The 57671-nt window shown below is 37.7% G+C and carries 63 protein-coding genes and 1 other annotated feature (2 of these 64 running past the window's edge); of the genes, 46 read left to right on the forward strand and 17 right to left on the reverse strand.

Annotated features, from left to right (window positions below; all coding sequences use genetic code 11):
- The 10 genes from murC to AB1280_RS22445 all read left to right on the forward strand — a co-directional run.
- Nucleotides 1-631, forward strand: the final stretch of a protein-coding gene (gene murC / locus AB1280_RS22400; RefSeq protein WP_272188447.1) for a UDP-N-acetylmuramate--L-alanine ligase. 683 nt of this gene lie to the left of the window's left edge; only the last 631 of its 1314 coding nucleotides appear in the window; the start codon falls outside the window, past its left edge; the stop codon is at nucleotides 629-631.
- A 102-nt stretch (nucleotides 632-733) separates the two neighbouring features.
- The gene (locus AB1280_RS22405) at nucleotides 734-1147 is read left to right on the forward strand and encodes a MerR family transcriptional regulator (protein WP_272188445.1); all 414 of its coding nucleotides are present in this window, start codon (nucleotides 734-736) and stop codon (nucleotides 1145-1147) included.
- Nucleotides 1137-2036: a DMT family transporter gene (locus AB1280_RS22410; RefSeq protein ID WP_429757397.1), complete on the forward strand. Its 900-nt coding sequence runs from the start codon at nucleotides 1137-1139 to the stop codon at nucleotides 2034-2036. The genes AB1280_RS22405 and AB1280_RS22410 overlap by 11 nt, the downstream gene beginning before the upstream one ends.
- A 72-nt stretch (nucleotides 2037-2108) precedes the next feature.
- Entirely contained in the window at nucleotides 2109-2660 is a 552-nt protein-coding gene (locus AB1280_RS22415; RefSeq protein WP_429757061.1) for a GNAT family N-acetyltransferase, read from the forward strand.
- Nucleotides 2661-2727: 67 nt separating this feature from the next.
- Nucleotides 2728-3138 (forward strand): PH domain-containing protein, encoded by a 411-nt coding sequence (locus AB1280_RS22420; RefSeq protein ID WP_429757062.1) that lies wholly within the window; start codon nucleotides 2728-2730, stop codon nucleotides 3136-3138.
- A 196-nt stretch (nucleotides 3139-3334) separates the two neighbouring features.
- Nucleotides 3335-3523 (forward strand): hypothetical protein, encoded by a 189-nt coding sequence (locus AB1280_RS22425; RefSeq protein WP_429757063.1) that lies wholly within the window; start codon nucleotides 3335-3337, stop codon nucleotides 3521-3523.
- Between the two features lie 15 nt (nucleotides 3524-3538).
- On the forward strand, nucleotides 3539-3700 hold the full coding sequence (locus tag AB1280_RS22430; RefSeq protein ID WP_429757064.1) for a hypothetical protein: 162 nt from the start codon (nucleotides 3539-3541) through the stop codon (nucleotides 3698-3700).
- Nucleotides 3701-3717: 17 nt separating this feature from the next.
- Nucleotides 3718-3897, forward strand: a complete 180-nt coding sequence (locus AB1280_RS22435) for a hypothetical protein (RefSeq protein ID WP_336470934.1) — start codon at nucleotides 3718-3720, stop codon at nucleotides 3895-3897.
- A 30-nt stretch (nucleotides 3898-3927) separates the two neighbouring features.
- Nucleotides 3928-4503, forward strand: coding sequence for a histidine phosphatase family protein (locus AB1280_RS22440; RefSeq protein ID WP_429757065.1), 576 nt, complete (start codon nucleotides 3928-3930; stop codon nucleotides 4501-4503).
- Nucleotides 4504-4815: 312 nt separating this feature from the next.
- A complete protein-coding gene (locus AB1280_RS22445) occupies nucleotides 4816-5937 on the forward strand; it encodes a PepSY-associated TM helix domain-containing protein (RefSeq protein WP_429757066.1) in 1122 nt (373 codons plus the stop codon).
- A 60-nt stretch (nucleotides 5938-5997) separates the two neighbouring features.
- On the opposite strand, the gene AB1280_RS22450 is transcribed toward AB1280_RS22445, so the two are convergent.
- The 4 genes from AB1280_RS22450 to AB1280_RS22465 all read right to left on the reverse strand — a co-directional run bounded on the left by AB1280_RS22450 (nucleotide 5998) and on the right by AB1280_RS22465 (nucleotide 9577).
- Nucleotides 5998-7233 (reverse strand): NAD(P)/FAD-dependent oxidoreductase, encoded by a 1236-nt coding sequence (locus tag AB1280_RS22450; RefSeq protein ID WP_429757067.1) that lies wholly within the window; start codon nucleotides 7231-7233, stop codon nucleotides 5998-6000.
- Nucleotides 7230-7562, reverse strand: coding sequence for a (2Fe-2S)-binding protein (locus tag AB1280_RS22455; RefSeq protein ID WP_429757068.1), 333 nt, complete (start codon nucleotides 7560-7562; stop codon nucleotides 7230-7232). The genes AB1280_RS22450 and AB1280_RS22455 overlap by 4 nt, the downstream gene beginning before the upstream one ends.
- Nucleotides 7559-7831 carry a (2Fe-2S)-binding protein gene (locus AB1280_RS22460; protein WP_272188433.1) on the reverse strand — a complete coding sequence of 91 codons (273 nt, stop codon included), beginning with the start codon at nucleotides 7829-7831 and terminating at the stop codon, nucleotides 7559-7561. The genes AB1280_RS22455 and AB1280_RS22460 overlap by 4 nt, the downstream gene beginning before the upstream one ends.
- Before the next feature lie 72 nt (nucleotides 7832-7903).
- Complete coding sequence (locus AB1280_RS22465; protein ID WP_429757398.1) at nucleotides 7904-9577, reverse strand: sigma-54 interaction domain-containing protein; 1674 nt, start codon at nucleotides 9575-9577, stop codon at nucleotides 7904-7906.
- Between the two features lie 325 nt (nucleotides 9578-9902).
- On the opposite strand from AB1280_RS22465, the gene AB1280_RS22470 reads away from it, so the two are divergent.
- The 11 genes from AB1280_RS22470 to AB1280_RS22520 all read left to right on the forward strand — a co-directional run bounded on the left by AB1280_RS22470 (nucleotide 9903) and on the right by AB1280_RS22520 (nucleotide 21977).
- The gene (locus tag AB1280_RS22470; RefSeq protein WP_429757069.1) at nucleotides 9903-11078 is read left to right on the forward strand and encodes an NAD(P)/FAD-dependent oxidoreductase; all 1176 of its coding nucleotides are present in this window, start codon (nucleotides 9903-9905) and stop codon (nucleotides 11076-11078) included.
- Nucleotides 11075-12112: a proline racemase family protein gene (locus AB1280_RS22475; protein WP_429757070.1), complete on the forward strand. Its 1038-nt coding sequence runs from the start codon at nucleotides 11075-11077 to the stop codon at nucleotides 12110-12112. The genes AB1280_RS22470 and AB1280_RS22475 overlap by 4 nt, the downstream gene beginning before the upstream one ends.
- A complete protein-coding gene (locus tag AB1280_RS22480; RefSeq protein ID WP_429757071.1) occupies nucleotides 12109-13062 on the forward strand; it encodes a proline racemase family protein in 954 nt (317 codons plus the stop codon). The genes AB1280_RS22475 and AB1280_RS22480 overlap by 4 nt, the downstream gene beginning before the upstream one ends.
- Before the next feature lie 190 nt (nucleotides 13063-13252).
- Nucleotides 13253-14146, forward strand: coding sequence for a 4-hydroxy-tetrahydrodipicolinate synthase (dapA, locus tag AB1280_RS22485; RefSeq protein WP_429757072.1), 894 nt, complete (start codon nucleotides 13253-13255; stop codon nucleotides 14144-14146).
- 121 nt (nucleotides 14147-14267) lie between these two features.
- Nucleotides 14268-15752, forward strand: a complete 1485-nt coding sequence (locus tag AB1280_RS22490) for an aldehyde dehydrogenase family protein (RefSeq protein ID WP_272188425.1) — start codon at nucleotides 14268-14270, stop codon at nucleotides 15750-15752.
- A gap of 254 nt (nucleotides 15753-16006) precedes the next feature.
- A complete protein-coding gene (locus tag AB1280_RS22495) occupies nucleotides 16007-17620 on the forward strand; it encodes an APC family permease (RefSeq protein WP_272188423.1) in 1614 nt (537 codons plus the stop codon).
- Nucleotides 17621-17810: 190 nt separating this feature from the next.
- Entirely contained in the window at nucleotides 17811-19637 is a 1827-nt protein-coding gene (locus tag AB1280_RS22500) for a M3 family oligoendopeptidase (RefSeq protein ID WP_429757073.1), read from the forward strand.
- Nucleotides 19631-20545 carry a phosphotransferase family protein gene (locus tag AB1280_RS22505; protein ID WP_429757074.1) on the forward strand — a complete coding sequence of 305 codons (915 nt, stop codon included), beginning with the start codon at nucleotides 19631-19633 and terminating at the stop codon, nucleotides 20543-20545. Before AB1280_RS22500 ends, AB1280_RS22505 begins: the two co-directional genes overlap by 7 nt.
- A 26-nt stretch (nucleotides 20546-20571) precedes the next feature.
- Nucleotides 20572-21069, forward strand: coding sequence for a GNAT family N-acetyltransferase (locus AB1280_RS22510; RefSeq protein WP_429757075.1), 498 nt, complete (start codon nucleotides 20572-20574; stop codon nucleotides 21067-21069).
- Nucleotides 21070-21098: 29 nt separating this feature from the next.
- On the forward strand, nucleotides 21099-21530 hold the full coding sequence (locus AB1280_RS22515) for a VOC family protein (protein WP_272188414.1): 432 nt from the start codon (nucleotides 21099-21101) through the stop codon (nucleotides 21528-21530).
- A 27-nt stretch (nucleotides 21531-21557) separates the two neighbouring features.
- Complete coding sequence (locus AB1280_RS22520) at nucleotides 21558-21977, forward strand: cytidine deaminase (protein ID WP_429757399.1); 420 nt, start codon at nucleotides 21558-21560, stop codon at nucleotides 21975-21977.
- Nucleotides 21978-22072: 95 nt separating this feature from the next.
- Here AB1280_RS22520 and AB1280_RS22525 read toward each other — a convergent pair whose 3' ends face one another.
- Together AB1280_RS22525 and AB1280_RS22530 are read right to left on the reverse strand one after the other, a co-directional pair.
- Complete coding sequence (locus tag AB1280_RS22525; RefSeq protein WP_429757076.1) at nucleotides 22073-23188, reverse strand: aminopeptidase; 1116 nt, start codon at nucleotides 23186-23188, stop codon at nucleotides 22073-22075.
- Between the two features lie 227 nt (nucleotides 23189-23415).
- Entirely contained in the window at nucleotides 23416-24432 is a 1017-nt protein-coding gene (locus tag AB1280_RS22530) for a trypsin-like serine peptidase (RefSeq protein WP_429757077.1), read from the reverse strand.
- 432 nt (nucleotides 24433-24864) lie between these two features.
- Here AB1280_RS22530 and AB1280_RS22535 point away from each other — a divergent pair, with 432 nt between their 5' ends.
- The 4 genes from AB1280_RS22535 (at nucleotide 24865) to ccpA (ending at nucleotide 28282) form a co-directional block, all read left to right on the forward strand.
- Nucleotides 24865-25368: a DUF948 domain-containing protein gene (locus AB1280_RS22535; RefSeq protein ID WP_429757078.1), complete on the forward strand. Its 504-nt coding sequence runs from the start codon at nucleotides 24865-24867 to the stop codon at nucleotides 25366-25368.
- A 1-nt stretch (nucleotide 25369) separates the two neighbouring features.
- Nucleotides 25370-25696 (forward strand): bacillithiol system redox-active protein YtxJ, encoded by a 327-nt coding sequence (ytxJ, locus tag AB1280_RS22540; protein WP_429757079.1) that lies wholly within the window; start codon nucleotides 25370-25372, stop codon nucleotides 25694-25696.
- A 222-nt stretch (nucleotides 25697-25918) separates the two neighbouring features.
- Entirely contained in the window at nucleotides 25919-26989 is a 1071-nt protein-coding gene (locus tag AB1280_RS22545) for a bifunctional 3-deoxy-7-phosphoheptulonate synthase/chorismate mutase (RefSeq protein WP_429757080.1), read from the forward strand.
- 294 nt (nucleotides 26990-27283) lie between these two features.
- Entirely contained in the window at nucleotides 27284-28282 is a 999-nt protein-coding gene (gene ccpA, locus AB1280_RS22550) for a catabolite control protein A (RefSeq protein ID WP_429757081.1), read from the forward strand.
- An 85-nt stretch (nucleotides 28283-28367) separates the two neighbouring features.
- Here ccpA and AB1280_RS22555 read toward each other — a convergent pair whose 3' ends face one another.
- Complete coding sequence (locus AB1280_RS22555) at nucleotides 28368-28949, reverse strand: GNAT family N-acetyltransferase (RefSeq protein WP_272188397.1); 582 nt, start codon at nucleotides 28947-28949, stop codon at nucleotides 28368-28370.
- A gap of 151 nt (nucleotides 28950-29100) precedes the next feature.
- On the opposite strand from AB1280_RS22555, the gene AB1280_RS22560 reads away from it, so the two are divergent.
- Nucleotides 29101-29373, forward strand: coding sequence for a DUF3917 domain-containing protein (locus tag AB1280_RS22560; protein WP_272188396.1), 273 nt, complete (start codon nucleotides 29101-29103; stop codon nucleotides 29371-29373).
- A 44-nt stretch (nucleotides 29374-29417) separates the two neighbouring features.
- On the opposite strand, the gene mscL is transcribed toward AB1280_RS22560, so the two are convergent.
- The 7 genes from mscL to AB1280_RS22595 all read right to left on the reverse strand — a co-directional run bounded on the left by mscL (nucleotide 29418) and on the right by AB1280_RS22595 (nucleotide 35408).
- On the reverse strand, nucleotides 29418-29816 hold the full coding sequence (gene mscL, locus AB1280_RS22565; protein WP_429757082.1) for a large conductance mechanosensitive channel protein MscL: 399 nt from the start codon (nucleotides 29814-29816) through the stop codon (nucleotides 29418-29420).
- A gap of 233 nt (nucleotides 29817-30049) precedes the next feature.
- The gene (locus AB1280_RS22570) at nucleotides 30050-30826 is read right to left on the reverse strand and encodes a C39 family peptidase (RefSeq protein ID WP_272188393.1); all 777 of its coding nucleotides are present in this window, start codon (nucleotides 30824-30826) and stop codon (nucleotides 30050-30052) included.
- Nucleotides 30827-31106: 280 nt separating this feature from the next.
- Nucleotides 31107-31985, reverse strand: coding sequence for an alpha/beta fold hydrolase (locus AB1280_RS22575; protein WP_429757083.1), 879 nt, complete (start codon nucleotides 31983-31985; stop codon nucleotides 31107-31109).
- Nucleotides 31985-32842 carry an alpha/beta fold hydrolase gene (locus AB1280_RS22580; RefSeq protein ID WP_429757084.1) on the reverse strand — a complete coding sequence of 286 codons (858 nt, stop codon included), beginning with the start codon at nucleotides 32840-32842 and terminating at the stop codon, nucleotides 31985-31987. The genes AB1280_RS22575 and AB1280_RS22580 overlap by 1 nt, the downstream gene beginning before the upstream one ends.
- Before the next feature lie 107 nt (nucleotides 32843-32949).
- Entirely contained in the window at nucleotides 32950-34116 is a 1167-nt protein-coding gene (locus tag AB1280_RS22585; protein WP_272188390.1) for an acetoin utilization protein AcuC, read from the reverse strand.
- On the reverse strand, nucleotides 34113-34760 hold the full coding sequence (locus tag AB1280_RS22590) for an acetoin utilization AcuB family protein (protein WP_272188389.1): 648 nt from the start codon (nucleotides 34758-34760) through the stop codon (nucleotides 34113-34115). Before AB1280_RS22590 ends, AB1280_RS22585 begins: the two co-directional genes overlap by 4 nt.
- 15 nt (nucleotides 34761-34775) lie before the next feature.
- On the reverse strand, nucleotides 34776-35408 hold the full coding sequence (locus AB1280_RS22595; RefSeq protein ID WP_272188388.1) for a GNAT family N-acetyltransferase: 633 nt from the start codon (nucleotides 35406-35408) through the stop codon (nucleotides 34776-34778).
- 185 nt (nucleotides 35409-35593) lie between these two features.
- On the opposite strand from AB1280_RS22595, the gene acsA reads away from it, so the two are divergent.
- The 8 genes from acsA (at nucleotide 35594) to AB1280_RS22635 (ending at nucleotide 42300) form a co-directional block, all read left to right on the forward strand.
- Nucleotides 35594-37312 (forward strand): acetate--CoA ligase, encoded by a 1719-nt coding sequence (gene acsA / locus AB1280_RS22600; protein ID WP_272188386.1) that lies wholly within the window; start codon nucleotides 35594-35596, stop codon nucleotides 37310-37312.
- A gap of 155 nt (nucleotides 37313-37467) precedes the next feature.
- On the forward strand, nucleotides 37468-38094 hold the full coding sequence (locus AB1280_RS22605) for a LysE family translocator (RefSeq protein ID WP_272188384.1): 627 nt from the start codon (nucleotides 37468-37470) through the stop codon (nucleotides 38092-38094).
- A gap of 298 nt (nucleotides 38095-38392) precedes the next feature.
- A complete protein-coding gene (locus AB1280_RS22610; protein ID WP_429757085.1) occupies nucleotides 38393-38848 on the forward strand; it encodes a hypothetical protein in 456 nt (151 codons plus the stop codon).
- On the forward strand, nucleotides 38829-39374 hold the full coding sequence (locus AB1280_RS22615) for an RNA polymerase sigma factor (protein WP_272188382.1): 546 nt from the start codon (nucleotides 38829-38831) through the stop codon (nucleotides 39372-39374). Before AB1280_RS22610 ends, AB1280_RS22615 begins: the two co-directional genes overlap by 20 nt.
- Complete coding sequence (locus AB1280_RS22620) at nucleotides 39355-39600, forward strand: hypothetical protein (protein ID WP_272188380.1); 246 nt, start codon at nucleotides 39355-39357, stop codon at nucleotides 39598-39600. The genes AB1280_RS22615 and AB1280_RS22620 overlap by 20 nt, the downstream gene beginning before the upstream one ends.
- A gap of 98 nt (nucleotides 39601-39698) precedes the next feature.
- Nucleotides 39699-39926: a binding site (T-box leader), on the forward strand.
- Between the two features lie 64 nt (nucleotides 39927-39990).
- On the forward strand, nucleotides 39991-41247 hold the full coding sequence (gene tyrS, locus AB1280_RS22625) for a tyrosine--tRNA ligase (RefSeq protein WP_272188379.1): 1257 nt from the start codon (nucleotides 39991-39993) through the stop codon (nucleotides 41245-41247).
- 61 nt (nucleotides 41248-41308) lie between these two features.
- On the forward strand, nucleotides 41309-41875 hold the full coding sequence (locus AB1280_RS22630; protein WP_429757086.1) for a mechanosensitive ion channel family protein: 567 nt from the start codon (nucleotides 41309-41311) through the stop codon (nucleotides 41873-41875).
- 272 nt (nucleotides 41876-42147) lie between these two features.
- Nucleotides 42148-42300, forward strand: coding sequence for a transporter (locus AB1280_RS22635; RefSeq protein WP_429757087.1), 153 nt, complete (start codon nucleotides 42148-42150; stop codon nucleotides 42298-42300).
- 69 nt (nucleotides 42301-42369) lie between these two features.
- Here the strand turns inward: AB1280_RS22635 and rpsD are convergent, their stop codons facing one another.
- Complete coding sequence (gene rpsD, locus AB1280_RS22640) at nucleotides 42370-42972, reverse strand: 30S ribosomal protein S4 (RefSeq protein ID WP_272188372.1); 603 nt, start codon at nucleotides 42970-42972, stop codon at nucleotides 42370-42372.
- Between the two features lie 350 nt (nucleotides 42973-43322).
- Between rpsD and megL the strand changes: the two genes are divergently transcribed.
- Nucleotides 43323-44498 (forward strand): methionine gamma-lyase, encoded by a 1176-nt coding sequence (megL, locus tag AB1280_RS22645; RefSeq protein WP_429757088.1) that lies wholly within the window; start codon nucleotides 43323-43325, stop codon nucleotides 44496-44498.
- Nucleotides 44499-44612: 114 nt separating this feature from the next.
- Here megL and AB1280_RS22650 read toward each other — a convergent pair whose 3' ends face one another.
- Nucleotides 44613-45092: a GAF domain-containing protein gene (locus AB1280_RS22650; protein ID WP_429757089.1), complete on the reverse strand. Its 480-nt coding sequence runs from the start codon at nucleotides 45090-45092 to the stop codon at nucleotides 44613-44615.
- A 171-nt stretch (nucleotides 45093-45263) separates the two neighbouring features.
- On the opposite strand from AB1280_RS22650, the gene refZ reads away from it, so the two are divergent.
- The 7 genes from refZ to AB1280_RS22685 all read left to right on the forward strand — a co-directional run bounded on the left by refZ (nucleotide 45264) and on the right by AB1280_RS22685 (nucleotide 54505).
- Complete coding sequence (gene refZ, locus AB1280_RS22655) at nucleotides 45264-45902, forward strand: forespore capture DNA-binding protein RefZ (protein WP_272188369.1); 639 nt, start codon at nucleotides 45264-45266, stop codon at nucleotides 45900-45902.
- Nucleotides 45903-46285: 383 nt separating this feature from the next.
- Complete coding sequence (ezrA, locus tag AB1280_RS22660; RefSeq protein ID WP_429757090.1) at nucleotides 46286-47995, forward strand: septation ring formation regulator EzrA; 1710 nt, start codon at nucleotides 46286-46288, stop codon at nucleotides 47993-47995.
- Between the two features lie 253 nt (nucleotides 47996-48248).
- Nucleotides 48249-49391, forward strand: a complete 1143-nt coding sequence (locus tag AB1280_RS22665) for a cysteine desulfurase family protein (RefSeq protein WP_429757091.1) — start codon at nucleotides 48249-48251, stop codon at nucleotides 49389-49391.
- Nucleotides 49392-49397: 6 nt separating this feature from the next.
- Entirely contained in the window at nucleotides 49398-50609 is a 1212-nt protein-coding gene (gene thiI, locus AB1280_RS22670; RefSeq protein ID WP_429757092.1) for a tRNA uracil 4-sulfurtransferase ThiI, read from the forward strand.
- A gap of 79 nt (nucleotides 50610-50688) precedes the next feature.
- The gene (locus tag AB1280_RS22675) at nucleotides 50689-50889 is read left to right on the forward strand and encodes a small, acid-soluble spore protein, alpha/beta type (protein ID WP_429757093.1); all 201 of its coding nucleotides are present in this window, start codon (nucleotides 50689-50691) and stop codon (nucleotides 50887-50889) included.
- 200 nt (nucleotides 50890-51089) lie between these two features.
- Nucleotides 51090-52676, forward strand: a complete 1587-nt coding sequence (mbcS, locus tag AB1280_RS22680) for an acyl-CoA synthetase MbcS (protein ID WP_429757094.1) — start codon at nucleotides 51090-51092, stop codon at nucleotides 52674-52676.
- A gap of 266 nt (nucleotides 52677-52942) precedes the next feature.
- Entirely contained in the window at nucleotides 52943-54505 is a 1563-nt protein-coding gene (locus AB1280_RS22685) for an amidohydrolase (RefSeq protein ID WP_429757095.1), read from the forward strand.
- Nucleotides 54506-54605: 100 nt separating this feature from the next.
- Here the strand turns inward: AB1280_RS22685 and AB1280_RS22690 are convergent, their stop codons facing one another.
- Complete coding sequence (locus AB1280_RS22690; protein ID WP_429757096.1) at nucleotides 54606-55409, reverse strand: NAD kinase; 804 nt, start codon at nucleotides 55407-55409, stop codon at nucleotides 54606-54608.
- A 155-nt stretch (nucleotides 55410-55564) separates the two neighbouring features.
- Between AB1280_RS22690 and AB1280_RS22695 the strand changes: the two genes are divergently transcribed.
- The 4 genes from AB1280_RS22695 to AB1280_RS22710 all read left to right on the forward strand — a co-directional run.
- Nucleotides 55565-56194 carry a DUF2953 domain-containing protein gene (locus tag AB1280_RS22695; RefSeq protein WP_429757097.1) on the forward strand — a complete coding sequence of 210 codons (630 nt, stop codon included), beginning with the start codon at nucleotides 55565-55567 and terminating at the stop codon, nucleotides 56192-56194.
- A gap of 290 nt (nucleotides 56195-56484) precedes the next feature.
- Nucleotides 56485-56880: a GerW family sporulation protein gene (gene ytfJ, locus AB1280_RS22700; RefSeq protein WP_429757098.1), complete on the forward strand. Its 396-nt coding sequence runs from the start codon at nucleotides 56485-56487 to the stop codon at nucleotides 56878-56880.
- Nucleotides 56881-57010: 130 nt separating this feature from the next.
- Entirely contained in the window at nucleotides 57011-57511 is a 501-nt protein-coding gene (tpx, locus tag AB1280_RS22705; RefSeq protein ID WP_272186484.1) for a thiol peroxidase, read from the forward strand.
- 112 nt (nucleotides 57512-57623) lie between these two features.
- On the forward strand, nucleotides 57624-57671 hold the 5' portion of the coding sequence (locus tag AB1280_RS22710) for a class I SAM-dependent methyltransferase (protein ID WP_272186485.1). The gene runs 939 nt beyond the window's last position; 48 of the gene's 987 nt are visible here — the first part of the coding sequence; the start codon lies at nucleotides 57624-57626; its stop codon lies off the right edge, out of view.

Here is a 57671-nt window from a genome sequence, read left to right on the forward strand (position 1 = left end):
TTTCCAGGCACGTAACATTCAAAAACGAACAGATGGCACTGGATTTGATGTCTTTGTTCGTAATACGTATTATGGAACGTTCGAAATCACAGGTTACGGCAATCATAGCGTGCTAAATGCATTGGCGGTTATTGCCCTTTGTCATTATGAAAACATTGATGTCGAAGTTGTAAAACAGCAGTTAACAACATTTGGCGGCGTAAAGCGTCGTTTCAACGAAAAGGTAGTAGGTGAGCAAGTAATTATTGATGATTACGCACATCACCCAACGGAAATTACTGTGACAATTGAAGCAGCTCGTCAAAAACACCCAGAACGTGAAATCGTAGCAGTATTTCAGCCGCATACATTCTCGAGAACACAAAAATTCTTAGATGAATTTGCAGAAAGTTTACGTAAGGCAGATCAAGTATATTTATGTGATATTTTCGGTTCTGCGCGTGAAAATAGAGGAGAATTAACAATTCAAGACTTACAGCAACGCATTGATGGTGCAGAGCTAGTTACAGTTATGACGACAGAAGTATTAAAGAAACATAAAAACGGCGTACTTATTTTTATGGGCGCTGGTGATATTCAAAAGTTTGAAGCTGCTTATCTAAAGGAAGTTCAAGTAGCGGAGAAAAAGTAAGGAAATGAAAAGACGTGTAGAGATACGCGTCTTTTTTTGTTGTTGACCTAGAGTTAACTCTAGGTAGTAAGATAAAGTTGTGGAAGGTAAGGGGGAGATATGATGTATACAATTGGAAAAGTTGCAGAGTTAACAGGAATGAGCATTCATACACTTCGGTATTATGAGAAATTAGGATTAGTGCCGCCGCCAAAACGAAATAGCGGTATTCGTCAATATACAGATGGAGATGTGCAGTTTTTACAATTTCTATATTCCTTAAAACAAACGGGAATGTCATTAGAAGAAATTGCAGAGTTTGCAAGTGACGGTTGTATTTTAGAAGAAATTAAGCAAAGAAAAGAAGAAGTGCCTTCGAAAATAAAAAAGCGTATTTCCATTTTAAATGATCATTTAAAAAAGATAGAAGTCCAAAAGAAACAATTAGAACGAGTAATTCAACTTACAGAACAAAAACTAGAGATTTATCATGATTTTTTAGGAGAAAAGTACTGTGAGGGCGATGATGAAAAATAAAGTGTATTTAAAGTTGCTTGGATTTGCATTATTTACTGGTGGAACATTTAATGTTTCAAAATATGCAGTACAATATTTTTCAGTTGCTCACATTGCTGCGTGGCGTTTCGGCATAGCGGCGTTTTTTATGTTAAGTATTTTAGTTATCAGGAAAAATTTGAAGTTGGAAGAGTGTAAACAGAATATTGGTTACTACATGTTACTTGGGATAGTTGGTGTATTTGGGTTTAATTTCTGTTTCTTTTTAGGAATGAAAAGTACAGAGGCTATAAATGGCTCACTCATTATGGCTACGAACCCACTTGTTACGACAATATTAGCGAGGCTGATTTTACAAGAAAAAATAGTGAGAAGGCAAGTAATCGGAATGGCATTTGGATTTATTGGTGTAATACTTGTTATTACACAAGGGTCATTCTCTGTTATACAGAATTTATCTTTTTCCATAGGAGATTTGCTTATTTTATTGGGTAATGTTTGCTGGGGATTATATAGTGTATTAAGTAGAAAGCTTATTAAAAGTGGAAGTCCTATGCACACAACAACATATACAATGATTGTCGGAGCAATTGCTTTTCTTTGTGTTTCTCCTTTACAGAAAAATATAGTGCCTATTATGGATATTCCTCTATTCGCCTGGCTTTCCATCTTATTTATGGCTATTGGAACGAGTGTATTAGGCTATTTATGGTGGAATAACGGGGTGTCTCAAATTGGGGCTGCTAAAACATCTTTATTTTTTAACTTAGTTCCAGTTGTAACAATGATTGTTTCTTTCTTAAATGGTGTAAATATAACTTCGGCACAAGTATTAGGAATGACTTTAGTAATTAGTGGTGTTCTTCTTTCATCAGGACTCTTTACATTACGTGTTAAAAAAGTAGTATAAATTTGTAATTTTTATTAACAATTTACAAATCGAAGTGTTAGAATAATAAGAAAATAAAAAGGGGATTTAGAAATGTTTACACTCAGAGTCGATGAAGAAATCAAATTACAATTGTTGGAAAAAAATCATAAAAATGAGCTGTACGAATTAGTGGACAGCAACCGAGAACATTTACGAGAATGGCTTCCATGGGTCGATCGTACGAAAACAGCGGAAGCGTATAATGAGATCTTTCCAATGTGGCTGCATCAATTCGCAGATGGAAATGGTTTTGAAGCAGGTATACGCTATAAAGGAAAACTCGTTGGGATGGTTGGTATTCATCCGGTGAATTGGGCAAAGAAAGCGGCAAGTCTTGGTTACTATCTTGCAGAAGAAGCAAGCGGAAAAGGCATTATGACACGAAGCGTAGAATGTGTGCTTCGTTATGCTTTTGAAAATTTAAAGTTAAATAAAGTTGAAATACATTGCGGCGTAAGTAATCAAAAGAGCCGTGCCATTCCAGAACGCCTTGGTTTTCATTTAGATGGAGTGCTTCGTGATGGAGAATGGTTATATGATCATTTTCATGACACTGCGGTATATAGTATGTTAGCGAGAGAATGGAAAAAAAGAAGCGTATAGTAGGACGCTTCTTTTTTTCTAAATTTACTAACAATTAATGGTACAATATGGTTAAGAGGTGATGGGAATGGAATTTCACATAAAAAAGAATCCAATTATGATATTGCTTACTGTCATTATGCTGCTACTTGTCGTAATCTCTCCTATTATATCATTCACGCTGAATGAAAAGGGATGGCTAGCAGGACTTGTGGTAGGAATATTATTTCTAGCTGTCGAGATTATTTCTATTTCTGAAATATTTGTGTTTCAACATAAAATCGTTAATGATGAGCTCGTAACAGGGCATTGGTTAACCAAGAAGAAAATTCCGCTTGTAAGTATTCGAGCAATCCGGTTTGTTGGAAAAAGTAAGAGAAATTTAGAAATTACGTACGGCGATAATTTTGAAGTACATATGATTACAATGCCAAAAGAGAAAGAAAAATTTATGGAGTTGCTTTTGCAAGGAAGTCCTCATGTGAGAATAGAAAACTAAGTAAATAAATCCCTTAACCCCCTCTCTTTTAGGTGGGCGAGAACATCTGGGCATGTATGGAAGCGGTCAGGGCCTTTTTCTGCCATGTACACCGATAAAATAAAGAGAGAAAACGAGTGTAAATCATTTTTTATTTTAAATAACAGCAACTTATATGTTGAAAAATCAAAATGGAATTATACATAAGGAGTAGCCGATGAAAGATGTAAAAGTATTATTTTGCTTTGAAATGTTAACGGTGCTCTTGATTTGTGTGAGGGGCTATGTCCGCTGGGAATGTCCTTTATACATGTCGATTGGAGTAGGGATTTTAGCAATCGTACTTCTCTATTATTTTCATTATCAATATGAGAAAAGTAAAGGGAAGAAATCTTTTAAGCAATAAAATATCAGTAACGATATGTATGCGGGAGTTTTTGATGGATATACAACTCCAGACGAGAAAGTTGCCTATGTTTTGGCTTTTCGTTTGGCAAATGTTCAACGATTTCATGTTCATACGGATACAGTTTGGCTTGGGGATAAATTGATGTATGAAGTATGGGTTACTCCATCTACTTAAAATAGGGGGACAGAGATATGGAATCTGGGACGGCCTTATATAGTATTTTTTCAATATTAGGACTTGTTTTCTATGTCGCAGCAGCAGCCTTCGTAGTATGTGTTATGTTAACTGTATTAAAGAGAATGAGAGAACGAAATGAGTATTTAAAAGATATACGAGATGAGCTTAGAAAGAGGAATAATACTTCGAACTAAGTTCATTTTTCATCATTTGGAGGTTTTTACATGACTAGAATAGGGATCATTCGTCACGGGAGTACACTGTGGAATAAAGAAGGAAGAGCACAGGGGAGTTCAAATATTTCCCTTGATCAAGCTGGAGTAGCAGATGCATATAAATTAGCAGAGCGTTTGCATAAGGAGAATTGGGATTTCATATATTCTAGCGATCTATTAAGAGCAAAGCGAACTGCTGAGATTATTGGAGAAAAACTTCCAACTATCCCCCTATATTTAGAAGCTAGACTTCGTGAAGCAGGCGGAGGACAGATTGAAGGGACAACGGAAGAAGAGAGGATTTTAAAATGGGGAAAGAATTGGAGAGAGTTGGATTTAGGGATTGAAAGTGCTAATAGTGTGATTACAAGAGGCCTTTCGGTCATTGAAGAGATTTCATCTAAACATGATAATAAAAATATATTAATCATTAGTCATGGTGCATTTGTTAAACATCTTCTAAAGGAATTGGTGCCTCATTTACATATGGCAGAATCTCCGAAAAATACGTCTCTAACAAAAATTATTAAACTAGAGAATGGTTGGGATTCAGAATTGTATAATTGCACTGTGCATTTAGAATAGAGTGTTGTAGTTTATTCCAGAATAATAAAACGAAGGATATACTTCTGCATACAACTTATAGGGCATATGAATATAAAAAAGACGAAGCAGCTATTGAATCTCGATAGCTGCTTCGTCTTTTTTATATTGTAAATGTCAGTTGCATGTTAGAGCCCATTTTCCACTAAACTATGATTTTACAAAAATATATTTATAAGGTGCTTTTTAGTTTACCAAAAAGCACCTTATAAATATATTCTCTCAACTTATTGACAATGATAATCGTTATCTTTAATATTAATTTGATTTTTCATTTCATTAAGGGGGACTTTTATGAAAGTTCGTAGTTTGGTTAGGAAGATTCATTTATACCTTAGCATGATAGCTGGTATGTTCATTGTGCTAATTGGATTGACTGGGAGTTTGCTTGTCTTTGACAACGAATTAAATCGTATGATTTATCCTAATTTATACAAAATAACTAAGGGTGAACCGGTTACATATCAGAAAGCTTTGCAAGTGGTAGCAAGTGCATATCCAAAGGGAGAAATTCAGCGTGTGTATACGCCAGATGATCCACACTCTCAAGGGGTTTATTTGTTTAATTTGAAAGAAGGAAAAGGGACGAAATCTGTATATGTTGATCCAGGGACTGGTAATATAAATGGAGATTTAGGGGAAAAGGCGTTTTTTAATCAAGTCAAAGAAATTCATTATCATTTACTTCTGAAAGATTTTAACGGTAAAGAAATTGTCGGTATTATTGGATTTGTTTTCTTTTTTATTAGTTTATCTGGCTTGTATTTATGGTGGCCTGGAATTAAAAAGTGGACACGTGGTTTTGTTATACGGCGCAGTAAGAATACATATGTAAAACAGTATGATCTACATAAAGTCATTGGAATCAGTGCTATGCCACTTTTATTAGTGGTTTCATTAACAGGGGCACTTTTTGCATACGATAAGACAATTTTTGGGTGGTTCGGAGCGAAAACGAGTGTCATGCCACCGAAGGAGAAACTTATTTCTAAGCCTCTTTCAGGAGGAAAACTCCCTCTTGATCACTTGTTAAGTGAAGCTGAAAAGGCGGTTCCTCAAGGGACTATTACGCAAGTAAGGATGCCAGCGAAAGCTAAAAAAGGAAAAGCAGAAGGTGCTGTGGAAATTCGTTTGAGCCGTCCATACGATCCAGGGAATGGGAATGTGAAAATGTGGGTTGACCAGTATAGCGGGAAAGTGTTGTCTAAACAAGACCCAAAGGTGGATGATGGACTGAAGTATCAGACATGGCTTAAACCACTACATACAGGAACGTTTGGTGGTTCATTTACAAAAGTCTTATATGTGATTGGTGGTCTTACACCATCAATCTTAATGCTTACTGGGATATATATGTGGTGGCACAAGAAAAAGAATAAGCGAAAGCTAAAACATTCTTCAGTAACTGCAGCATAACTATAGAAGCCCAAATAAGAAATCCCGTCAGAACAAAAGCTGGCGGGATTTCTTATTTCATTACACAATTTTTTTAGAGGCCTTGTTATTTGAATAGAGGCGTTCCCAAAGTTCGTACATTTTACTTCTGCCATTATCAATTTCAGGATTAAATTGAATTGCAGCTTGTTTGCGAACAGTGCGGACATGTTGCACTGCTTGTTGTAGTTGTTGATCAATTGTTCCTAATCCTTTTCCGACATGTTTGGCGATAGATAATCCTGCCGTTGTTCCTTGGGCCATGGCAATTTTACCGCTTTCGATGCCGGTAATATTACCAGCGACAAATAGCCCATCAAGAGGCGTTTCCATCGTCTCTGAATGGTGAGGGACGTGGCCGCCAAGTTCAGGAATGTATTGAAATGGGCACCCGGCAACAGCAGCAAGCTCTGCTAGCGGATATAAGCCGCCTGCAATGCATACGAAATCTGCAGTGCAAATTGTTTCAGATCCCTGAATAATATTGCCATTTGTATCAATATCGGCCACGCGTACCCCTTCCACTTGATCTTCACCGATAATTTCAAGTGCTGCTTTCCGAAGTTGGAGAGGGGTACCATTTACTTTCATGCCGTTTTTCGGATAAAAGTTTAAACCGATTTTTCTCATCCAGTCATTTTTCATGAAATGGCTCCCGATGCGTAGCAGCGGCGATGGAGCGAGATGTGCTGCATTTAAGAGAGAGTTCATGACCGTTTCGGGGTCACCAGCTTGTTTACTAAGGACACTTTTTTCCGGAAGCACAATGCGATCAACTGTTATGCCAGCTAGTTGTAATTCATTTAAAATCGCAAATGATAAAATATTCGCTCCGATAATGACTCCTTTTTGGCCAACTTGGACACGGTGAACATTTGTCATTACTTGCGCTGCGCCGATTGACATGACACCAGGAAGGGTCCAGCCTGGAAGCGGGATAGAGTACTCAGCCGCCCCGGTAGCTACTAATACAAATGGTGCTTCTAGCGTACCGAAACTTGTATGCACATTCCATATGTTATTTTCTTTATTTAAGTTGTAAACAGATACGCCGCAACGAATATCGACTTCCAATTGCTGTGCTTTTTGATAAAGGCGTTTCGATTCTTCAATTCCATTCCACCATTCACCAGAAGGCTCTTGATGAAGTTGTCCGAGTAATCTGCCGCCTGGCTTTATAAATTCATCAATAACGGTCACTTTGAGACCAAATTCCGCCCCAGCAATAGCTCCTGCTAATCCTGCTGGACCTGCTCCAATTACAATAACATCTATCATCGCTTTTCCACCATCCTTCTTACAATATTCGGATGCTGTTTCCCGCTTTCAACGACCATATCTTGCTGGACAACTGTTAAGCAAGCTCTTACGTTTGGTTGCTGATTGACAGTTACACGACATTCTAAGCAGTGACCGATGTTGCAATAAATTCCTCTAGGTGTTCCGGTATCTTCATGAACACGTAGTTTTCTTATCCCATTTGCTAAAAGAGCAGCGGCAATCGTTTCATTTTCATACGCTTCATATTCGACTCCATCAAATTGAAAAGAAATACGTTCTCTATCATCTAAATTCCCTAAAATGGGATGATTCATAATTCTAGTCATTGTTTTTCACCTACTGTTCCAAATGTCACCGGCCGAACTGGGGGCTGGTATTTTAACGGAATTTCACTAGGTGATACATTAGGGATGATGCTTTCAATAATGTTATCTAATGTTAGGCGGCACGTGCGGCCTCCGCAAAAGCCCATTCCTGCTCGTGTTCTTAATTTTAATTCTCTCGCTGTGCATTGATGCTGATTTGCTGTTTGATGAAGTTGTCCGTAAGTAACCTCTTCACAACGACAAACTACAATGCTATCTTTGTTCCCCATTTGAATTCCTCCTCCATTGTCGTTCATAAAAATACTATGCAAAAAATGTGCCAATATGGAGGAGGAAGAGCGTTAGTTTAAGTTAAGCCGCTTTAATCGATTATATAAGGTGGCTCTTGTGATACCGAGCTGTTTTGCGCACTCTAATTTATTTCCATCTAAAATATGTAACGCTCTTTCAATTATCTTTTTCTCATGTTGATCCATTTCTTCTTGCAATGGTAAGATGGTGCAATCATTTTCTAGGAGTACATGATTTGCAGTCTTTAGCGTGTCTTCAAAGCTAATATTGTTGGTATGGAAGGGTAAGTACTCTCTTTTTATTACACCATCTGTTGCGAATACGATAAGTCGCTCTATGACGTTGCGCAGTTCGCGAATGTTACCAGGCCAATTATAGCGAAGCAGTTCATGCATGACTTCTGGCGGGAATTCATGAATTGGCCGCTGATAACTCAAAGAAAAATCATGTAAAAAATAATGAGTTAATTCAATAATATCTTCTTGCCGCTCTCTTAAAGGAGGGATATGCAAACTAACTACATTTAGCCGATAATATAAATCTTCACGGAACTGTCCTTGTTTCATCAATTCTTGTAAATCACGATTTGTGGCAGCGATGATACGGAAGTCGATGTTGATTTCTTTTTCTCCGCCGACCCGATAATATTTCCGTTCCTGCAGTACGCGTAGAAGCTTTACTTGCATTTCGAGGGGCATTTCACCTATTTCATCAAGAAACAATGTCCCACCTTTTGCTAGTTCTATTTTTCCCTTTTTTCCTTTACTGTCAGCACCAGAGAAGGCGCCCCGTTCGTATCCGAATAGTTCACTTTCAAATAAAGATGCCGGTATTGCACCGCAGTTAATCGAAATAAAAGGCGCTTTCGGTTCCTCGCTTGCTTCATGAATCGCTTTGGCAAACACCTCTTTTCCGACACCACTTTCGCCTAATATGAGAACAGTAGATTTTACAGAACATACTCTTCTAGCTAAATCTACTGTTCTTTGCAGGGCAGCACTTTTTCCTTTAATGGAATGAAAGGGATCGGATGAATCCTTATATTTTGCTACTTCTTGTTCTAGCCGGTGTACTTCATTGGACATGTTAAATAATTTCTCATTCAGTACAACTTGATTTGTAATATCTGTTTCTGAAACGACTGCACCGATAATCTGATCGTTAAAATAAACTGGGTTAGAGTTAATTAAGACAAATAAATCAGACTGAGGCTGATGGTGCTGCCTTGCAATGCGTTTCCCTTTATGTAGAGATTGCAAGATTTCTAGATTTTTATAATCAAAGAAATCAGTAATTGGTCGGCCAATTATATTTTGCCGCTTAACCGAGAATATTTTTTCTGCTCCTTCTGTCCATGTACGAACGCGTTCCTTATCATCAATGACCGTGACAGAAGAATCCGTCGTTTGAATGACAGTTTCATAAAAAGCTTTTAATTGATTGTAAGAGTTATGAAGAAAATGAATGAGTTGAGCAGCTGTTATACAGCCTGTTGGACTTTTATTTGTATCAAGAATAATAGCTGTGGAATGATGAGTAAACGCCTGAAGTAAGGTGAATAATGAATCATCCTCGTATACGACTTGACATAGAAGCTCAGGCATTTTGGGTGTTGAACGATAATAAAATTCTCCGTTTTTCTGTTCGATCTGCTGTTTATCGAATGATGTATCTATTAGATATTGTTTTATTATTTCTTTTACTGACGGCAATGAAAACATAATGATCTCTCCCATACTGTAAAAAAATATTAACACTGTAAAGGGAATTATACACTTATTTACAAAAAATTTAAAATATTTCGTAATAAAGTAAAACTTCCATCAGTGGAGGGATTTTTTCATCCCCTGCTGATGGTTAGCTCGTCTAATCGATTTATCCTTCGCGCTTTTCTTTTCGTATTGAGGCGGGGGAGGAAGGTACTGCCCGTTAAAGTGGGATAAAGTAGCAAGGGAAGAAATAATAATTCATTTTGAAAGTTTTACGTTAATTGGCACACGAATTGCATTTTAGGTAATGAGGCCATTTCATCGAGAGGAGGAATGTCATGTGAGACATTGTGACGTGTTAGTCATTGGCGGGGGAATTATTGGTTGTTCGATTGCTTATTATGCTTCTAAATACGGAAGAGACGTAACGATAATTGAAAAAGGAGAATTTGTTAGTGGCACGTCTTCACGATGTGACGGCAATATTTTGGCGATTGATAAAGACCCAGGTTTTGATAGTCAGATGTCGTTGTTTAGTCAAAATTTAGTGGATGAATTAAGTAAAGAGTTAGAACATTCATTTGAATATCGTGCTCCGGGAAGCATCCTCGTTTGTGAATCAGAGGAGGAGATGGAAGCGGCACAAAAATGGGTAGATCGTCAAAAAGCCGCTGGTTTACCATTTCGAATGCTTGACCGACAGGATATTCGGCAGGAGTCTCCCTTTTTTGCAGATGATTTATTAGGAGGGCTAGAATGCGCCACTGATTCCACAGTGAATCCTTATCTTTTAGCTTTTTCACTTTTGGAGGAGGCAAAAAAATTAGGAGCAAAAGCTTTCAAACATACAGAAGTAAAACAAATGAAAAAAGAAGAGAGTGGCTCATTTATTGTAGAAACGACAAACGGAGTTTTTACTGCGGATCATGTCGTCAATGCGGCAGGAGTCTGGGCGCCTAGAATCGGAAAGATGCTAGATCTGTCGATACCGATTGAACCGAGAAAAGGACATATTATCGTCGCTTCAAGGCAGCAGCATGTAGGGTCCCGAAAAGTAATGGAGTTTGGCTATTTAATTTCTAAGTTTGGTGGAAAACGCATTGTTGACCCGCTAACTGAGAAATACGGGGTTGCTCTTGTCTTTGAACCAACAGAAAGTCAAAATTTTTTAATTGGCAGCAGCAGAGAGTTTGTTGGCTTTCATACGGCAGTAAACAATGAAGTCATTAAATGTATTGCAAACCGGGCAATCCGGTTTTATCCGAAAATGGCAGACATGATGGTAATTCGTTCATATGCAGGGTTGCGTCCATGGACGGAGGATCATTTGCCGATCGTTTCACGCGTAGATACAATTCCAAATTATTATATTGCGGCGGGCCATGAAGGAGACGGCATTAGCCTCGCAGCAGTAACAGGGAAAATAGTAGAAGAACTCATTAACGAAAAAGAAACGTCTATTCCCGTTGATCCGCTTAGCTTTAACCGATTTACAGAAAGGATGTTGAGCAGATGAGGGCACAAAGAGTCTTTACAACAATTGATACACATACAGGCGGGAATCCGACGAGAACATTAATTAGCGGGCTTCCAAAACTAGTTGGGGAAACAATGTCAGAAAAAATGCTCCATATGAAAAAGGAATATGATTGGATTCGCAAACTGTTAATGAATGAACCGCGCGGCCATGATGTCATGTCTGGTGCTTTATTAACGGATCCTTGCCATCCAGAAGCTGATATTGGAGTAATTTACATAGAGACGGGTGGATATTTACCGATGTGTGGACATGACACGATTGGTGTGTGTACAGCTCTAGTTGAGTCTGGATTGATTCCCATTCAGGAGCCCGTTACTTCCTTAAAGTTGGATACGCCTGCTGGACTCGTTGAAGTAGATATTTCAATAGAAAATGGAAAAGCAAAAGAAGTGTCTTTTTGCAATATCCCGGCGTTTCTTTTAAAAAGCATTTCTGTTGATGTCGAGGGAATTGGGCGTATAGATGCCGATATTGCATATGGCGGGAATTTTTACGCAATTATTGAAGCGAAATCGGTTGGATTGGAGTTAATTCCAGAAAATGCTTCTCACATAATTGAAACAGCAATCAACATTAGAAACAACATTAATGAAAAAGTTGAAATCGTTCATCCACAATATTCGTTTATTAAAGGGCTAACCCATGTTGAGTTTTATACTGAACCAACTCATGAGGAAGCGGATGTGAAAAACACAGTAATTGTTCCTCCGGGGGGAATCGACCGTTCTCCATGCGGAACGGGTACCTCTGCGAAATTAGCTGTTCTATATGCGAATCAAGAAATTTCAATTGGCGAAGAATTTGTTCATGAAAGCATTGTCGGTTCCTTATTTAGAGGACGCGTATTGGAAACGACGGATGTGGAAGGGGTTGATGCTGTTGTAACCCAAATTACAGGATCCGCTTGGCTAATGGGAATGCACCGATTCTTCTACAATGAGAAAGATCCACTTAAAGAAGGCTTTCTGCTCATTCCGCCAATGGAACATGAAACGGAGGACGTGAAATGAAAATTCAGAAGACGTATTCAACAACAGATGTACACGTAGCTGGAGAAGCGTTTCGTGTTATTAAAGATGTGCCATTCATTCATTATCAAAATTTGGAGCAGTTAAATGAGCGGTTTATGTATGTATTTGCAAATGACATCTATCTTTTATTGAATGAACCGCGCGGATTTGCTGGGATGAATGGCTGTCTTGTTGTTCCAACGATTAGCGAAGAAGCAGATGCCGCAGTATTATTTTTAAATCATGAAGGAACGGTTCCGATTCATTACGGCGGCATTGTTGCTGTTATTACAACTTTATTGGAGTGCGGTCATTTGCAGCCGAGAGCGTCAAATGAATATAAAATCGAAACGCTCAGAGGTGTGATTTCCGTTACTGCTTTGATAGAGAATGATGAAGTAGTTTCAGTGGCGATAGAAAGTGAACCGTGTCACGTAGTGGAGACAAACATTCCATTGTCTGAGTCGAATGTCAATACACAGTTCTCCCTCGTGCAAGCCGATCAATTATATGCAGTGTTTGAGAAAGGTGATATTGCCACAGAGATTCGTGTTGAGGAACTGTCTGAATTAAAGAGATGGGGACAAAGGATGTATCAAGCTCTTGAGTCGAAATTTCAAGTAAGAGGTATCATTTTAATGGATGATTCGCATGTGCAAGAGGGCCGAATTAAAACAATCACGTTTCGTGAAGACCGGTACATCGTTCGCTCTCCAGGATTTGAATCGACAAAGGCATGCTATACAAGTTTACTTTCTAAAGGGAAATTGTATATGGAACCGCCATTTGTAAATGAAAGTATTTTCGGGAGTACTTTGACAGTACAAGTAGCGAAACAAACAGAGGATGGATACAAATTCACTTTAAAAAGCCGCGGCTTTATTACAGGAATGCAACTATTTGTATTAGATCCGACAGATCCGTTACCTGCTGGATTTTTACTGAAATAATGGAAGTGTAACCGATTATCTTTGTATAAGATTTATAGAGTAATAAAAAACGACATGAAAATCCTTTTTTAGGGAAGACGAGAGCATCTGGCCATGCATAGAAGCTATCATGTTTTATTCTGCACAGCCGCGATATGTTGAACAATCAAAATGAATTTAGATAGTGAAAAACATTAAGGGGGAAATAGAAATGACAACAATTAGAGGAGCTTATCCAGTATTAATTACGCCAATGACTGGGGCGCAGGAGATTGACTGGGGCGGTGTGAAAAATAATGTGAGCTACTTCGTAGATCAAGGCGTTGCAGGGATTGTAATTAATGGAAGTACTGGAGAGTTTGTAAGTTTATCAAAAGAAGAAAAGTTCCAAATGGTTGAAACTGTATTAAAAGAAGTAAACGGCCGTATTCCGGTTATTGTAGGAACAGCAGCTGAAACAACAAAAGAAACGATTGAATATACGAAACAGGCGGAAGCACATGGTGCAGATTGTGCGCTCATTATTAATTCTTATTACTGCAAACCGAAAGAAGAAGAAATTTATTTCCACTTTAAAGAAGTATCAAATGCAGTGAATGTACCGATTATGCTGTACAACAATCCATTTACATCAGGCGTTGATATGAGTACAGAGTTGATGCTGAAAATCGGCAAAGAATGTGAAAGAGTTACCCACATTAAAGAATCAAGTGGAGATATCCGCAAAGCGAGAGATCTTGTTAGACAAGGTAAAGGGGACATTGAAATTTTCTGTGGTTCAGAAGATTTAGTTATGGAGTCTTATTTGGTCGGGGCAACAGGCTGGATTTCTGTTGCAGGGAATATTGTACCAAAGCTTGTTACCCAAATGTTCAATCACTTCCAAAACGGTGAGTTAAAAGAAGCTTGGGAAATCAATGATCGTATTTTACCGCTTTGTGAATTCCTTGAAGAATCAGGAAAATATGTGCAAATTGTGAAACGTTCGATGGAATTGAATGGACAGGCAGGCGGACCTTCACGCTATCCTCGTTTAGGGTTGACATCTGAGGAAGATCAAAAGCTTAAGGATATTTTAGCAAGTTTAACTGCACAACGTGTATGAAAGGAAAAACTCATCCATAAGGGGGATTCACCCCCTATTTATGGTTAATTGCAGATTTTTTTTGGTTTCTCATACCACAAATCACAAATAGCAAGATATAAAATGTAAAGGGGAGAGGAATATGTTAACTACACAAATCGAATTAAAGCCGAGGGTAAAAGCTTTTTTAGAAGGAAATATTGAACTCTTTATTGATGGGAAATTTGTACCAGCGGTAAGCGGCAAAACGTTTGAAACGTATAATCCAGCAACAGAAGAAGTACTTGCCTTTGTAAGTGAGGCTGGGGAAGAAGATGTTGATTTAGCAGTAAAGGCTGCACGCAGAGCATTTGAAAAAGGAGCATGGCCTGACTTAAGTGCGGCTGAAAGAGCTCATTTCATTTACAAGTTGGCTGATTTAATTGATGAGCATAAAGAAGAACTAGCACAATTGGAAGCGCTCGATAATGGAAAACCATATCAAGTAGCACTAGAGGACGATATTCCAGCAACAGTAGAGCATTATCGTTATTATGCTGGCTGGGCAACGAAAATACTTGGTCAAACAACGCCAATTTCAAAGGACTATTTAAACTATACACGCCATGAACCAATTGGGGTTGTTGGTCAAATTATTCCATGGAACTATCCGTTAGTAATGGCGGCGTGGAAAATGGGGGCAGCACTGGCGACAGGATGTACAATCGTCTTAAAACCTGCTGAGCAAACACCATTATCTCTGTTATATACAGCGCAACTTTTTAAAGAAGCTGGCTTCCCGGACGGCGTTGTCAATTTCGTTCCTGGATTTGGTCAAACAGCAGGAGCAGCAATTGTGAATCATCATGATATCGAAAAAGTGGCTTTTACAGGTTCGACTAATACTGGTAAATATATTATGCGCCAAGCAGCTGAAACAATTAAACATGTGACGTTAGAGCTTGGAGGAAAATCACCAAATATTATTTTAGAAGATGCAAATATAGAAGATGCAATTACTGGTGCCTTTAACGGTATTATGTATAACCATGGACAAAACTGTAGTGCAGGATCTCGCGTGTTCGTTCACCGAAAGCATTATGAAAAAGTGGTGGAAGAATTTGCAAAACTTGCGAACGATGTAAAACTTGGTGCAGGAATGGAAAGAGGTACGGAAATGGGACCACTTGTTTCGAAAAAGCAACAAGAGCGCGTGTTACATTATATCGAAAAGGGAAAAGAAGAAGGCGCAAGAATTGCAGCTGGCGGTGCGAAGGCATTTGAAAAAGGGTACTTCGTCAGACCAACTATTTTTGCTGATGTTACAGATGATATGATTATCGCCAAAGAAGAAATTTTTGGTCCAGTAGTGGCAGTTCTGCCGTTCGATACGGTAGAAGAAGTAATTGAAAGAGCGAATAACACACCATTTGGACTCGCTGCAGGTGTATGGACAGAAAATGTTAAAACTGCACACCAAGTAGCGAATCGCTTAAAAGCTGGTACAGTATGGATTAATGATTACAACTTAGAAGATGCAGCAGCGCCGTTTGGTGGTTATAAGCAATCAGGTATTGGGCGCGAAATGGGCTCTTATGCGCTTGATAATTATACAGAAGTGAAGAGTATTTGGGTGAACTTGAAATAAAGATTGAAAACAGATATAAAAACCCTTTTTTTAGGTGGGAGAGAGCATTTGGCCGTACATAGCAGCGGTCAGTGCCTTTTCCTGCCACATGCGAGGTTTAAAACAAAGGGAGAAAGTGAGTTAGGATATTCTATCTAGTAAACTTTTAAGGGAAATCTATATTGCCCTTCTAGAAAATGATAAAGTAATGGCAATAGTCTCCTTTTAAAATACTGAAAATTAAGAAAATAAAACAAGAGGGGAGAGGTTAGAGGATGTCTAATAAAGGGAAGTTTAAAAGAGAAATATCACTATTAGATTTAGCCTTTATCGGTTTTGGCTCTATGTTTGGATCAGGCTGGTTGTTTGCTGCTAGCCATGTTGCTGGAATAGCAGGTCCGGCGGGAACTATTTCATGGATCATTGGTGGATTTGCTATTTTGTTATTAGGACTTGTATATTGTGAACTTGGGGCAGCACTTCCACGAGCTGGAGGAATTGTTCGCTATCCTGCATATTCTCACGGTCCGATACTTGGATATTTACTTGGATTCATTACTCTTATTGCATTTTCAAGTTTAATCGCAATTGAAGTAGAAGCGGCTAGGCAATATGCTGCAGCTTGGTGGCCAAGTCTGACGCAAGAAAACTCTACTTTACCGACTGTAAGCGGCTGGCTTATGCAATTTGGACTACTCGTCATTTTCTTTTTGTTAAATTACTGGAGTGTAAAAACATTTGCGAAAACAAATTTAATCATAACCATCTTTAAATTTTTTGTACCAGCATTAACAATTGTTGTATTGTTAATGTATTTAAATGCCGATAATTTTTCAAGTGCTGATTTTGCGCCGTTTGGATTTTCTGGTGTACAAGCAGCCATTTCTGCCGGTGGTGTTATTTTTGCTTATTTAGGACTGACGCCTATTGTATCAGTTGCAAGTGAAGTGAAAAATCCGCAAAGAACGATACCCATTGCTCTTCTTTTATCTGTCGTCTCTTCAGCGATTGTTTACGTTCTTTTGCAAGTTGCTTTTATTGGAAGTATTCCAACTGAAATGCTTAGCAACGGCTGGGCGGGAATTAGTAAGGAATTTAGTTTACCATTTAAAGATATTTCTCTTTTATTAGGACTAGGCTGGATGGCCTATTTTATCGTTTCCGATGCGATTATATCACCGAGCGGAGCGGGGAATATTTATATGTCAGCTACGCCTCGCGTTATATATGGCTGGGCTCAGGGCGGAACATTATTTAAAGTATTTTCTAAAGTTGATGAAAAATCAGGCATACCAAGACCGGCTCTTTGGCTTACTTTTGCTCTTTCTATTTTCTGGACATTACCGTTTCCTTCATGGGAAGCACTAATTAATGTTGTTTCTGCAGCGCTTGTATTAAGTTATGCCCTTGCACCGATTACAGCAGCGGCACTTAGAAAACGGACTCCTGAGCTAAATCGTCCATTTTTGGTAAAAGGAATGTCAATTATCGGGCCGCTTTCATTTATCATTGCTTCATTAATTGTGTACTGGTCTGGTTGGAAAACGCTTTCTTGGTTGCTGTCTTCACAAGTTATCATGTTTGTCATTTATCTATGCTGTAAAAAATGGGTACCAACTTCACAAGTATCTTTAGCCCAACAAATTAAGTCATCGTTATGGCTCGTTTTTTACTACATTGCCATAATGGTAGTGTCATACTTCGGTATGTTTGGCGAGGGAAAGGGGTATTTAACAAATTCAACAGATTTGCTAGCGGTCAGTATTGTTTCCTTGATTAGCTATTACTGGGCGGTTCATACGGCTTTACCGGTTGTGGACTTGGATGATGAAGATGAAGTAGAGAGCACTGATTATGTAAAGATAGAGAATGCGCCGGTTAGTAAATGATTTTGTATAGGTACAAATCTTAAAACCTTTTTCCTGCCAGGTGCGAGGGTGAAAAAGGAGAAAACAAAAACATTGAGAGGGAAGAAGCGTATAGAGAACGCTTCTTCCTTTTTTCTGAATTTACTAATTTTTTCATGGTATAATATGGATAGCTACGGGTAAGAACGAAATTTGTTAGGAGGCGGATACATTGCGTGAGGCTTTACAACAACGCTGGAGTTTGGATGAGATTTTTCCTGGGGGAAGTGAGTCGAATAGCTTCAAACAGTTTCTTATAAAGCTTGAGGGAGATGTTGTTAAAGAAACAGCCACAACAATAGAAATTAAGGAACTAGAATCAATTAGTGGATATGAAGAGTGGATTGAACAAATGAATCGAATTCAAGAGATGTCTATTCGTTTGCTAGAAGCAACCCACTTTGTGGAATGTTTGGAATCAGAAAATGTGGAAGATGAGCAGGCTGTTATATTAAGTGAAAAAGCAAGGAATATCTCATCACAATTTGAGATCGTCATCAGCAATTTTGAACAAACTTTGGTACATATACCGGACGAGATTTGGGAGCAGGTATTGCAGCTGGAACAAATCAAACCAATCGCTTTTCCACTTCAAGAAAAAAGAGAAAAGGCGAGAGGGAAATTACCGGTAGCACAGGAAAAGTTGATCCAAGATCTTTCTATTAATGGCTATCATGCTTGGGTCAATTTACATAACTCTATCATCGGAAAAACGAAGATTGTTCTAGAGGAAGATGGACAAAGAAAGTACCTTAATTTTGGACAAGTATATAATCAATTACATTCATCTATCAATCATTATTCTAGAACGAATCTCGTAAATGCTTTACATAATGCAGGCGAAAAAGTAGCTGAGACATGCGCAGTAGCTCTAAATAATATTGCTGGTTTTCGCCTACAAGTATATAAACATCGGGGAGTAGATTCCATTTTAACAGAACCGCTCCGTTACAATAGAATGTCACAATCAACGCTTGATTCTATGTGGGAGGCTGTCAATCAAAGTAAGCCTGTCATAGCTTCATATTTAAAAAGAAAGGCACGTTTACTAGGGTTAGAAAAAATGGATTGGTTCGATATATATACGCCTATAGGAAAAGTAGCGAAGACTTATACATATGAAGAGGCTGCTGAAATAATCCTTACTGGGTTTCATTCTTTTAGCCCTAAATTAGCGAATTATACAGAAAGAGCATTTCAGGAAGGTTGGATTGATTCTGAAAACAGGAATACAAAAGCAAGTAGAGGATTCTCAGCTAGATTTCCGCTAACGAAGCAAGCTCGTATCTTCATGAATTTTCAAGGAACACATAATAATCTCGCTATACTTGCCCATGAATTAGGACATTCTTTTCATCAAGGCATTATTTCAAATGATGTTCCGCCATTTGCGCAGCAGTATACGATGGCTGTTAGTGAAACAGCTTCTACGTTTGCAGAAACGCTTATTTTAAATAAAGTAATTCAAGATACTTCAAATGAACATGACAAACTGCTTCTTCTAGAGGCAAAGATACAAACAGCGCTTAGTTATTTGATCGGAGTACAGGGGAATTTTATGTTCGAAAGAGATTTTTATGAAATTCGAAAAGAGCGGGTTGTAGGAGTCGATGAATTGAACCATTTGATGAAAAAAGCACAGCAGTACGCATTCAATGATTCTCTTGCTTCTTATCATGATTTTTCATGGGTTTGGAGTCGTCATATCTATTTCACAGATAAACCTTTTTATAATTTTCCGTACACATTTGGTTTTCTATTTAGCCAAGGAATCTACGCAACTGCACTTCAAGAAGGACATTCATTTGAAGAAAAATATATAGATTTGCTTCGAGATACTGGCAGAATGACTGCTGAACAATTAGCTTTTCACCATCTTGGCTTTGATCTAACAAAACAAGAATTCTGGGAGAAAGCAATGCAAATTGTTTTACAAGATATAAAAGATTTTCTTGCTTTAACAGAGAAGACTCTCAGTGAGGAGGGAATGCAATGTTGAATGTAGCATCAAGAACAGAAGAGTTAAGAACAAAACTACAAAACATATTAGCTAGCCAATATAAAGAGTTGGGAATTAAAAGTTTAGAAGTAGCAGGAAGCGGCGTCCAAAATGTTGTCTTTCGAGGAGATTCGAAAACAGGTTCATTTGCTTTTCGTGTACCGTGGGAGCGGGAAGTTGCTAATATCAATGAAAATTTATTTAGTAGCCGCCTTTCATTACAAAAAGAAGCAAAGCTTTCTAAGTTTTGTCATTCTCAAGGAATTCCTGTGCCAGCCGTTCATAGACTGCATCTTTCTGAGGAACTTGATTTTTTAATTTCGGATTATATAGTTACTGACTCTACTCTGATTTCTTCTTATGAAATTGGAGAATTAGCCAATAAGCTTCATCATATGCCGATTGAAGGCTTACATTATGAAAATGAGAATGGGGAGTCGACAGAAAAGCATATAGCAGAGCGCCTTGTCAGAAGGCTACAATCATTTAACGAAATTACTTCTTTACGTATTCCATTTCCAAAAGCAGAAGAAATTGAGGCGACTCTAAAGGAGGGGGAACAGATAAAAAGGCTGCTCCATATGGATATTCGACCTGCCAATATAATTGGTCATGGCGGAGAAATTCAGGCAATCGTTGACTGGGACAATGCTCTCATTGGTCACCCGCTTCTTGAACTGATGAGAATAGCGGAAGTGAATGAAGTGAATTGGAGTGAATTTAAGGCCGGATATAAAAATGAGCATATTTTTGATTCTCTTCCAAAAATTGTTTGTCTATTTTACAGGCTTGATACGGCGCTGATGCTTGCGAACCTTTTTATCTCTCATCTTAAAATAAAAGATAAAGGATTGTATTATAAGGAACGTGTTGAAGTAATTGGTAATGAAATACATAAAATTTTATAAATTTAGTAGAATTAGGAGAAATAAATATGGATATAAATTTGGAAATTGAAAAAGTAAAACTAGAGAATAAAAGCGTTTTAAAGAATTTAACGGAACTATATAAATACGACTTTAGCGAATTTGACCCTGAAGATGTGAATGAGCATGGTTTGTATGAATATATGTACGTAGATCATTATTTTACAGAGGAGAATCGCTTTCCGTTTTTTATAAAAGTGAATGGAAAGTATGCAGGCTTTGCACTGATTCGAGCGATTGAGGAAAATGACCGTACATACTACTCCATGGCAGAATTTTTTGTCATGAAAAAATATCGGAAAAGTGGTGTAGGAAAACAAGCGGCTTTTCAATTGTTTTCTAAATTCCCGGGGGAATGGGAAGTTTCAGAGATGGAAGAAAATGTTCCAGCTCAAGCATTTTGGAGGAAAGTCATTTCAGCGTACACGAATAATGAATACCGTGAGATAAGGAAAGACGGTTGGGACGGACCGATTCAAGTGTTTGATTCGAGCGGGAGTATGTAAGTGTTTCTATACATTATGGGGGGAGTATCATGGTACTACAACGAGTAAGCTTACTAACAATTGGTGCGTTTAACTTACCGGTTCTTCGTGCGTTTTACAAAAGCTTAGGATGGGAAGAAACAGAAATCAGTTCAGATACTTACGCTGCGTTTAAAACGGCGGGTGTTATTCTTTCGATCTTTCCTATTGAGGAATTAGCAAAGGATGCTGGCGTTTCAATCACTCAAGACGTAGAAACGTTTCGTGGTGTAACGTTTGCGATTAACGTTGATCATCCTGAACAAGTTGATACAACGATTGAGGAAATTCGAAAAGCAGGCGGAAGAATTTTACGCGAGCCAAGCGATGCGTTCTGGGGAGGGAGAACAGCATATTTTGCTGACCCTGAAAATAATCTTTGGGAGGTTGCTTGGAACCCAGATTCTGTATTTGATGAAAGAGGGGCTATGCTTACTTTTTAATTATTAGAAAGGGAATTTTATATGAATATGAAAACCTATCCCGTAACGCCAGATGATTTGAAGTTAATTGAGGAAGCGACAACGAAAATTAAAACCTTATATAAAGAAAATTGTCATCATGTAGGTGCAGCATTGCGTACTATATCGGGTGAAATCGTGTCAGCTGTTCATATTGAAGCGTATATAGGACGAGTTACGGTTTGTGCTGAAGCAATCGCAATTGGTAGTGCAATATCAAATGGTCATAAAGGATTTGATACCATTGTGGCTGTTCGTCATCCCTATTCAGATGAACCCAATCGGGAAATTACAGTAGTCAGTCCATGTGGGATGTGCAGAGAACTTATTTCAGATTATGCGCCTCATTGTTATGTGCTTTTAAAGGTTGGTAATGAAATTATTAAAACAACAGTTGATGAACTAATTCCTTGTAAGTATAAAAGATAGTAAACTTAGTATAAAACAACACATTCAAGAAGAAATGAATAGAGCTTTACAATAAACAAAAGTGAGCACAACAACCTGTGCTCACTTTTTCAATCTTATTTCAAGTTCTCAGGGTTTAACGCTTCTAATTCAGGTACAACGAAGCGGCCGTCTTTACGGATTAATACGTCGTCGAAGTAAATTTCGCCGCCGCCATATTCAGGGCGCTGGATGCATACTAAATCCCAGTGGATGTTAGAGTTGTTGCCATTCCATGCATCGTCGTATGCCTGTCCAGGTGTGAAGTGGAAGCTGCCGTCGATTTTCTCGTCGAATAGAATATCGCCCATTGGATGTAAAATGTATGGGTTTACGCCGATTGCGAATTCACCAACGAAGCGTGCACCTTCGTCTGTATCGAAAATTTTGTTAATGCGCTCTGTATCGTTTGCAGTTGCTTCAATGATTTTACCGTCTTTAAATGTAAGTTTTACATTTTCGAACATGTAACCGTTGTAAGGAGATGGTGTGTTGTAAGAAACTGTACCGTTAACAGAATCGCGAACAGGCGCAGAGTATACTTCGCCGTCTGGAATATTTAAGTGACCAGCACATTTAATTGCCGGGATGTCTTTAATAGAGAATGTTAAGTCAGTGCCAGGTCCAACAAGACGCACTTTATCTGTTTTGTTCATAAACTCAACAAGATTGTCCATCGCTTTATCCATTTTCGCGTAGTCTAAGTTACATACGTCAAAGTAGAAGTCTTCAAATCCTTCTGTGCTCATTTTTGCAAGCTGTGCCATCGCAGCATTTGGATAGCGCAGTACAACCCATCTTGTTTTTGGAACACGAATGTCTCTATGTACTTTTTTACCTACTGTGTTACCGTAAACTTTCATACGCTCACTTGGAACGTCCGCTTGTTCATTTACGTTATCACCAGAGCGAAGGCCGATATAAGCATCCATATCTTTCATTACGCTCGCTTCATATGCAGCGATTTGCTCGAAATGTTCTTCTGTTGCGCCCATCATTAAAGAGCGGTCTACTTGATGATCTTTTAATAGTACGAATGGATAACCACCAGCTTCATATGCAGCTTTTACAAGTGCTGTTACTAGCTCTTTTTGTAAGCCGAAGTTTTCGATTAATACTTTTTCGCCTTTTTGTAAACGAATAGAGTAATTAATTAAATTTTTTGCTAATGTTTCAATACGTGGGTCTTTCATATGTAAAACCTCCCTTATATATGCATCCTTCCTTATTGTAACCTACTTATCTAAATTTGTTTAATGATTTATCGAAATATTGGCAAGAAAATTATAAATGTAAAACGTGAAAAGAGTAAGTTGTAGATAGTTGTTATTTTCTGTCCTAAAACAAACAAAGAGTAACCAGTATGTATTTCTAGTTACTCTTTGTTATATATGCTATTTACTGATAAATGGCTTATACGTTATTTCATTTGATCAAACATTGTTTTAACATCCTTAGAGTTAGGGGTTGCATACAAAGTTGGTGTGCCAGAAGTTGAACGCCGAGATGTCACTGCAAAAACATAACCAAGATCTTGATTAATTCTTTCTCTTAACCAAGGTCCACCACTAGCTCCGCCATTCATACCACACTTCATGGCGGCATCGCTGCTAAACCATCCTCTACTAGTTGTAGGTCCATCGCAATAATGAGCTATCTGTCCATCATATGGTTTTTCGGCGGGCCAGCCAAAAATACGAACGTCTGGTTGATTCGTACCATATCCAGTGGAAAGTCCATTTCCTCCAATCGTATTTACTAAGTCTTTTCCATTCCTTGGGAAAACAGTAAAAAATGCTTGGTCATAGCTGAAATTACTATCATTTATCCAGGCGTTGAATGTCCGCGCTTCTTTCCAGTTCCAAATACCATAAGGTGTTGAACCATTACGATATGCTGGAGCAAATGCAATATTTGAGTGCCATCCTTTCCCTTTTCCTCCATTTACACAATGGCCTGCTGTTATAACAAGGTTTTTATAATTATTGTTAATTGAAGAAGCAGAACAAACATAATCTTTTCCGCCATATGAAAAAAATACTTTGCCTGCTGTAGATGGAACAACTACATTTGCTTCGTTTAAGTTATTGTTAGTTTCGGGTAGAACGGGATCAGAAATATTAGTAGGCTCTCCTAGTAAAGAAGATTCAAATTGCTCTGGATTCATTTCTTTTTTTTCATTATTTTTAATTTTGTCTGCTGGAATTGCATTTTTCATCTTTTCTTTTGTCCAATAGCCGGCAGGATCTTCTGTATTTTTGGGATCTTGAATAGTAGGTGGGATTGTTGGAGCGGTTTTAGATTGGGTAAGAGAATCGTTATTTCTTAAAGTAGTATTTTCATCATTAGATGTTGCAAATGCTAAATTCGTACTTAAACATAATGTGAAAATTACACTAAATATAGTTCCGAAAACCAAAAAATTTAGTTTTTTCATAAATGCCTCCCTGGATATATTTGGTTATTCGTGGCCACAATCATAGCATATTTCAATTCGTTATTCACTATGAAAACAAATTGAAACATTCGCATAAAATTTTTTCTTTATATGTAGTCCCTTTCATGACCACATATAAAGAAAAAACGTGTGAAGGCCACTCTTTGTTTTACATAGCAGTGACTTATAGGTTCAAAAATCAAAATGGATTCACCTCGCATTCTTATTTCAAGGTCCTTAGGAAACAAAGAAGATATGCGGGGGATAACTACTGGTATACACTTAATTGGGCGGGCTTTTCATTAGTGGGGAGGAAGTTTCATTTGATTTAAATAAAAGGTAAAATTCATAGCCAAATATGGAACAATTAGAATGAAACGGAAAATGATTGTATAATAGAAAAAAGCATAAAAAGATAAAGGAGTGATTCGTATGCAAATTCTTTTATACGTCAGTGTAGCCATCATCGCAATTGCGTTTGCCGTATTAGTTGTCTATGTATGTCGAACATTACTATCTGTTCAAAAGACGTTAGAAAATGTCGCAAGTACGATGGAAGGTCTGGAAAAACAAATGCAAGGCATTTCAGTGGAAACAGAGCAACTTCTTCATAAAACAAATGCATTAGCAGATGATATTCAACAGAAATCGCAGTCGCTAAATAAAGTGATGGAAGGTGTAGAGGGAATCGGAACAACAATTCATTCCTTAAACACACGATTACGCGGCGTTTCTGATTCTGTTGCACATCAAGTAGAAAATAATGCTGATAAAGTAGCGCAAGTGGTGCAATGGAGTAATGCGGTTATTGATGTGTACAATCGCTTCCGGGCAAAGAAAAAAGAAGAGGAAGTAGAGAAGGTTGAAAGGACAGAGAAGAAGCCGAAAAAAGAAAAGAAATTACCGCGGCTTCCGATTCGAATGAGAGGCGAATAATATGAGCATGACAAAGATTGAAACAATGGAACAATTTGAAGAAATCATAGCAAGTAAAGAGCCGTATATCTTGTTTAAACATAGTACAACATGTCCAATTAGCCAAGGTGGTTTCACAGCGTTTCAAGAATACCTTGGTGAAGAGCAAGCTGTGCCAGCCTATTATTTATATGTACAAGATGCACGTCCGGTTTCCAGTAGAATTGCGGAATACTTTGGAATTAGACATGAATCGCCGCAAGTATTATACATAAAAGATGGTAAAGTACTTTGGCATGCATCGCATTGGAACATTACGAAGCAAGCGTTAAAAGAAAATATACAATAAGGAAAAGCAAGCAAATCCGCTTGCTTTTTTTATTTTCTGAAAATAATATTGACGGGCTATATATTTTACGATTAAATGAAGAGAAAATAACGATTCCATAGGCAGTCTTATGCGATGTGTATGAAGTGACATCTGTATATGTATCATATATAATAAATTATCTTATGAATGGTATTTATATTTGTTAGTATACATATAAAACTTGAAAGAGGTGGCTTTATTATGGCATCACAGGAGTTAGATCGGTTACGTTCTCAAATTGATGAAACGAACTTACAAATTTTAAAGTTATTAAATGAGCGCGGTCGTCTTGTACAAAAAGTTGGCAAGTTAAAAGAAGTACAAGGTGTGAAGCGTTTTGATCCGGTGCGCGAACGTAAAATGCTCGATTTAATTACGGAAAATAATGATGGGCCATTTGAAACATCAACGCTTCAACATTTATTTAAACAAATTTTTAAAACAGGTTTAGAATTGCAAGAAGATGATCATCGTAAGGCCCTTCTTGTATCTCGTAAGAAAAAGTCAGATGATACGATTGTTGACATTAAAGGTGAAAAAATTGGTGATGGAAATGCGCATTTTATTATGGGACCATGTGCAGTTGAAAGCTATGAGCAAGTTCGCCAAGTCGCTGAGGCAATGAAAGAACAAGGCTTAAAACTGATGCGCGGCGGAGCATTTAAACCGCGTACATCACCATATGATTTCCAAGGCCTTGGTGTTGAAGGTTTGAAAATTTTACGCCAAGTAGCAGATGAGTATGATTTAGCTGTTATTAGTGAGATTTTAAATCCGAATGATATTGAAATGGCGCTTGATTATGTAGATGTCATTCAAATTGGTGCACGTAATATGCAAAACTTCGAGCTGTTAAAAGCAGCTGGTTCTGTGAATAAGCCGGTATTATTAAAACGAGGATTATCCGCAACAATTGAAGAGTTTATGTATGCAGCAGAATATATTATTGCACAAGGAAATGGCGATATTATTTTATGTGAGCGCGGCATTCGTACGTATGAGAAAGCTACGCGAAATACGTTAGATATTTCTGCTGTACCAATTTTAAAGAAGGAAACGCACTTGCCAGTTGTTGTTGATGTAACACATTCAACAGGACGCCGTGATTTATTATTGCCAACTGCAAAAGCGGCAATGGCAATCGGTGCAGATGCGATTATGGCGGAAGTGCACCCAGATCCAGCTGTAGCCCTTTCTGATTCAGCGCAGCAAATGGATATTCCAGAGTTCAATGCATTTATGAATGAATTAAAAGCATTTCGTATGAGATAAGAGGTACTGTCATAAATAGCGCGATAATGGCTTCAATAATCTATGTAGCTGTACGCTGCATAGATTTTTTTCGAGAAAATGGGTATTTTTATATTAAAAATATGAAAATATAAGAAAAGGAACGAATTTTTTCGAAACTTTTTCGGGAAAATATTGTGTCAATCCTTATTTATATCGTATCATTAGTGAAAGGGCTCGGAAGTGACATCTTTAAGTAGAGTGGATGTCTTTTTTTCATTCAAGTTAACGGATACATATTATATAGATGAATTTTATAAAGGAGTGTGTGAAAAGATGAACGTAACAATATATGATGTAGCGCGCGAAGCAAATGTCTCAATGGCAACGGTATCACGTGTTGTGAACGGCAACCCAAATGTAAAACCAACAACAAGAAAGAAAGTATTAGAGGCGATTGAACGTCTTGGTTACCGTCCAAATGCAGTAGCACGCGGATTAGCAAGTAAGAAAACAACAACAGTTGGGGTTATTATTCCAGATATCTCGAACACGTTTTATGCAGAACTTGCACGCGGTATTGAAGATATCGCAACAATGTACAAATATAATATTATTTTAAGTAACTCTGACCAAAACAAAGAGAAAGAATTCCATTTATTAAATACAATGCTTGGGAAACAAGTAGATGGTATCGTATTTATGGGAGAAGATATTACAGAGACTCACGTAGAAGAATTTAAAAAATCTCCTGTTCCAATCGTACTTGCGGCATCGTTTGATGAGCAAAATATTACACCATCTGTAAATATCGATTACACACAAGCAGCGTATGATGCAATGAAACATTTCTTAGAGAAAGGTCATACAAGAATTGCTTTCGTATCAGGCCCTTACGTTGATAAAGCAGGCAGCGCAAAAAAATTACAAGGTTACAAACGAGCATTAGAAGAAGCTGGCATTGCTTACGACGAAGAGCTTGTTGTTGACGGTGATTACACGTACGATTCTGGTATGGAAGCATTAGATAAGCTATGGGAACTTGCTGAAAAACCAACAGCGGTATTCGTATCTTCTGATGAAATGGCACTAGGTGTAATTCACGCCGTGCAAGATAAAGGTTTAAAAGTACCAAATGATTTAGAAGTACTTGGCTTTGACAACACGCGTCTTGCCCTTATGGTACGCCCGCAGCTTTCAACAGTTGTACAACCAATGTATGACATCGGAGCAGTTGCAATGCGTCTATTAACAAAATACATGAACAAAGAAACGGTGGAAGATCATACAGTTATTTTACCGCACCGTATTCAGTTTAGAAATTCAACGAAGTAATAAAGGTTTTTTGGAAATATATTAACAGTTCACAAAAATGCTCAGAGTTTTTTACTCTGAGCATTTTTGTGAACGCAATAACAAACTAAATTGCAGAAAGTTTTGTATTGCTTTGCCATTCACTCTTATGAAGATTGTAGTGATTATACGTTTGATTTTCAATTTCAATTTCCCCTGCAAGTTTAAATCCATTTTTTTGAATGACTCTATTTGAACTTATATTTTGTGTTAGAGCAATAGCATGTAAAAGTTCGACATTTGTTTTCTCAAATAAATAGTTAATTAATCCTTTTGTTGCTTTTGTTGTATATCCTCTATTCCGATAATGTTTTGAAATGGCATAAGCGATCTCTCTATTAGGAGCAGGTAATTCCTCTTTTATTCCAGTCATACAAAATCCAATAAACTCACCAGTTTCTTTTAATATGATTGCTAATCTTAAATAAGTTTGTTCTTCGATATTGGGCACCGCTGATAAAAACGCCTTATTTGATGGGATTTCATAATTTGTTACCCAATCTAAACGCTGTTCTCTTGTTGTTTTGAAATCTGGTAAGAACTCATAAACTTCAGGTTGTGAGGTGAGTTCATATATAGCATCAGCATCATCAACCCTATATTCTCGTAGTAATATTTCTCCACAGTCTATTGTGAATAAGTCGTACAAATTATTTCAGCTCCTATTGTTTTTTCTTTACATATTTCTGTTTTTTTATAAAAAATCCCTTTTTTAATAAACTGTTTCTCTAATGGGAGTTTCCCTTTACAACTATTTCTAATGTATAATGATAGTAAAGGCTATGTGAGGGGGAGATGAAATGATTATTCTTTGGGGAATTACACTTTGCATGACGGCTCTATTTGCTTATATGACATTAAAACAGAGTGGTATGAGACGATTTATTCCTGGTAGTGCTTTGGCAGGAATAGCCCTAATCACATATGTTACTTCCATTTTTTTAGAAAGCGCTGGAGAACAAGTACATGAGAAATTTGTGTTTTTTTCTACTACATTATTTGTAGGCGCTATCATTATTTTACTTGTGGCAGGAATTATTTTGTTTATTCATACAAACTCAGAAACGTTATAGAAAAGAGAGCAGGCATACAATACCTGCTCTCTTAATTTATTTCATTATGCATTATCTCTTGATGCATTTTGTTGTTTTAATAAATCGCGAATTTCTGTAAGAAGTACTTCTTCTTTTGATGGTGCTGGTACTTCTTCTTTCTTTTCTTCTTCTTTTTTGAATGTTAGCTTATTAAATAGTTTAATAAATAAGAAGATAGAGAATGCGATGATGAAGAAGTCAACTACAGTTTGAATGAAGGCACCATATTTTAAAGTATCTTTACCAAGCGGATAAGCTAGCTTTGAAAAATTAATGCCACCAAGTAATAATCCAAGTAATGGCATAATAATATCATTTACTAATGAAGAAACAATTTTACCGAACGCGCCACCAATTACAACCCCGACAGCTAAGTCCATAACGTTTCCTTTTAAAGCAAACTTTTTAAACTCGTTCCACATGTATAATTCCACCCTTTCCACGATTCACTATGAATTTTATTATTCCTATCAACACATTCTATATAAAGTTAAGATAGAAATAAAGGGTAGAAGAGAATGAAAATAAATTCAGAAAACTGAACGCGTTTTCCTTTTTTACTATAATTTTCTATATTTAATAAATCAAAAAAGAGATGCATTTCTAGAGAGTGCATCCCTTGTATTGTCGATATATAACATTTATAGGCCACATTTTATTGATATGACAATGCTTGCTTCCCTAACGCATTCCAAGATTGAATAAATGTTTCTTTGTTTACTTTCAGTGCTTTTTTCTCAGTTAAAGGATCATTAACATAAATATAATCGTTCTCAAAACCTACGAGCACAACGGCGTGTAAGTCTAGAGGAGCTGTGATTATTTCGTTTCCGTGTTGCCAAGATGCCCATCTGTCAGGAGTTTTGTAATCTCCTGTCGTCCAAACAACTACAGGTTTATTCATTTTGACTTGAGTTAGTACATCATCAAAAGATTTTCCTGTTAAATTTACTGTGCGATTTGGAAGATAACGTTCCATTAATTGTTGCAGTGGTTCAACGTAGACAGCATATCCCATCTTTTTCCCTGTTATATCTCCAACGAAACCCTCTTTAGGATTTCCCCAGTGAAGAATGTCTCCGTTTTTATTGACTGAAGGCGGATCATTGTCTTTTTTGACGTTGTTTGCTAACTCTATTTTATCAACTTTCACGCCCGCATGCTGTAGTACCATCGCTAGGCTCGTAACTTCACACCCGAATTTTAGTTCGGGTTTTTGTGGTATGAGCGGTACATCTAACATGACTTTTTCTTGTTTTTGAGGAGCAGGGGGTTGCGGTGTTTCATTTTGGGACGGTGAATATTTCACATTTTTCGTTAATTCGGCTTCTTCCTGTTTGGAACCAGATTCTTGCTTTTGGGTGGGAGCCTGTTTGGGCGAACAGCCTGTTATAACCATAAATAAGGTATATAAAATTAGAAATTTTTTCATAGCATTCACCTTCTTTATGTAGTGATAGGTATGTTGTTATGATAGTGTGTTTTGTAGTAGGTTCTTTCATTTCTGGTGAAAATATTCAGAAGGGAGTGTATGTGATTTAAGTGTCTAAAAAGAAATATTTCCATCAGTGAAGAATCTCTTCATTGATGGAAATTTCACTTTAGCAACATATATTTAGTGGATCATTCAGGCTTTCATAAGAAATGAGTGTTGTAACAATAGGCTCTGTTATATTTAGAAAATCAACATTATAAGATGAGTTCTTATAAATTTACAAAAGAAACTTCTTAACGGTCATCGCATACGTTTCTGTTTCTTCAATATCTGGAAAATGAGCACTATGCTCAAAGCATGCAAAGGAAGCGTTTTGCATATTTTTCGCGAGCTCTTTCGCCATTTCCATTCCTGTATTCCGATCGTGTTTTCCAACGAGGAAAAGGGATGGAACGGTAATTTCGTATGTACGCTCTTTCAAAGGAATAGCAGGCGGAGATTGAGATAAAGCTTTCGCCATCACACCTGGATTCGTTAATCCGCTTTCTTTCCAAAGTGAACGATTTTGTTTGGCGTATTGTTCATCATGAAAAAGTAAGCGATCGACTGTTATCGTATCAACAATACTCCATACCATATCGTATTTTTCCTTTAAAGATATCGGGAGTTGTTGAATATGCTGAATCTGTTGTTTCATGTCTTGAGGAGCAATCTTTTCAAATCCAGCAAGCTGAATATGATAGGTATGTTCATAGTCACCAGAAGAAGGAGCTTGCAGAAGTAACGTTTCGACTCGATTTGGATAAGTTAACGCATATTCTAGACCAAGTTGTCCGCCAAAAGAATAACCAAGTAGATGGAATTTTGGAATCTGTAATGTTTCCCTTAGTTTTTCTAGATCATCGACTAGAATAGCGATAGAGTAATCTTTTTCATTTTTGGGAGCATCAGAACGCCCGCATCCACGTTGTTCGTAATATATGACAGTTGCAAATTCCTCTAGTTTTGGACCAATTGTTCGTTCAAATGTATAATGATTTCCGCCTGGCCCACCGTGAACAACGACAATTGGTATTGTCTTATGTTCTGCACCGGCAATTTTACACCAATGTCGTATGTGATTCACTGTTATGTAAGTAATTCTATTTTGAAGCATTATAAATGTTCACTACCTTCCTTTAAGGAATGATAGAATGCTGTAATCACCGATGAAAATTTCTCTTCCTCTTCTAAAAATGGATAATGATTGCTGTGTTCGAAAGGAATGAATGAAGAGTCTCGTATGCCTTTATGAATTTGCAAGGAAGATGCAATTGGACATTGTACGTCATGTTGTCCACAAAGTATTAACGTTTTTGTTGTTACATTAGTAAGTTGTTCGCTTACATCAAAGCTGCGAAATTCTTTTGCAAAATAGTTCATACGGCTTGCGGCCATCGTTTTATAGATTGCTTTTGAGAAGTATGTTTCATATTGTTCTGGCTTGTATAAGGATAACTTTGTGCGCTTGGTTGATAAAGTAGTTCTTTCTTCTTTTGTAAGATGCGGTAATTTTAAATCTTCGATGAGCTGCTGCATATATGCAAACTGCGGATGTTCTGGATGATAAATACAGTCTTTCGTTTTGGAGTAATCACTAGCAGCAGCGCCAACGACTACTAACGATTGTAAGGACTGTGGATAATTTATAGCATATAAAAGTCCAAGCATACCGCCAGTAGAATGCCCTGCAAAATGCCATGATGAAATGTGCAGCGCTTCTCGAATTGCTTCTAAATCTTGAATCGTCTCTTTCATACTTAATTCATCTTCCTGAGAAGCAGTTACTGAATTTCCTGCATCTTTTAAATTAATTAATATAACTTTATGTAAGGATGTAAAGCTATCGGCGAAATGGTCGCCCGTTTCATTGAATTGTGAGTAAAGGTGTGTAATGCAAATAGGTTCTCCGTGCCCTTTTGTAAATACCTCAAAAGTTCCACGGTCTGTATGGATAAATTGTTGTTTCCACATAAACGTATCTCCTTTTTTTAAAACTTCGCATGTGGCAGAAAAAAGCCCTGACCGCTACTATGCGCGGCCAGATGCTCTCGTCCTCCTTTAAAAAGAAAAGGAGGTTTTTAATACAATAGTTTTTTCATATTATTCCGAATTATCTCTAGGCACTTCGCTACAGTTAATTCGTTTTTCTCTTCAATTTCTTGTTTGCGTGGAATTGGGTTATACATGTTGTCTGGGTCTTCCCAGGTGAGTGGGAGATCTGTCTTAGCTTGTCCTTTCCAAGCTTCAATCCATTCTGGTGGGAGATATCCTGAGATGTTTTGGATGTTGTTCATTTCGAGCCAAATGAGTGCCCAAGCTCTTGGAACGACGCGCCATATATCATAACCGCCGCCGCCAACTGCAATCCAGCGGCCATTGCAATATTTATGAGCAATTTCATGAGCAATCTTCGGAATTTCACGGTAAATTTGTATCGTTGAACAAAGATGTGTAAGAGGGTCGTAATAATGAGCATCAGCTCCGTTTTGCGTTAAAATAATATCAGGTTTGAAATAGTCAGCGACTTCCCTGATAACAGTGCGATATGCATGTAGAAATGAATCATCTTCTGTAAAAGCATCAAGAGGAATGTTAAAAGAATAGCTATATCCATTCCCTTGTCCACGCTCATTTACAGCCCCTGTTCCTGGAAATAAGTAACGCCCTGTTTCATGCAATGAAATTGTGCATACGTTAGGATCGTCATAAAAGGACCATTGCACACCATCACCGTGATGCGCGTCTGTATCAATGTATAAAACACGAAGACCATATTTTTGTTGTATATATTTAATAGCAATCGAGCTGTCATTATAAATACAAAATCCAGAGGCTTTCCCGCGAAATCCATGATGTAATCCCCCGCCGAGATTGAGAGCATGCTCAGCTTTTCCTTCAAGAATTGCATCGACCGCAGTTAAGGTGCCGCCAACAAGAAGGGCGCTTGCTTCATGCATGTTTGGAAACATGGGAGTATCGTCTGTTCCAAGACCATAGGACATTGCAAGTGATTGTTCTAGTGTTCCTTCTCCAGCACGTTTTACCGCATTTATGTACTCTTCTGTATGAATTAAAGCGATTTCTTCATCCGTTGCGATTCGTGGTGGAATAACTTGTGAAGGGTGTATAAACCCGCCTTTTTGCAGTAAATCATAGGTCAGTTTTACCCGAAGTTGATTAAAAGGATGATCAGGACTAAAGGAATAGCCCTGATAATTTTCTGAGTAAATAAATACATTTTTCATGACTCCATCCCCGCAATATTTGGCCATAAAACGTGGTAACCTTTTTGTTCTAACTCCTCAATCGCTTTAAGAGGATTCATTGTTTGAATGCGGAAAACAAGAACTTTGTCGCTTTCTTTTTTTGCTGGATAGACGAGAACGCTCACAATGTTAATTTTCAGTTCACTGAAAACAGCGACAACTTTTCCGAGAATACCAGGTTCATTTTTCACTTGAATTTCAACTTGTGAACTTGGTTGATGAGCACCTGTTAGTTTGACAAGTGTATGTAATACTGTTGATTCCGAAATAATGCCGACGAGCTGACCACTTTTTGTAACAGGAAGGCAGCCAATTTTATTTTCAAAAAATAACGTGGCAATTTCTTCAACGAAATCAAGAGGATGACATGTCATAACGGGATGCTTCATAATACGTTCAATCGGCTCTTGAAGAGCATCTCTTGAAACGTGTTCATCATCAAGAATGGACGGACTTGCATCGCGAACGTCACGGTCGGAAATAATGCCGACAACTTCATATTGTTCATTTACAACTGGAATGTGCCGAATACTATGTGCTGCTAATGTTCTTAGGGCTGTTTCAATCGTGTCGGTTGGGCGCAGCGCTGTTACATTTTGATTCATGATTTCTTCAACAATCATGATGTAATCCCCCTTTTAGTACATGAAACGATTTTGGAAGCGTAAGCGGTCAAATTGTTGGATAGATGATGTATCAACTCGTTTTCCAATGCGGACCATTAAGCAGTTTGCTGGATGGGAGCAAATTTCAGGATCATCTGTTGCCATCCATTCCAGCCCGCCAGCATTCATCATTTTTTCCATTACTTTTCGATATTCCCAGACATTGAGCCCGGTTTGTTTTAAATCCCAGTGCCAGTAATATTCAGTTGTTAAAATAATGTAGTCTTCCATATGATCATCCATCATAGAAACTTCTAATAAGTTCTTTCCAACAGCACAGCCGCGAAAATCAGGGACAACTTCAATTGCGCCAAGCTCGATTAAATTGTTCATTTTTCCTTCAGACCATCGTTCAAGAGGGTCTGGGTATAAATATGTTGCATAGCCAACAATTGTATGTTCATGACGAGCAATAATAATTCGAGCTTCTGGTAATTTAGAAATCTCGACAATTGCTTTATATTGCTGAGCCGCAGGTCGAAAGGCAACTAAATCAGGATGAAACTCATACGTTTCTAAATTATGTGTCTGGACAGGACCTTCAATAACTAAAGTTCCTTTTGGTGCTTTTAAATTTCTTGCATTGTACACTTTACTATGAATCAATTTTAGGCTCACCACCTTCAGAGCTTTGTGAATCTACTATCTATTTTCATACTACTGTACTCAGTATGCGATGTGAATCGAAATTTGTCAGTAAAAATTTGTCTGAAATTCTTAAAAAATACTGAAAATTATAAAATATATCTTTATAATAGATTTATATGGTACATAGAAGGGGGATGTAAAGAATGAAAGTAGAAACACTTCCGGTTATTCAAGGGGAAAATAATTTGTTAAATTATGATGAAATATATCAAAATTTTAATTGGGAAGAAGTTAATCAAAATTTTTCTTGGCATGAAACTGGACGAGTAAATATGGCTTATGAGACCATTGATCGACATGCCCAATCCCACCGAAAAAATAAAGTAGCATTGTATTATCAAGATGGTGCGAGAAAAGAGAAATATACGTTTAAAGAAATGAAAGAATTGTCGAATAAAGCAGGAAATGTTTTAAAAAATTATGGGGATGTCGAAAAAGGCGACCGCGTCTTTATTTTTATGCCTCGTTCACCGGAATTGTATTTTACTTTATTAGGTGCAATAAAGCTTGGAGCAATTGTTGGTCCATTATTTGAAGCTTTCATGGAAGCGGCTGTATGTGACCGTCTGGTGGATAGTGAAGCAAAGGTGCTTGTGACAACACCAGAATTGTTAGAACGTATACCATTTAATGATTTACCAGCGTTAAAAACGGTATTTGTTGTTGGGGAAGGTGTAGAAGAAGGTGGTAAAGTTGTCGCATTTAATCCGCTTTTTGAACAAGCTTCTAATCAGTTAAAAATGGAATGGCTTGGGAGAGAGGATGGCCTCATTTTACATTATACATCTGGTTCAACAGGGAAACCAAAAGGGGTGCTGCATGTTCAAAATGCGATGGTGCAGCATTATCAAACAGCAAAATGGGTGCTGGATTTAAAAGAAGATGATGTGTATTGGTGCACAGCAGATCCAGGCTGGGTAACAGGAACAGCATATGGTATTTTTGCGCCTTGGCTAGTTGGAGCTTCTAACGTAGTTTTAGGAGGACGCTTTAGTCCAGACGCTTGGTATGAAACGCTTCAAGATTACGGTGTAACAGTTTGGTATAGCGCTCCGACAGCATTTCGTATGTTAATGGGTGCTGGTGACGATACGCTGAAGAAGTATGATTTATCAAACCTTCGTCATATTTTGAGCGTTGGGGAACCGTTAAACCCGGAAGTAATTCGCTGGGCAATGAAAGTGTTCCATCTTCGTATTCATGATACGTGGTGGATGACGGAAACAGGAGGACAAGTTATCTGTAACTATCCTTGTATGGAAATTCGCCCGGGTTCTATGGGAAAACCAATTCCAGGCGTGAAGGCAGGGATTGTTGATAATGAAGGTAATGAATTGCCGCCATACACAATGGGGAACTTAGCAATTGGAAAAGGCTGGCCATCGATGATGCGTGCTGTTTGGAATAACCCGCAAAAATATGAGTCTTATTTTATGCCAGGAGACTGGTATGTGTCAGGAGACTCTGCATATATGGATGAAGATGGCTATTTCTGGTTCCAAGGGCGTATTGACGATGTCATTATGACATCTGGTGAACGTGTTGGTCCGTTTGAAGTAGAAAGTAAATTAATTGAACATACAGCAGTTGCGGAAGCTGGTGTTATTGGAATTCCAGATCCTGTACGCGGAGAAATTATTAAAGCGTTCATTGCACTGCGCGCAGGTTATGAACCATCTGAAGAATTAAAAGAAGATATTCGTCAATTTGTGAAAAAAGGACTAGCTGCTCATGCGGCACCGAGACAAATCGAATTCCGAGATAAATTACCGAAAACGAGAAGCGGTAAAATTATGCGTCGTGTATTAAAGGCATGGGAGTTAAACTTACCAACAGGTGACTTGTCTACGATGGAAGATTAAACAAGAAAGGTCTGAACATTCTTCGTTCAGGCCTTTCTTGTTTAGAGTATAGTGAAGTTGTGTTCAAATTGTTCAGCGTTACATATAACTTATATGTAATATTTAAAATACAGCAGAGCATGCAGGAAAAGATTTAATCTTTTGGAGGGATATTAGTGACGCAATATTATCTTTTTGTTACTATGTCAATTTTTCTTATTATTTTGCCAGGACCTGATACGGGATTAGTAACTCAGAATACAATACTACAGGGGAAACAAGGCGGGATGAAAACTGTTTTTGGTATTTTATGCGGTTTAAGTATTCATACGTTAGCAGCTGTACTTGGGATTTCTGCAATTCTTGTTAAATCGGCATTTTTATTTTCTATTTTTAAGTATATTGGTGCTATTTATCTTATTTATTTAGGATGTGTATCATTATGGTCTTTATGGAAGAAAGGAAAGCAACCAGAGGATATTACAGTTAAAAATAAGTATCAAGGTGCTTCTTGCTTTAGGCAAGGTTTTCTTACCAATTTGTTAAATCCAAAAGTAGCCATTTTCTTTCTAACGTTTTTACCGCAATTTATACAGCATGATGGGAATACCTTTTTTCAACTTTTTATTATGGGAATGACATATACAGTTTTAACTTTTCTATGGTTTATACTCTATATTTATTTAATTAATGCAATTCGTACATGGATGAAAAAGCCGTCTACAGAGCGGGCTATTCAAGGGATAAGCGGTTTTGTACTTTTGGCATTTGGGATTAAATTAGCGCTGGAAAAACGACCATAGTCATTTTTATAAGTAAAGTCTATTTCTTACTTATGGTTAGCCTTGTTAATCAATCCACTGCTACACGTTAGTGTGGGATAAAGTGAAACTAGGGAACTTAAAGGCTTGGTAATTTGCCAATAGGCGACGGTCTATGATGGAACATTAAATAAGCAAGTTCTGAATCAAGTATATTTCAGAACTTGCTTATTTTAAGTACGTTATTGTAAAAACGAAAAAAGAAATAAAATGATTTTTTGAACCATTTGCCTCCAGTATTTGTATAAGTTTATGAAAAATAAATTAGGAGGCACTTTATATGTCAAATAAATGGATGCTTTCATTGACTTTCATTGGCGTTATAGTCGTATTTGCTGCAGGGACCCTTATGCCTATTGCGATAGGGTTTAAAGTTTCGATGATTATGTTAGCGTGTACGATGATTATTATATTTTCAATCCTTATCCCTTTTGACAAGAAATATATCGTAAGAAAAGCTGGAAATAAAATCGACTTTACAAAAACAAAAGTTTATTTTCGGTGGAATGTATTTGATACAATATCCGTCTGTATTGCAGTATACGCTTGTATATGCGTACAAGTGTTAAATTTCTTAGTTTTAAGCGGATTAACAGTTGAAAATCCATATGTGCAATTTTTTACGAATCAATCTCAAATATGGACGATTGTTGCAAGTTTATATTTAATTAGCCGGATATCTCTAACCTTAAAAGGGATAAAGGAGATTAAAAAACATGGCGCAAATTGGGATTGAGGAGGAATTGATGCTCGCCTATCAAAAGGGAGATGAACGAGCAGGGGAACGGTTGTATGTTTTAATCAAACCAGCGTTATATACGTTTTTATATCGCTTTAACCGTGATGAACAGCTGAGCATAGACCTTGTTCAAGATACGTTTTTGAGGTTAGAACGTAAGAAACATATGTATGAGATTGAAAAAGGAAAGATTAAAACATATCTGTTTCAAATTGGGTATCGGCTTATGATTAATAAACTGAATCGAAGAAAGAAGTGGCGTTCACTTATACCATTTCTTCTACCGATTCAAGAGAAGGAATTTTCGCAAGAAGACCGTCTTACAGTGAGAGAAGCAATTTTGAAGGTTCCAGAAGATCAACGAGCGGTCATTATTCTTTTTTATTATCATGATATGCCACAAAAGGAAATCGCAGAGGTACTAGATATTCCTATAGGAACGGTGAAATCGAGGCTTTATCATGGCATGAAGAAATTGAAGCAATTGCTGGAGGTGGATGAAATTGACCGAAAATCCCTTTGATAAGGAATATAGATTGAAACAGCATTTAGATAGTGATTATGTGGAAGTTCCTGATTTTCCGCAAAAAGCGAATAGGGGAGATCGATTTTTACGTTTTCTTGCGTCTCCGGCTAAAGATCCTGTTGAAGCGACAATTGGTAATGATTTATCAGTTGCATTTCATATCTCTCTGTTAGCTTGTGTTCCACTTCTTTCTTTACTGACGATATTCTTTGCCAGCCAGTAAAGTTTTAAAAAAGTGATATAATGAAATTATAACCGAAAAATTTAGGGCTGCATTTGACAGGCATATACAAATGATGTTATAAAAAGAAGTATATAAATAATCGAGCGTGGAAAGGGAACAGTAGTGATCATTTCCCTGTTTTAGAGAGCTGATGGTCGGTGAAAATCAGCACATAAATGATCGCGAATTACGACCCTGGAGCATCTTTCTTCGATTGGATTTCATCCGAAAGGGGAAAGACGGTGATGAGCCGTTATGTGAATGAGGTGGCAGGTTTTTTTGCCTGCAACTAGGGTGGTAACGCGATAATTAAAATCGTCCCTTATTTGAGGGGCGATTTTTTTATGTTTTGAAATTCCGCGCACAAGCTATTTTAAAGGAGTGAATAGGATGAACATTTTACAAGATCTTGAGTTTCGTGGCCTAATTAACCAACAAACGGATGCAGAAGGTTTACAAGAACTATTAGAGAAAGAAAGTGTGAAATTATACTGCGGTTTTGACCCAACAGCTGATAGTTTACATATTGGTCATATGCTACCAATTTTAATATTACGTCGTTTCCAACAAGCAGGACATCAGCCAATTGCACTTGTTGGCGGAGCTACAGGTTTAATTGGTGACCCAAGTGGTAAGAAAGCAGAGCGTACATTAAATGAAAAAGAAACAGTTGCCTTTTTCAGTGAGCGTATTAAAGAGCAGCTTTCTAACTTCTTAGACTTCAATAAAGAGGGAAATCCAGCAACAATCGCAAACAACTACGATTGGATTGGTTCTTTAGATTTAATTACATTCTTACGCGATATCGGTAAAAACTTTGGTTTAAACTACATGTTAGCGAAAGATACAGTTGCGTCCCGTTTAGAAACAGGTATCTCATTCACTGAGTTTAGCTACATGATTTTACAATCATACGATTTCTTAAACTTATACCAAACACACGGTTGTAGATTACAAATCGGTGGTAGTGACCAATGGGGAAACATTACAGCTGGTTTAGAATTAATCCGTAAATCAGAAGAAGATGCGAAAGCATTCGGCTTAACTGTACCGCTTGTAACGAAATCTGACGGTACGAAGTTTGGAAAAACAGAAGGCGGCGCGGTTTGGTTAGACCCAGAAAAAACAACGCCTTACGAGTTCTACCAATTCTGGATTAACACAGATGATCGCGATGTTGTGAAATACTTAAAATACTTCACATTCTTATCTCATGAAGAGATTCTTGAGTTAGAAAAACAGGTTGCAGAAGCACCTGAAAAGCGTGAAGCACAAAAAGCATTAGCTTCTGAAATGACAAAACTTGTTCACGGCGCTGAAGCATTAGAGCAAGCAATTAAAATTTCAGCAGCATTATTTAGTGGTTCTGTTGCAGAATTAACAGCAGCGGAAATCGAGCAAGGATTTAAAGATGTACCATCTGTAGAGCGTAGTGTAGAAGATGCATTATTAGTAGATGTACTTGTAGAAAGTAAAATTTCACCGTCAAAACGTCAAGCACGCGAAGATATTACAAATGGTGCGGTTTATGTAAATGGTGAACGTACACAAGAGTTAGATTACATGGTAACAGAAAAAGACCGCATTGAAGGTAAATTTACAATCATTCGCCGCGGTAAGAAAAAATATTTCTTAATCCGTTACTAACATGCAAAAAAGCGTAAGAGTTCTTACGCTTTTTGCATTTTGAAAGAGAGGAGTAAATATTTTGGATATTCAAAGTATATTAGAAGATTATGTTTTAAATCCCGAAAAATTAATGAAATTTGGGGGAATTATTCTTAAAATTATCCTTATTTTTATTGTGGCAAAAGTGATTATTCGTGTCACTAATGTAGGAATTGAACAAATTTTTAAGATGAGCAGTAAAGCCCCTGTACGTACAAATGAAAGACGTGAGGCGACATTAACGAAGCTTTGTCAAAATATTGTCCATTATGTTGTGTACTTCATGGTTGTTATGACGGTTCTAGAAACAGTAGGAATCGATATTAAAGCGCTTCTTGCTGGGGTGAGTGTTGCCGGTTTAGCAATTGGTTTTGGTGCACAAAACTTAGTAAAAGATATTGTAACAGGATTCTTCATTATTTTTGAAGATCAATTTTCAGTTGGCGATAAAGTGAAAATTAATGATATCGACGGCGTCATCGAAGAAGTAGGACTTCGTACGACGCAGTTAGTTGCAGAAACTGGGGAGATTTACTTCATTTCAAATAGCTTAATTACAAAAGTTGCGAACTACTCTTTAGGTGAAAAGCGCAAAGAAATAGCGTAAGAATATATATATTAAAAAACCGACTTAAAAGCGCTCTACTTTTTAGGGGAGCAAGAGCATCTGGTCGTACATAGAAACGCTCATGGTGTATTTTCCGTAGCAGCGATTTATATGTTGAAAAATTAAAATGGATATATAGAAATAAATGAAGGGCTTCGGTGTAATCATACCGAAGTCTTTTGTTTTAAAATTTTCCGTATGTTCACTTCAAGTTCATAATAGGCGTGTATGCTGTAAGTATCAAAAGTGATAGAAAAGAGGGAGTTATCTAAATGTCACTAGAAGCATTAATTATTTTTTCGTTACTAAATGCAGGCCAACTAGCAGAGAACGAACAAAATCAGTTACAAAAAAATAATAGTGAACAACATGTTTATGTAGAGAAACAAGAAGCGAATCCAACGATGAATATAAAATTCAAATAAAGTTAAACTGCGAAATAAATATGTTTATACAACGAAAAAAGCCAATCCAAAAGGATTGGCTTTTCGTCATTAACGAGAGTAGAACTCTACGATTAACGCTTCGTTGATTTCAGCAGCTAACTCAGCGCGCTCTGGTAAGCGAGTGAAAGTAGCTTCTAATTTGTCAGCATCGAAAGTTAAGTACTCAGGTACGAAGTTGTTAACTTCAACTGCTTCTTTAACTACAGCTAGGTTGCGAGATTTTTCGCGAAGGCTGATAGTTTGGCCTGGTTTAACGCGGTAAGATGGGATATCTACGCGAGCGCCATCTACCATGATGTGGCCGTGATTTACTAATTGACGAGCAGCGCGACGAGTGCGAGCTAAGCCCATGCGGTAAACTAGGTTGTCAAGGCGAGCTTCAAGAAGGATCATGAAGTTTTCACCGTGTTTACCCATCATTTTACCAGCTTGGTCAAATGTGCGACGGAATTGACGCTCAGTCATGCCGTACATGTGACGAAGTTTTTGTTTTTCTTGTAATTGTAAACCGTATTCTGAAAGTTTCTTACGTTGGTTAGGACCGTGTGGACCTGGTGCGTAAGGGCGTTTTTCTAATTCTTTACCTGTGCCGCTTAGAGAGATTCCAAGACGACGAGAAAGTTTCCAAGATGGACCTGTATAACGAGCCATGAATGACTCCTCCTTTAAATGTTTTTATTTTTGTAAAATAAAAACAGACGTAATTGACATTTATGCGTATTTCATTTTCATGTACCCTCGCTCCAGCAGCAGGGAGTTACACGATACACCTCATCGTGAGGAACAAAATACAAACAATAAACTCGCATTACAAGGCTGCCTTTTTATTTTACACAAAGGCTATTATATCTGTTTATTAGGAGAGAGTCAAGAACATCAAATTTCATTTTATACATTTAAAATTTGGAAAAATGCAAGAAGGAATTTTGTAAACGCTCATGGAAAGGATAGCAACAGATAGAAAACGCTTACATAAGATGAAATATAAGGGGGATGTTTGTATGAAAAGGAAACATATCGAAACGACGTTAATTCATCATGGGTATGATGCGGCCGAGCATAAAGGAAGTTTGACACCGCCGTTATTTCAAACATCTACGTATACATTTGAAACAGCGCAGCAAGGAGAAGCAAGCTTTGCTGGTTATGATTCAGCTTATATTTATTCTAGACTTGGAAATCCGACAGTTGAGTTATTTGAAGAAAGAATGGCAGCATTAGAAGAAGGGGAAGCAGCACTAGCGTTTGGCTCCGGTATGGCAGCTATTTCAGGAACACTTTTTGCCTTTCTAAAAGCGGGAGATCATATTGTTTGTTCAAATGGCTTATACGGTTGTACGTATGGCTTTTTAGAAGTGTTGGAAGAGAAATTTGCAATTACGCATACATTATGTGAAATGGAAACTGAAGAAGAAATTAACAGGAGTATTGGGCCGAATACAAAAATCATTTTTGTAGAAACACCGATTAATCCAACGATGAAATTAATTGACTTAGAACTTGTTGTCAAAGTAGCGAAGCAGCATGGACTGCTCGTTATTGTTGATAATACATTTTGTTCACCGTACTTGCAAAGACCGCTTACGATAGGCTGTGATATTGTCTTGCATAGTGCGACAAAATATATTGGCGGTCATGGTGATGTTGTGGCCGGTGTTACAATTTGTAAAACAAACGAGCTTGCCGAAAAAATTCGTCCGATTCGTAAAGATGTTGGTGGGATTATGGCACCATTTGATGCATGGTTACTTTTACGCGGTTTAAAAACATTAGCAGTTCGGATGGATCGTCATTCTGACAATGCGGAAAAGATTGCTGCTTTTCTCCGAAATCATGAACTAGTAGAAGCTGTTTGGTATCCGGAAGGAATGCTTGCAAATAAACAAATGAAGCGCGGGGGCGGTGTGCTATCATTTACAGTAAAAGGCGGAAAAGAAGAGGCGCAAGCTGTAATGGATAACTTAAAATTAATTGCTATTGCAGTGAGTCTTGGTGATACAGAAACGTTAATTCAGCACCCGGCAACGATGACACATGCGGTCATTCCAAAACATGTTCGTGAGCAGATGGGGATTTCCGATAATTTATTACGCTTATCTGCAGGGCTTGAGTCTTGGGAAGATATTGTAAGGGACTTAGCGCAAGCACTGCAAAAAGAAAAAACAGCTTTATCGTAAGAGGAACGCTTTCTACCAATATATCGGCGGTTCGACACCATTTAAAGACCCTTAGGTAATGCTCGGCGTTCCGGACGTACAAAAAGGAGCTGACTTTAAGTCAACTCCTTTGCACTATATGTGTTTTAATAAAATTCTGACAAATTCCTCTAAATATGTTTGATCAATTTCATCAAAGCGTCCTTTGTTTGGACTATCGATGTCTAATACGCCGATGACTTCATTGTTTTTGATTAGCGGTACAACAATCTCTGAATTAGAAGCTGCATCGCAGGCGATATGCCCAGGGAACTTGTGAACATCAGCGACAAGCTGTGTTGTTTTCGTTTCTGCTGCTACGCCACATACACCGCGGCCAAATGGAATACGAACACAAGCTGGTAATCCTTGAAATGGCCCAAGCACAAGTTGATTTCCTTCCGTTACATAAAAACCTACCCAGTTAATATCTTGCAAAAATACATTGAGTAAAGCAGATGCATTCGCTAAGTTAGCTACTACATTTGACTCGCCTGTTAATAGAGCATCGAGTTGTTTGAGTACTGTCCTGTATTGCTCCTCGCGTGTACCAGTATAATCTTCTGCTGTGAACATGGAAACGCCGCCCTTTCTGTAGGTAAATGTAAAGTTATTGCAAAATAAGCTATAATTCGCAAGACTTTGTCGATAGAAAATTAAAGGAATTTGTCTTAAAAGTCAAGAAATTTACATCAAGTTCAATTAATCGTGCTTTTACTACCTACAAATAGCGGGAGGAGTGAGTGTATGACACAGGCGAGACAGAAAATTATTGATGCGGCCATTTCGCTATTTTATGCGAAAGGCTATAATGGTACATCAGTACGTGATATAGCAAAGCAAGCAGATGTTAATGTTGCAAATATCTCCTATTATTTTTCTGGAAAACAAGGATTACTAGAACAGTTGGTATCAGACTTTTTAGAGGGCTACTTACGTATCGTTGAACTGACATTTGAACAGCGGAATTTTTTGTCTGCAAAAGAAGTATTATTCCAGATGATGAGAAATATTTTACAGTATCAATTTGAGCGAAGAGAACTTACTCGCTTTTTCTACAGAGAACTTTCGTTAGATAGCACGTTAATTCGCGAAATCATGACGATTTACTTTTCAAAAGAGAGATACTATATAGAGCAACTCATTAGACAAGGGCAAGAAAAGAGAGAATTTCAAAATGTATCATTTACGATGTTTATGACGCAGTTAAAGGGAATGATCAGTATGCCGTATTTATATCCGCAATATATATCAGAAGTGCTGCATTCTTTTCCGTCAGAAATCTTTTTTATTGAAATGTATATGAAGGAAGTAGAGCAGTGGATGGAGCAAACTCTTTGTACAGAGCATATACAATATCCTCTGCCGAGAGCGGCGTATGTATAAAGAAAACAAAAAAACGTGAAACAGCTTGTTGCCGATGTGTATGGGAATAAGCTGTTTTTATTTGCTTTTTATGAAGTGATATCTTCTTTTTTGAATCCTTATATAGTAATATATTTATATTGCAATAATGATATTTTGGTTTGAAAAAAAATACAGTCCTTTGGTGATTATAATTTTGGGTTAGATGTGTGTTTGGAATCGACTTGAAAATAGTAAATTCTTTCATGAAATTTTTCGAAAAACTAGGCCAAAAACATAGAATTACATGGTATGATTAATACATTGCTAGTTGTTAAATATGGGGCATTCCCCTTTTCTTACATAACGCCTTCCATTTTAAAAAACGGAACGGACAAAAAACAGATAAATAGGAGGCATTTTGAATGGATTCAATCTTAACGATCGTTGTCATCATCGTGAGTGCTATCTTGCTCTTCCTCATCGTAGAACTTGTGATGAGAAATCGTTTATATAAAGATATTGAAGCACTAGAGCAATGGAAGAAAGAAATTAAGGATAAACCTGTAGCGGATGAACTGAAACGAGTGAAAGAGTTAAAGATGACCGGACAAACAGAAGAGCTATTTGAAAAATGGCGCAATGAATGGGATGAAATTGTTGCTAATATTCTTCCGAAAGCAGAAAAAGATTTAGAAAGCGCTCAAAAACTTGCCGCGCAATTTTCCTTCCGAAAAGCAAAACATACACTTAATGAATCCATTAGTAGTTTAGATGAAGCAGATCATCGTATTATGGATATTTTAAATGAACTACAAGAATTGTTGGAAAGCTATGAGAAAAACAATTCAGAAATTGAGCAGTTGCGTGATATATACCGTAATTTGAAAAAGAGTGTGCTTGCTCATCGTCATATGTTTGGCGCGGCAGAGGAGAAAATTGAAGGAATGCTTGATGCTGAATCAAAGAAATTTCAAACGTTTGAAGAAGCAACACAAAATGGGGATTACTTAAAAGCGCGTGAAATTGTGGCGAGTTTAGAAGAAGGACTAGCACATTTGGAAGTAATTGTGCATGAAGTACCAGAATTATTAGTAGAATGTCAAGCGACATTACCGGTGCAATTAGAAGATTTATCACAAGGTCACGACGATATGAAAAAACAAGGTTATGTACTAAATCATTTGGAAATACCAAAAGAAGTAAGAGAGATGAACAAACAATTGCAAACGTGCCTTGCTGATTTAGAATCTCTACACGTAGTGGAAGCGCAAGGGAAAATGGAAGTTTTAAAAGGAAATCTTGATACATTATATGAACAGTTAGAGTTAGAAGTAAGAGCTAAACATTATGTTGAACAGCAGACGGTAACTGTATATGAAGATTTAGAGACAATTCGAGAAGAAGCACTGGAAACGAAAGCAGAAACACAATTTGTGAAACAAAGTTATCAATTACAGGATAAAGATATCGAATCTCAAAAAGTGGTTGAAAAACAGATGCATATTTTAATGAAGCGTTTTGAAGTGTTACAACTTCGTATTGCAGAGCAAGATATCGCCTTTTCTGTCATTCGAGAAGAGTTAGAAGAAATTTATGAGCAATGTGAAACATTAAAAGTAATTCATAATGAGTACAAAGACATGCTGCAAATGATGCGTAAAGATGAGTTTGAAGCGCGTGAAGCGTTAAAGGAAATGCGCCATACGCTGATGGAATCAAAGCGTATGATGCAAAAATCAAATTTACCAGGTTTGCCAGATCGTATCGTAGTGGAATTGCAAAACGGACAACAAGCAATGCATAGTGTGTATGAACATCTAGAATTAAAGCCGCTTGATATGGGCGCAGTGAATCGCACACTAGAAGAAGCAGTAGTAATTGTAAATGGTGTTCACGAAACAACGCAAGAGTTAATTGAACAAGCGTATTTAGTAGAAAAATTAATACAGTATGGTAATCGTTATCGTAGTCATGACGATATGTTAGCGAAAAGCTTAGATACCGCTGAGCAACTGTTCCGTGAATATGAATATGACGCAGCTCTAGAACAAGCAGCTTCTGTATTAGAACAAATTGAACCAGGCATTGTGCAGAAGATTGCTGAACTTGTTGATTTAGAACAAACTCCTTAATTCATTAAGGGGTTTGTTTTTGTTTAAATAACTTTTGTATCCATTATGATGTAATATTGCTATAATGAATAGCGGAATATGGAGCGTTTTTTCGTTGAAAGCAGAAAAGCATACTTCCGCTCTAATGACGGAAACTATGAGCAAGCTTAGCGGAAACGCATGGATTTATGATATGATTATCCCGCTACGAAGGTCTTTCTTGTAAAGATGTTTCACTTTCTGGGATTTCGATATCGGCGAAAGGGGAATAACGATGATTTATTTTGATAATAGTGCGACGACAAAGCCGTACCCGGAAGCCTTGCAATCTTATGTGACAGTTGCAGGAAAATATTTTGGAAATCCTTCTTCTATTCATTCCCTTGGAGGAGAATCAGAGCGCTTATTAACGCAATCACGTACGATTGCAGCTCAGCTTCTTCGTGCAAAGCCTTCAGAAATTGTCTTTACGTCTGGAGGAACAGAAGGAAATAACCTTGCAATTAAGGGGATTGCGATGAGAAATCGCTCCCGTGGTAAGCATTTGATTACAACAAACATTGAACACGCTTCTGTGTTTGAAGCATATAAGCAGCTAGAAAATCTTGGTTTTGATGTTACATATTTGCCGGTAAATGAAAATGGTGTTGTATCAGTAGAAGATGTGAAACGAGCTCTTCGAGATGATACTATTCTTGTTTCTATGATTCACGTCAATAACGAAACAGGTGCGATTCAGCCTGTTGATGAAGTTGGGAAGTTATTAGCAAACTATCCGAAAGTACGATTCCATGTCGATCATGTACAAGGAATTGGAAAAGTACCGCTTGACTTGTATGAAAGTCACATTGATCTTTGCACAATTTCGGGACATAAGTTCCATAGTGTAAAAGGAACAGGACTTCTTTATGTTCGTGACGGTGTAAGGCTCGATCCAGTTTTATCGGGTGGTGGACAAGAGTTGCGTTACCGTTCTGGTACAGAAAACTTACCAGGAATTGTTGCGATGATCAAAGCCTTGCGAATGACTTTAGAAAAACAGTCCGAAAATACGGGGCATCTTCGCGAGTTAAAGGAAGAACTTATTCGCATGTTTAAGGGCATGAAGGATGTTACAATTAATACGCCGAAAGAACATACGGCACCGCATATATTAAACGTATCATTTGTCGGATTAAAGCCAGAAATTGTTGTGCATGCTTTGGAAGAACGTGATGTGTATGTGTCAACAAAATCTGCTTGTTCTTCAAGAGTAAACGAAGTAAGCCACGTTTTACTAGCGATGGGCTTGCCGCATGCGGTAGCAGAAAGTGCGATTCGTATTAGTTTAAATGCGGAAAATACGATGGAAGAAGTAAAACAATTCGAAGGAATTATAAAAGAAACATTGCCAAAATTATATGAAGTGATGAGGTAAGGAAAGATGATGACATACGAGTATATTTTAGTTCGCTACGGCGAAATGACAACAAAAGGAAAGAACCGTTCTAAGTTTGTAAGCACGTTAAAAGATAATGTGAAACATAAATTAAAGAAATTTACAAACTTAAAAATTGATGCGACGCATGACCGCATGTATATTCAGTTAAATGGTGAAGATCATGAGGCTGTTGCGGAAAGATTGAAAGATGTGTTTGGAATTCACAAGTTTAACTTAGCAATGAAAGTACCAACGGATTTAGAAGAAATTAAAAAAGGTGCACTTGCTGCTTTTCTGCAAGTAAGTCGTGCCGTAAAAACATTTAAAATTACAGTTCACCGTTCTTACAAACATTTTCCGATGAGAACGATGGAACTACTTCCAGAAATCGGCGGGTATGTTTTACAAAATACAGAGGATATTACCGTAGATGTTCATAATCCAGATGTAAACATCCGCATTGAAATTCGAAGCGGTTATAGCTATATTATGTGCGATGAGCGCATGGGAGCTGGCGGTCTTCCAGTTGGTGTTGGCGGAAAAGTAATGCTTCTTCTTTCTGGTGGCATTGATAGTCCAGTTGCAGCTTACTTAACAATGAAGCGCGGCGTATCAGTGGAAGCTGTTCATTTTCATAGTCCCCCGTTTACAAGCGAGCGTGCAAAGCAAAAAGTAATCGACTTAACACAGGAGCTAACGAAGTATTGTAAACGCGTGACACTTCACCTTGTACCGTTTACAGAAGTGCAAAAAACAATTAATAAAGAAATTCCATCTAGCTATTCAATGACAATTATGCGCCGTATGATGATGCGCATTGCAGAACGAATTGCAGAAGAGCGTAACGCACTTGCTCTTACGACAGGGGAAAGCCTTGGACAAGTAGCAAGTCAAACGTTAGATAGTATGCACACGATAAACGAAGTGACAAATTATCCAATTATCCGTCCGCTTATTGCGATGGATAAACTAGAAATTATTAAAATTGCTAACGATATCGGTACGTACGACATCTCCATTCGTCCGTACGAAGATTGCTGTACAGTCTTTACGCCAGCAAGTCCGACAACGAAACCGAAGCGTGAAAAAGCGAATAAATTTGAATCCTACTATGATTTTACACCGCTTATTGAATCCGCAGTTGCAAATACAGAAAAGATGGTATTACAAACAGTAGAAGTAGCAGAAAAGGAACAATTCGAAGATTTATTTTAAAACCATAAATTACCATTAAAAGATATGTATGAAGCTATATGGTTTATCACACTCTATACTCACAAGGAGGTGATACCATATGGCAAACAATAATTCAAATAACTTAGTAGTTCCTGGTGCAGAAGCTGCTTTAGATCAAATGAAATACGAAATCGCTCAAGAGTTCGGTGTACAACTTGGAGCAGATTCAACATCTCGTGCTAACGGATCTGTTGGTGGCGAAATTACAAAACGTTTAGTTGCAATGGCTGAACAACAATTAGGTGGTTTCCAACGATAACAACTATATACAATGGCTTAGAAAGAGTGGGATTTCCCGCTCTTTCTTTTTGTTGTTTTATGTCAAAAAATAAGAGAAAACATCTACTATTGTAGCCAACTGGTCAAAATATAAACTAATTTGTCAAAAGAAATAGTTTTAAATTTACAGAAAATTCTTTATTATTAAAGGGAGGATGGACATAATAAAGGGGGAAGAGTATGAACCGGGAAGAGCTGTTAGCGCCACCGATGTATAATTTAGTCGAGGAGATGGAGCGTTATGCCCATGAACCAAATAAGCTTGCGCTAATTTGGCAAGATGATCAAGGGAATAAAAGGGAAGTCACATACCGGGAATTGTTACAAGGGGCGAATAAAATTGGAAATGCTTTTATAAAAAGCGGTCTGCAAAAAGGGGACAAGCTTCTTATTATGATGCCGCGTCTCATTGAAGCATATATGACGTATATTGCCGCAATAAAAGCGGGATTCGTCGTTATTCCAAGTTCAGAAATGCTGCGCAAAAAAGATATTGAATACCGAATCGAGCATGGAGAAGTAAAAGCGATAGTAAGTTATGAACCGTATGTAGGACAATTCGACGGAATCGAGGCAGTGCATTCCCTTCATAAATTTGTATTAAGTGAAAAACCACTAGAAGGCTGGAACAATATACGAGAAGCACTTAAAACAGAGAGTGCTGTATTAGAAATGGCAGAGACAAAGTGTGATGATATGGTTTTCTTATCGTATACATCTGGAACAACAGGCAATCCCAAGGGCGTTGTACATACACATGCTTGGGCGTATGCTCATCTTCGTACGAGCGCTGCAAATTGGTTAGCAATTGAAGAGAATGATGTTGTATGGGCAACAGCAAGTCCAGGGTGGCAAAAGTGGGTGTGGAGTCCATTTCTTGCGACGCTCGGTTCAGGTGCAACTGGATTTGTATATCACGGGAAATTTGATCCGGAAACATATCTACAGTTATTAAGTGATAACAAAGTAAATGTATTGTGCTGTACACCGACTGAATATCGTTTAATGGCAAAAGTGGAGACCTTACAGCAATATGACCTCTCTTCCTTGCATAGTGCGGTTTCGGCAGGAGAGCCATTGAACAGAGAAGTTATAAATACATTCCGAAATTATTTTCAAGTAACGGTTCGTGATGGATATGGTCAAACAGAAAATACATTACTTGTTGGCGTATTAAAAGGAATGGAAATAAAACCTGGTTCGATGGGGAAACCGACGCCGGGTAATCAAGTTGATATTGTGGATGAAGATGGTAAGCCAGTCCTTCCGGGAGAAGTAGGGGATATTGCCGTGCACGTGAAAACACCGGCATTATTTAAACAGTATTATAAAGATCCAGAGCGTACAGCTATGCAATTTCGCGGCGATTATTACATTACAGGTGACCAGGCCAAAAAGGATGAAGATGGTTACTTTTGGTTTGAAGGACGAGGCGACGATATTATTATTAGCTCCGGCTATACAATCGGACCGTTCGAGGTGGAAGATGCACTGGTCAAACATCCATACGTCAGAGAATGTGCGGTTGTGGCAAGTCCAGATGAAATACGAGGAAATATCGTAAAAGCCTTTATCGTGTTAAAGGAAAATGTCGATGAGCAAGACAGCACGTTAATTCCGCTTCTGCAAGACCATGTAAAGGAATTAACGGCGCCTTATAAATACCCGCGTAAAATTGAATTTGTGAAAGAATTGCCAAAAACAATTTCCGGTAAAATTCGCCGCGTGGAGCTGCGAAAACGTGAAATGGAGTTGGCTTCCAAATAACCTTGCACAATTTGCCCGATTCTAGCTGAATAGAATTGGGTTTTTTGTTTAACTAGAGAGAGTGTTTTATAATGGTATTATAAGAAAATTAAGATAATAAAAGAGCTATAAGGGTAAAGTATAGGGGGGAGAGAATGTACGGCGTAATTGCTCTTATTAAAGTTGAATATAAAAATGAAAAATGTGTGGATGCCCCTATTATTTTTTCGAAAAGGTTAACGGGTGTTGCAAACAATGTTTATAGCTAATAAAAAGGGGGAGAAAAAATGGGAGAACTTTGGCACGGCGGAAAGATTTATACGATGGAAGAAGACGGAAGATTCGTAGAAGCAGTTTACATAGAAAACGGTAAAATTATTGCTGTTGGAAGGAAAGAAGAATTAGAAGAGCGGTATCAGCCGAAACAGTTCTTAAATTTAGAAGGAAAAACAGTGCTCCCTGGTCTGGTTGATAGCCATATGCATCTTATTGGACACGGAGAACGATTACTTCGCTTAGATTTATCAGCATGCACATCTTATCAGGAAGTACTAAACCTTGTTGCTGAGCGAGTGAACAGGGCGAAGCAAGGAGAATGGATTATTGGCGAGGGTTGGAATGAAAATAATTTTACAGATCGAAAAGATGTACATAAACGAGATTTAGATGATTTATCACGTCGTCACCCTATTGTGTTGAAACGCGTTTGCCGTCATGTAACGTTAGTGAACTCTTATATTCTTGAGAAAGCTGAGATTATGCAAGATAGAGAAGACCCGAAAGGTGGGAAAATTGGCCGCGATCAACATGGTGAACTTACAGGTTTATTGTATGAACAAGCGCAGGAATTGATCGCGCCTCTTCTACCAGAAATCGATGCAGCCTATTTAACGAAGGCACTGCAAACTGCAATTCAAGATTGTTGGCAATATGGACTCGTTGGTGGTCATACAGAAGACTTAAACTATTATGGCGGTTTTCAAAAAACGTACAATGCCTTTACGGAAGTGATTCGAGATTTACCGTTTAAAGCGCATCTTCTTGTTCATCATGAAGTAGCACACGAACGTGAGCGATATGAGAATACACATTATATTGAGTTTGGAGCAATGAAGATCTTCTCAGACGGTTCCTTTGGCGGACGAACAGCGCTGCTTACTGAACCATATGCAGATGCAAAGGAAACGAATGGCGTTGCTATTTTTTCTCGTGAAGAGCTTGCGGAACTCGTCAAACAAGCAAGAGAATTCCATATGCCTGTCGCAATTCATACAATTGGTGATCTATCGCTTGAATATGTGATTGATGCGCTTGAAATGCACCCGCCAAAAGAGGGGCAGCGTGATCGTATTATTCACTGTCAACTTACCCGTGAAGAGTTAACCCAGCGCATGAAGAAGCTCCCAGTAATTTTAGATATTCAGCCTGTCTTCGTTTCTTCTGATTTTCCATCTGTTATTGAAAAGCTAGGGGAGCAGCGCCTTCGATATGCATATGCATGGAAAACACTCCTTTCTGCTGGATTACACTGTGCGGGTGGTTCGGATGCACCAATTGAGCAAGTGAACCCGCTTTTAGGTATATACAGCGCTGTAACAAGAAAGAGCTTTGTGGATGGAAACTGTTACATACCAGAAGAAAGGTTATCCGTATTTGAAGCTGTGTCACTGTTCACAACAGGAAGCGCATATGCGATTGGAAAAGAAGAGAACCGCGGAAAAATTGCAGCGGGATATGAAGCTGATTTTACGATATTAGATAGAGATATATTTAACGTGCAGGAAGAAGAAATAAAAGAGATAAATGTTACGATGACGGTTGTGGATGGTGAAGTTGTGCATAAGAGATAAAGGCGGCACATGCCGCCTTTATTCTTTATCCCTCTATTCGTGGGCAGGATAAGAGCAGGGAAGAAAACTGCCCGTAAAAGCCCGATTGGTTAGTTTCACTTTATAAAAACGTTCTTTGTACTTTTTCCCAGAACGAATTATTTTTTAGTTTTACTGTTTTGATTTGTTTATCGCTTAAACGAACAACTGCTTTTTCGACTTGCTTAATGCTAAGTGCTTCGTTATCCATACCCATGACAGGATAATCTTTGTCATTATGAGTTAATTTTAATGTTAACGTACGATTGTTGCTTAAAATAAATGGAGAACCAAGGGTACGGTACGTATTGTTATTTAACGAAGCAAGCTCACTTACTTGGAAACATGGAATTAATGGATCCACGACAGCTCCGCTTAGTGATTTATTATATGCAGTGCTTCCTGTTGGGGTCGAAACGACTAAGCCATCCCCTCTGAATGTTTCAAAATATAAATCATCGATGTACACATCTAATACAAATGTTTTAATTACGCTAGAGCGCAGTGTAAATTCATTTAGGCAATAAAAGGACGTGTCATGATCGACAGTTACTTGAATTGTTGGATATTTTCTTACTTCAATTTTATTTTTTGTGATTTCTTGAAGGGCGCTATCGACATAGTCGATGTGGAAGTCACAGTAAAAGGAAATATCATCTGTTGTCGAAATCCCTGCGTATAAACAATCCTCACGAAATCCTGTTTTTCTAACAGCTTGTAAAAATGTCCCGTCGTCGCCAACACTAACGATGGCATTTGCGTTCTTTGGATGGTCTAGTATTGTAAATCCGTTTTCCTTTAAAATGTCGTATACTGGTTTCATTTTTTCGATAAGCGTTGCTTTATTATCACCGTAAAAGAAAAATAAATTGCGACGATCTTCCATTTTGTATCCCTCCATGCAGTAAATAATATGTTCAAATAGTATATTTCAATAAAAATATGAGAAATCCTTCTTTTTTTAGAAAAATCTATATTTTCAATTTCGTTTATATTTTTCATATCGTGTCGATAATGGATACGGAATGAAAGGGTGGTACGATGAAGTGGCTTGTGATTGGAATTGGAATGCTTATTTTGCTTCTCTTACTTATTTTATTATCGAAATTATCGCTGAAAATTAGTTTGTTATATACAGAAACAGAAAAGCAATGTTTGTTTGAAGTGAAAATTTGGATGATTCATTATACGTTTGATGTACTAGAACGGATTGAAAAGCAGCAAAGAAAAACAGGTCAAAAAATTGAAAAAGCAGGAGAAGAAGGCGGGACTGAGGATAAATTTGTGGCATGGCTTGACAGTATAGGGGAGATTATAAAAAGGCTGCAAGAAATCCATACTATGATTAAAGATTTTCTTCAAAAAGTGAAAATCAACAATTGGAAATGGTATTCGCAAATTGGAACAGGTGATGCAGCGAGTACAGGAGTTATTACAGGCTATGTATGGTCGGTAAAAGGGATTATTGTTGGCGTTGCCGGACAATATGCAGAAATTATAGGTGCGCCGCAGCTTGAAATTACTCCGATTTTTCAAGGGGAAACTGTAGCAACACATTGTGAATTAACGGCCTCATTTCGCATATATCGTGCAGTTAAGGCAGTAATTCGGTTATTTATATTTCTGAAGAAGCAAGGCGTTATTACGACAGATCATACGGTGCAGCAATAAAGTGAAACTTTAATCAGTAGGGGGGTTCTTCATCCCTCAATGATTATCAGCTCTTACCAATTGGGCGCATACCAGCAGTTTATCTCCCACATAACTTCTTCAGAAAAGCGGAAGCGGCACGCTCAGAATTGTAGGACGTTGGAGCTTCTGACGTAGAGGTGTTTTTTACCTCGCAGGAAGAAGCGAAGCCGCTGAACATTCTAGTCACTAGAACTGGACATTGCTTTCGCCGGATTTTGAGGTGGGAGTATTACTGCCCGTTAAAGCGGGATAAATATAGGGGGGATTATATGGAACATCCAATTCAAGGGTTAATGACAACAGCGATGCAACAGTTAAATCATATGATTGATGTGAATACAATCATTGGTGACCCAATTCAGTCACCTGATGGAAGTGTTATCTTAACGGTTTCTAAAGTAAGCTTTGGCTTTGCGGCAGGTGGTAGTGAATTTGGGAAATTAGAAAATAATAATCATCATCCATTTGGCGGTGGTAGCGGTGGCGGTGTTTCCATTAACCCGGTTGCTTTTCTTATAGTAAGTAGTGAAGGTGTGAAAGTACTTCATTTAGATAAACAGACGCATATACTTGATAAAATAATGGAATTAGCACCGCAAGCAGTTGATAAGGTAAAAGAAATGATGAATAAGCAAAAAGATGAACAGCCGGAGTATGAAATATAAGAAAAAGAAGCTAATCGAGCGATTAGCTTCTTTTTTCTAAAAACAGAGCGATTCAGTTGCATTCTGTTTACTGAACATCTATCATTTACACTGTACATATTTTGTTTTTTAGAAAAGGGAGGATTTTCAAATGGCAAACGTAACGTTTAAAGGAAACCCAATCACTTTAGTTGGCACAGAAGTGAAAGTAGGCGATCAAGCTCCAAACTTCCAAGTGTTAGCAAATGATTTATCTCCGGTAACTTTAGAGACATATAAAGGCGCAGTGAAATTGATTAGTGTTGTACCATCTATTGATACAGGTGTATGTGATGCACAAACTCGTCGTTTCAACGAAGATGCAGCTGGTATTGAAAATGCAAAAGTATTAACAATTAGCGTTGATTTACCATTCGCTCAAAAGCGTTGGTGTGCAGCTAACGGTTTAGAAAACGTTGTAACGGTTTCTGATCACCGCGACCTTTCTTTTGGCGAAGCATACGGTGTTGTGATGAAAGAACTTCGTTTACTTGCACGTGCAGTATTCGTAGTAGATAGCAACGACAAAGTGGTTTACGTAGAATACGTAAGCGAAGGTACAAGCCATCCAAATTACGAAGCAGCATTAGAGGCAGCAAAGGCTGCAAAGTAATATAGGCAACAAAGAGCGATCTCTTCTCAAGGGGTCGCTTTTTCTTTTGGGAAAAATTTAAAATATGGTATGATATAAGTTATGTGTATTTTAGTTTAAAGGAGGAATTTTCGTGAGTTCAACAGTAGAAACATTATTTTCTATTTTTGATTCTTCTGCC

Origin of the sequence: Bacillus sp. S10(2024), from assembly GCF_050473865.1 — a bacterium.
Lineage (GTDB): Bacteria > Bacillota > Bacilli > Bacillales > Bacillaceae_G > Bacillus_A.

Coding starts and splice junctions, on each gene's coding strand:
- AB1280_RS22405 (WP_272188445.1), top strand. CDS start 734: ATGTATACAATTGGAAAAGTTGCAGAGTTAACAGGAATGAGCATTCAT.
- AB1280_RS22410 (WP_429757397.1), top strand. CDS start 1,137: ATGAAAAATAAAGTGTATTTAAAGTTGCTTGGATTTGCATTATTTACT.
- AB1280_RS22415 (WP_429757061.1), top strand. CDS start 2,109: ATGTTTACACTCAGAGTCGATGAAGAAATCAAATTACAATTGTTGGAA.
- AB1280_RS22420 (WP_429757062.1), top strand. CDS start 2,728: ATGGAATTTCACATAAAAAAGAATCCAATTATGATATTGCTTACTGTC.
- AB1280_RS22425 (WP_429757063.1), top strand. CDS start 3,335: ATGAAAGATGTAAAAGTATTATTTTGCTTTGAAATGTTAACGGTGCTC.
- AB1280_RS22430 (WP_429757064.1), top strand. CDS start 3,539: ATGTATGCGGGAGTTTTTGATGGATATACAACTCCAGACGAGAAAGTT.
- AB1280_RS22435 (WP_336470934.1), top strand. CDS start 3,718: ATGGAATCTGGGACGGCCTTATATAGTATTTTTTCAATATTAGGACTT.
- AB1280_RS22440 (WP_429757065.1), top strand. CDS start 3,928: ATGACTAGAATAGGGATCATTCGTCACGGGAGTACACTGTGGAATAAA.
- AB1280_RS22445 (WP_429757066.1), top strand. CDS start 4,816: ATGAAAGTTCGTAGTTTGGTTAGGAAGATTCATTTATACCTTAGCATG.
- AB1280_RS22450 (WP_429757067.1), bottom strand. CDS start 7,233: ATGATAGATGTTATTGTAATTGGAGCAGGTCCAGCAGGATTAGCAGGA.
- AB1280_RS22455 (WP_429757068.1), bottom strand. CDS start 7,562: ATGACTAGAATTATGAATCATCCCATTTTAGGGAATTTAGATGATAGA.
- AB1280_RS22460 (WP_272188433.1), bottom strand. CDS start 7,831: ATGGGGAACAAAGATAGCATTGTAGTTTGTCGTTGTGAAGAGGTTACT.
- AB1280_RS22475 (WP_429757070.1), top strand. CDS start 11,075: ATGAGGGCACAAAGAGTCTTTACAACAATTGATACACATACAGGCGGG.
- AB1280_RS22480 (WP_429757071.1), top strand. CDS start 12,109: ATGAAAATTCAGAAGACGTATTCAACAACAGATGTACACGTAGCTGGA.
- dapA (WP_429757072.1), top strand. CDS start 13,253: ATGACAACAATTAGAGGAGCTTATCCAGTATTAATTACGCCAATGACT.
- AB1280_RS22490 (WP_272188425.1), top strand. CDS start 14,268: ATGTTAACTACACAAATCGAATTAAAGCCGAGGGTAAAAGCTTTTTTA.
- AB1280_RS22495 (WP_272188423.1), top strand. CDS start 16,007: ATGTCTAATAAAGGGAAGTTTAAAAGAGAAATATCACTATTAGATTTA.
- AB1280_RS22505 (WP_429757074.1), top strand. CDS start 19,631: ATGTTGAATGTAGCATCAAGAACAGAAGAGTTAAGAACAAAACTACAA.
- AB1280_RS22510 (WP_429757075.1), top strand. CDS start 20,572: ATGGATATAAATTTGGAAATTGAAAAAGTAAAACTAGAGAATAAAAGC.
- AB1280_RS22515 (WP_272188414.1), top strand. CDS start 21,099: ATGGTACTACAACGAGTAAGCTTACTAACAATTGGTGCGTTTAACTTA.
- AB1280_RS22520 (WP_429757399.1), top strand. CDS start 21,558: ATGAAAACCTATCCCGTAACGCCAGATGATTTGAAGTTAATTGAGGAA.
- AB1280_RS22525 (WP_429757076.1), bottom strand. CDS start 23,188: ATGAAAGACCCACGTATTGAAACATTAGCAAAAAATTTAATTAATTAC.
- AB1280_RS22530 (WP_429757077.1), bottom strand. CDS start 24,432: ATGAAAAAACTAAATTTTTTGGTTTTCGGAACTATATTTAGTGTAATT.
- AB1280_RS22535 (WP_429757078.1), top strand. CDS start 24,865: ATGCAAATTCTTTTATACGTCAGTGTAGCCATCATCGCAATTGCGTTT.
- ytxJ (WP_429757079.1), top strand. CDS start 25,370: ATGAGCATGACAAAGATTGAAACAATGGAACAATTTGAAGAAATCATA.
- AB1280_RS22545 (WP_429757080.1), top strand. CDS start 25,919: ATGGCATCACAGGAGTTAGATCGGTTACGTTCTCAAATTGATGAAACG.
- ccpA (WP_429757081.1), top strand. CDS start 27,284: ATGAACGTAACAATATATGATGTAGCGCGCGAAGCAAATGTCTCAATG.
- AB1280_RS22560 (WP_272188396.1), top strand. CDS start 29,101: ATGATTATTCTTTGGGGAATTACACTTTGCATGACGGCTCTATTTGCT.
- mscL (WP_429757082.1), bottom strand. CDS start 29,816: ATGTGGAACGAGTTTAAAAAGTTTGCTTTAAAAGGAAACGTTATGGAC.
- AB1280_RS22570 (WP_272188393.1), bottom strand. CDS start 30,826: ATGAAAAAATTTCTAATTTTATATACCTTATTTATGGTTATAACAGGC.
- AB1280_RS22575 (WP_429757083.1), bottom strand. CDS start 31,985: ATGCTTCAAAATAGAATTACTTACATAACAGTGAATCACATACGACAT.
- AB1280_RS22580 (WP_429757084.1), bottom strand. CDS start 32,842: ATGTGGAAACAACAATTTATCCATACAGACCGTGGAACTTTTGAGGTA.
- AB1280_RS22585 (WP_272188390.1), bottom strand. CDS start 34,116: ATGAAAAATGTATTTATTTACTCAGAAAATTATCAGGGCTATTCCTTT.
- AB1280_RS22590 (WP_272188389.1), bottom strand. CDS start 34,760: ATGATTGTTGAAGAAATCATGAATCAAAATGTAACAGCGCTGCGCCCA.
- acsA (WP_272188386.1), top strand. CDS start 35,594: ATGAAAGTAGAAACACTTCCGGTTATTCAAGGGGAAAATAATTTGTTA.
- AB1280_RS22610 (WP_429757085.1), top strand. CDS start 38,393: ATGTCAAATAAATGGATGCTTTCATTGACTTTCATTGGCGTTATAGTC.
- AB1280_RS22615 (WP_272188382.1), top strand. CDS start 38,829: ATGGCGCAAATTGGGATTGAGGAGGAATTGATGCTCGCCTATCAAAAG.
- tyrS (WP_272188379.1), top strand. CDS start 39,991: ATGAACATTTTACAAGATCTTGAGTTTCGTGGCCTAATTAACCAACAA.
- AB1280_RS22635 (WP_429757087.1), top strand. CDS start 42,148: ATGTCACTAGAAGCATTAATTATTTTTTCGTTACTAAATGCAGGCCAA.
- rpsD (WP_272188372.1), bottom strand. CDS start 42,972: ATGGCTCGTTATACAGGTCCATCTTGGAAACTTTCTCGTCGTCTTGGA.
- megL (WP_429757088.1), top strand. CDS start 43,323: ATGAAAAGGAAACATATCGAAACGACGTTAATTCATCATGGGTATGAT.
- AB1280_RS22650 (WP_429757089.1), bottom strand. CDS start 45,092: ATGTTCACAGCAGAAGATTATACTGGTACACGCGAGGAGCAATACAGG.
- refZ (WP_272188369.1), top strand. CDS start 45,264: ATGACACAGGCGAGACAGAAAATTATTGATGCGGCCATTTCGCTATTT.
- ezrA (WP_429757090.1), top strand. CDS start 46,286: ATGGATTCAATCTTAACGATCGTTGTCATCATCGTGAGTGCTATCTTG.
- AB1280_RS22665 (WP_429757091.1), top strand. CDS start 48,249: ATGATTTATTTTGATAATAGTGCGACGACAAAGCCGTACCCGGAAGCC.
- thiI (WP_429757092.1), top strand. CDS start 49,398: ATGATGACATACGAGTATATTTTAGTTCGCTACGGCGAAATGACAACA.
- AB1280_RS22675 (WP_429757093.1), top strand. CDS start 50,689: ATGGCAAACAATAATTCAAATAACTTAGTAGTTCCTGGTGCAGAAGCT.
- mbcS (WP_429757094.1), top strand. CDS start 51,090: ATGAACCGGGAAGAGCTGTTAGCGCCACCGATGTATAATTTAGTCGAG.
- AB1280_RS22685 (WP_429757095.1), top strand. CDS start 52,943: ATGGGAGAACTTTGGCACGGCGGAAAGATTTATACGATGGAAGAAGAC.
- AB1280_RS22690 (WP_429757096.1), bottom strand. CDS start 55,409: ATGGAAGATCGTCGCAATTTATTTTTCTTTTACGGTGATAATAAAGCA.
- AB1280_RS22695 (WP_429757097.1), top strand. CDS start 55,565: ATGAAGTGGCTTGTGATTGGAATTGGAATGCTTATTTTGCTTCTCTTA.
- ytfJ (WP_429757098.1), top strand. CDS start 56,485: ATGGAACATCCAATTCAAGGGTTAATGACAACAGCGATGCAACAGTTA.
- tpx (WP_272186484.1), top strand. CDS start 57,011: ATGGCAAACGTAACGTTTAAAGGAAACCCAATCACTTTAGTTGGCACA.